Genomic DNA, 53272 nt, shown 5'->3' with positions numbered 1-53272 from the left:
CCATGACGTCGAGCACTTCCGAAATCATCTCGGGGTCGAGCGCCGAGGTCGGCTCGTCGAACAGCATGATCTTGGGCCGCATGCCGAGGCAGCGCGCGATCGCCACGCGCTGCTGCTGGCCGCCGGAGAGCTGCGCGGGATAGGCATTGACCTTGTCGGCGAGGCCAACCTTGGCCAGCAATTCGCGCCCGGCCTTTTCGGCTTCCGCGCGTGGGATCTTGCGCACATGGATGGGGGCCAGCGTCACGTTCTCGAGCGCGGTCTTGTGCGGGTAGAGGTTGAACGACTGGAAGACGAAGCCGATCTCGGTGCGCAACTGCGTCATGTTGGTGGCGGGGTCGCCGAGGCGCTGGCCGTCGACGGTGAGATCGCCGTCCTTGATCGCCTCCAGGCCGTTGACGCAGCGGATCAGCGTGCTCTTGCCCGAGCCGCTCGGGCCGCAGACGACGACCACCTCGCGCGGCTCGACGCTGAGCGTAATGTCCTTCAGCACGTTGAGCGTGCCAAACCATTTGTTGACGCCGCGAAAATCGATCATGCCCGTTTTGGTCATATCTTTTGGGCCCTTTGGGTTCGATGTCACAGCTGCACCTCGCCATGCGCCGCGCCCATGCGGCGTTCGAGCCGGCGGGCGAGCATGATCAGGGGATAGCAGACGATGAAATAGCCAACGCCGACGAGGAAGAAGACCAAGAGGCCGTTCGGCACACGCTGCACCACCAGCCAGCCGACGCGGGTGAGGTCGGTGAGACCGATGGCGGAGACGACAGAAGAATCCTTGATCAGCAGCACGTATTGCCCGACCAGCGGCGGCAGCACGATGCGCATCGCCTGCGGCAGCACCACCTGGCGCATGCGCTGCCAGCGCGACAGGCCTGATGCGAGCGCCGCCTCGACCTGGCCAGTCGGGACCGAGCGAATGCCGGCGACGACGATCTCGCAGATGAAGCAGGCGGCAAGATTGGTCAGCGCGATGATGCCGGCGGTGAAGGCGTCGAGCTCGATGCCCAACTCCGGCAGGATGAAGAAGATCAGGAAGATCTGCACCAGGAACGGCGTGCCACGGATGAGATCGACCCAGGCCCCAATCAAGCCCGAGATCAGCCGGTTGCCGCCGGTTCGCAGGATGCCGAGGCCGAAGCCGAGCAGGGTGCCCAGCACCAGGCTGATCAGCGACAGCACCACGGTCATGCCGAGGCCGCGCAGGGCCAGCGGATAGGAGCCGGCAAGGCTTAGCAACTGCTGCCAGATCATGTTCGCGCCCCCGCCGTGCCGAGCCAGCGGCTGGAGAGGCCAGCCAGCCCCTTCAGGCCGTAATAGAGCAGCAGGTAGAAGGCGGCGATGGTGAGGAAACCTTCCGCCGGCATGAAGCGGTCGGAGGCGAGCAGCTGACCGGCGCGCGTCAGTTCGGAAACAGAGATCAGCGACAGCAGTGCGGAATCCTTGACCAGCACGATCGCCTGGCCGAGCAGCGGCGGGATCGTCACCTTGAAGGCTTGCGGCAGGACGACAAGGCGCATGCGCTGGACATAGGTCATGCCAGAAGCGACGCTGGCTTCGACTTGGCCGCGCGGGATCGACAGGATGCCGGCGCGAATGATTTCAGCGATATAGGCGCCGCTGTTGAGCGATAGCGCGAGGATGCCGACGACCAGCTCCGGCAGGACGAAGCCGAGCCGGGGCAAGCCGAAATAGAGGAAATAGAGCTGCGCCAGCAGGGGCGTGGCGCGCACGGCGTCGATATAGGCCTTGGCCGGCGCGCGAAACAGCCAGCCGCGTTGCAGGTTCATGGCGCACAGCACGATGCCGACGACGAGCGCGCCGACGAAGGACAGCGCCGACAGCCAGACGGTCGTGATCAGGCCCTGCCCGAACAGAGGCAGATATTCGACGATTGTGCGGAAACTGAAATTTTCGAGCATGGGCGCGCGGCGGTGAAGAGGGAAGGGTGATTAGCGAATAGCGAGTAGCGAGTAGCGAGTAGCGAGTAGGGAAGTAGGGAAGTAGGGAAGTAGGGAGCAGCAAAGCGTGGCCGGAACAGCCGTTCACCACTCCCTACTCGCTACTCCTATTCGCTACCCCCTAATTCCTCAGTGGTCTTTCTTCCAGGCGTCGGAATTGACCCAGTAGTCGAGGTTCTTCTGCAGGCGGCCGTCGATGCTGACCTGGTTGAGGAACAGGTTCATCCAGACCAGCAGGTCCGGCTCGTCATATCGGGTGGCGAAGGCAAGCGGTTCCTTCGACAAAAGGTCCGGCATGATGGTGAAGGAGCCGGCCGGATAGGCCGTCGACTGACCCTTGACCGCCGATACGTCGTTGACGCCGCAATCGGCCTGGCCGTTGTTGACGGCGTCGAGCAGCAGCGGACCGCCGCCCTTGTAGCTCTTGATGTCGGCATCGGGGAAGGCGGTCTTGGCTTCCTTCTCGCCGGTGGCACCGAGCAGCACGGCGATCTTGGTACCCTTGGCCTTGCAGTCCTCGGTGGTCTTGAACTTGCTGTCGGCCTTGGTGAAGACTGTGCTGCCCGTATACATGTAAGGCGTGGTGAAGGCGACCTTCATGCCGCGCGCCAGTGTCGGCGTCATGTCGGCGACCAGCAGGTCGGCCTTGCCCGAAAGCAGCGCCGGTATCAAGCCGTCCCAGTCGAAGTCGAGGAAGGTGATCTTGACGCCCATTTCCTTGGCCATCAGTTCGGCAAGTTCAACCGAACTGCCGGTGCGTTCGCCATTGGCGCCGACCAGCGAGAAGGGGGGTCCCTGGGTCTGCACGGCGACGCGCAGTTCCCCGCGCTTGGTGATGTCGTCCAGCGTTCCGGCTGTGGCAGCAGTGGTAAGGCCGGCGAGTGCAAGTCCGGCGATGAAAAGTCTGGCAATATTCATTTTGGTAGTCCTCCTTGTTTTATTGTTCCATGTCTTCGTTGTTTTTCACCCTTTGGGGGTGCTTTTTGAGCGGCAGCGCCGTTGCCGGCGGCAGCCACCGTTCGAAAATCCTCAGTCCCAGGCCACCGTCTCGGTGACTTTGATGCCGCGTCTGGCAAGCTCGTCGAAGAAGGGTTCGTCAGGCACGTCGAGCAGCGGGTTGAGCAGGCCGGGTTTTCTGATGTCACCGCGCGCGAGCATCTGCGCCACGATGCTGGCGGGGTAGCCGACGCCGAGGCTCATGCCGAACAGGCCGGAGACCAAGTCCCGCTCGATGATCAGGTCCGATGTCACCGTCTTGGCGCGGCCGCCTTCGAGGCCGGAAAAGACATTGCGCATCACGCAAAGATCCTTTTCGCCGGGGCCATATTGCAATTGGGGTCCGAGCAGCCGGCCGAGGAATTCGCGCGGACTGTTGCCGGTGCCAGGCACCTTGTCTTCGGAGAGGAAGCCGAGCTCCTTCAGCGGCGCCCAGAAGGCCGACCATCCCGGCCAGCGCAGCGTATAGCGGCCGGAACGGCGCAGACCCCTGGCGGCGTCCAGCATCTCGACATAATGCAGCGCATCGCCATTTGGGAACGCTTCCAGCCTGCCCAGGCCTGCGACCTCGATCTCATGGATGAAAGGGTTGTCGTGCTGCTGGCCGGCCGGCACCGCGACGCGCTTTCCGCCCTCGATCATCACGCTGTCGCGGTTCTGGCTGACCAGGACCATGTCGAAATTCCAACTGACCTTGTAGCAAAGCGGCTTGGCCATCGCCTGCGGCTCGGGGATGCCGCCGCAGTAGGAATCGATTGCCGTGATGGAGTCGAACTGCTTTGCCGCACGGGCGTAGAGCACGAGGTCGATGCCGGGGTCGAGCCCGCATTCGGTCATGATCGGAACGCCGGCCTGTTCGGCCGCCGGCGCCAGATCGGCGATCGACTTGGCGTAGTTGGTGGTGACCAGCGGCGTGCCGGTGGCGATGGCGGCCTGCACCGCCTCGCGCATCAGCGGCTGCGGCAACAGATCTATGACGGCGTCGACATCATCAAGCACGTTGGCCAGCGCCGGACCGATGGCGTCATCGGGCACGACGAAGCGCACGCGGGCAAGGTCGGTCAGGCCGGCAAGTCGGGCAGGGCCGTCCGGTGCGGTGTCGACGCAGACAATTTCCTCGACGCCGTCGCTGGCGACGAGGTCGGCGATGGCCGCTCGGCCTTGCGGGCCGAGGCCGCCGAGAACCGCGATCTTCATGCCGGCTCCTTGCGGTCGTCCGACCAGCAGCCTTCCGGCAGGCTGACCCATTTGTTGCACGACGCCATGACGACGAAGGTCTCACTGCGCACGACTTCGCCCGGCTCGCCGGCGCCCGGGATCAGCTCGCTGGTGACGCGGTAGAGATCGGCGACGTCACCGGCCACCGTCACGTCGACGATGATGTCGAAGCGCCCGGTGACCACCGAAGCCGAGTTGACGAAGGGCAGTTCGGAAATGCGCTGCGCCAGTTCGCGAGCCCGGCCGCGCCCCTGGGCGTTGATGCCGACAATCGCCGAGATCAGCTCGGGCCGCTCGGTCAGGTTCAGCAGCCCAACGATCTTGAGCAGGTTGCGGTCGAGCAGATTGCGCAGCCGCGTGCGCACCGTCGGCACCGAAATCGCCAACATCTCAGCGAGGCGATTGATGCCCGGCTGCGCGTCCTGCGACAGCTGTTTGACCAGCCGCCGATCGGTCAGATCGAGATGTTCCCGCAAAGTCCCCGTCTTTCATAAAAGGAAAAAACTTCGGCATTTTTTTTGCCAATGTGCAAACAAGCTACGTCACGAATTTTTGAAATGCAAGGCAATGATTCCTCGTTCTGACGCCCATCGCCGACAGATCGGGAGTGGGCAGGGGAATCGGTGTGGTTGGTCCGGGCGGTTCAATGGCTCGTTCTCACGATTTCTTCGGCGAGTACTTGCGCAATTCATGATTTACCCACAATATAGTGTGGGGATATTGGGGGATCGGCGTGTGAATCAAAGTGATTCCAATGCGGCGTCTTTACGCTGTTGCAATATGTTGTCTCGCGCAAAGTATTGGCGACGCACGGTGGGGTGCGCTCTGCCGATGCTGGCGTTGACGGCCTGTGCGAGCACCAATTTCGGCACGATCAATCCGATTCGGCGTGACCGCATCATGGCGGTGGTGGCAGAAACCAAGCATCAGCTCAGTGTCTATACTGCCTACCAGCGGTATGAGCTGCCCAGGATGATTGCCGAGCGGAGACGGATGAATTGCGGCTACGGGCTCATCAGTTATGACGTCAAGACGGTCAAGCTTGAACTTGTCACCTCCAGCCAGGGCACCGCGGGCGGCGAAGCCGGCATTTCGGCCAACGGGATTGGGGTTTCGGTCAGCGGATCGCATCAGGTTCTGGATGCCCAGACGCTGACACTCGAGGGCGATATCAAGTCCAGCCGCAACCGCATTCCCTACGATCCGACTGAATTGAAGAGCTCGCCGATTGCGCAGGTCCTCAAGGACCTGACCGAGGGTATGATCAGCCAAGCCGGTGATCCCAGCGATGTCTGCATCAAGACGAAGAAGGGCGACGGCTCGACCTTCAAGATCGGCATCACCGTGACCGACACAGTCGGAGGCGGGGTGAAGATCGGGATTTCGCCTGCCGCGCTGTCAGCCACGGGTGAGCTCAAAAGCGTGACCGGCAACACGATTACGGTCACCTTGGCACCTCATAATTTCCGGATGGATTTTCCTCATCACCAGCTGCCGCACGGCGTCACAGACGACGATCTAAACAAGCATGTTGTCGCGCCCGCCCTGCTGTGAAGAAAGTGGGGACGCAGTGAGGGAGTCCCTCATGAGCGGATACGTCCGAGTTGCGTGGCTCCCGAAGTGGGGCAACGGGCAGCTTGGTGCGCGGTTGCTGCCGCTCACCGTTAATCTGCTGGCTTCAGGCCAGCGCGGCGGCCAGCAGCTTTGCCTGCGGCGTCAGCTCGTCGAAGCGGCGGGCGCAGAGGTTGAGCTGGCGCGTCGCCCAGTCGTCGGTCAGCCGCAATGTGCGCAGCGTCCGCGCCGAACGGCGGGCGGCACTTTCCGGCACGATGGCGATGCCCGCACCTTGCGCGACCAGCCCGCAGACATTGTCGAGGCCAGGCACGCGGATGCGGACATGCAGGTGACCGCCAAGGCGGGCGGCCTGGCGGGTGATGTGCTCCTGCAGCGCATGACCGGTGCTGAGGCCGACAAAGGATTCGCCGAGAATCTCGGTGAGGCTGATGGTGCGGCCTTCGAGACCGGGTCGGTTCCGCGCGGCGATCACCACCAGCCGGTCGGTGAAGAAGGGTTTCTGCTCGAGATGCGACAGGCCGGCCCAGGTCGCGGCGATGCCGAGATCGGCAGCACCGCTGGCCACGGCTTGCGCGATCTCATGGCTCGGCCGCTCTTCTAGATCGATGTCGATCCGGGGTTGCGCGACAAGGAAGGTGGGCAGGATGCTACGCAGCAGCTCGCCAGTGGCGGCGGTGTTGGCCATCAGCCGCACGCGGGCGCGAAGGCCATCGGCATAGGCGGCGAGGTCGCCGGCCATCGCCTCGATCTGGTTCTGCACCGCCCTTGCATGGTGCAGCAGCGCCTGTCCGGCGGCGGTCGGCACCACGCCACGGCGGCGGCGCTCCAGGAGCGGCGCGCCGAGCCGCTCCTCCATGCCCTTGATGCGGGCGCTGGCCGACGCCAGGGCCAGCCCGGCAAGTTCGGCGCCATGGGTGATGCTGCCGCGCTCGGCCACCAGCAGGAACAGTCGGAGATCGACCAGATCGAAGCGCATTTTTCTGCTCCTGCAAACGGTCCGGCGCCCCGGGAGGCGGTCGTTTCCTGCTGCCAGCCTTCGTCGTGGCCGAAGGCTGGCAGCGCAATTTCCACATTGTGATCGGCCGAGATCTTCGTCAAACAGTTTCGAAGGAGATATGCGATGAGCGAACGAGTATCAGGCCGCCAAGGGCTCGGCATTCTTGAAGGCGCGGCGATTGTGCTGGCCATCGCCGTGGCTTGCCTTGCCATGGCGCGGGCGGAGCCCGGTTTGCGGGGATGCTCGGCCGTCCCCGTCAGCCGCGATGCCACGCAGGCAAAGGCCACACGCGATGCCGCTGATGCAACCGACATGCTGCTGCATGACTGATCCCGCCGCGACTGTGCCACCATGCTGAGCGCCGGCGTCCTCGCCTGGACCGGCGCCGTCTTCCTGGCGGCCGGCTTCGTCAAGGGCGTCGTTGGCATGGGGCTGCCGACCGTGGCGATGGGATTGCTGGCGGTGACGATGCCTCCGGCGCAGGCCGCCGCTTTGCTGTTGATCCCGTCGCTGGTCACCAATCTCTGGCAATTGGTGACCGGCCCGTCCTTCGGCGGCCTGTGCAAGCGGCTGTGGACGATGATGGCAGGAGTCGCCCTCGGCACCGTCACCGGCGCCGGCCTGCTGACCGGCGCGCATACGGGCGCAGCCTCGGCGGGGCTGGGCGCGGCGCTGGTGCTTTATGCCGTCGTCGGCCTTGCCAGGGCCGGCTTCACCACGCCGGCACGCCACGAGGCCTTGATGTCACCGCTGGTCGGCGTTGCGACCGGGCTGGTCACCGGCGCCACCGGCGTCTTCGTCATCCCGGCGGTGCCCTATCTGCAATCGCTGCGGCTGGCGAGGGAAGACCTGATCCAGGCGCTCGGCCTGTCCTTCACCGTGTCGACGGCAGCGTTGGCCATCGGGTTGTTCATGACCGGCGCCCTGGCATCGCCGACGGCGCAACTGGCGGGGTCGCTCGTGGCCTTGGTGCCGGCGCTGGCCGGCATGTTCGCCGGCCAGGCGCTGCGGCAGAAGATGAGCGTCGAGACCTTCCGCACGGTGTTCTTCGCCGGGCTGCTGGCGCTGGGGGTGTATCTTGTGGGCGAGGTGATGCTGTAGACCTATTCCTTGGGTTAACTACAGCCCTACCGGTCATACAAGAGCAGACTGATGAAATGAGCCTTCATGTGTTGAAATTGGTGGCGTGCGCGGATGGGCACGACCAATATATTGATGGCGAGCGCTACGCGCTCTTGGTTTTCGCCAACGCCAATAGTCTGGAGTCGGCCCTATCCGCAACGCCGGCGCATCTTATGACCTGCGGTTGGCAGTATGCCGAGGTTCGGCATGCTAAGGAATTGGCAGTTCAAGTTTCTTCAATAAGCGATGACGTTCTGCGAAATGCCGCGGAGGCAGCTCTTCAGGATGGATACGCGATCATCGTCTATGCGCCGCCTATCACGGACCCTGGCTCATAGATTCAAACCAACCCATCACCCATGGAGGTAACTGCGGCCAAGGTGCAATTTCGGTACGACCGGGCCTCGGCGAGCGGAACCGGAGCCGACAGCCTCACGCAGCGTCCCACGGAGTCTTTGCCGTCATGGTGCGGCGCAATCGATCGTTCGGTTGCGGCGGCGCGTCGAGACGGGTCAGAAACTCAGCGTAGACAACCGGCTCGACGGTAAACACGAGCCGGTTGAGCAACGCGTCCTCTGCGGCGCGTTGCGGCGCTTCAAGCGTGAAGTCGGTGCGATTCTTGCCGAGCAGTTCCGCTGCCCGGTCGATCAGATTGCGAACTTCCGGCTTGACGCGGATATTGAGCGGAACGCTCTTCGACAACGGATGATGTGGCGGTGGCATGAATAGCTCCCTTCTTCATCCAGATCATAGCGACTGTAATGACAGTGTCATTACAGTCGCTAGGCTGAGATTTGCGGACAGGTTCAGCGAACGACCAGCACCGGAATTTCGGTGTAGGACAGCACTTCCGCCGTCTGGCTTCCCAGAAGCAGCTTGCCCAGTCCGCGACGCCCGTGCGAGGCCATCACGATCAAGTCGCAGCCTCTCACCTGCGACAGCTCCAGGATCGCCTCGGCGGGCCTTTTGTCCTCGACATGCACGACCTCCGTGGAGACGCCGGCCGCATCCGCCGATGCCTTGCACTTGTCGAGAACCTGCTTGCCATATTTACGCGCTTCTTCCTGGTAGGCGGCCAGTTCATCGCCGGTGGCATAGCCAGCCATGGCGCCGCCCCAGGCGAAGATCGGGAATTGTTCGGAGACGGTGATGAAAATAACGGAGGCGCCGAGGCCCTTGGCCAACGTCAGTCCGTGGGCAACGCCCTTGTCGGCCAGTTCCGATCCGTCGGTGGCAATGAGCAGATGTTTGTACATGATGATCTCGACCTGTTGTGCAAGGGCCGACGCCCTCGTGGTAGCGGGAGCCTTGGGAGGCTACCTTGATATAGTTGCGCCATCGGGCTGATCACAGGGCCAGCTCGATGCGGATCAGGGCCAGGCGGCAACACGTTTTGCGTCAGCAGGATTCCCCTTTGCGGGATCGTCCCCTAAGGTGCGGGCGACATCGAAAGGCATCCCATGAGCAACGCGTTTCCGCAGATCCACCTTGTCCGGCATGGCGAGACGGCATGGAGCCTTTCGGGGCAGCATACCGGCCGCACCGACATGCCGTTGACGCCGGCCGTCGAGGCGGCAGCGCGGGGTGTCGCGGATCGCCTGAAAGGCCTGTCGTTCTCGGCCGTGTGGTCGAGTCCGTCGCAGCGCGCCTACAACACCAGCGTGCTGGCCGGCTTCGGTGCGCAAAGCGTCAAGAAGGACGATCTGCAGGAATGGGACTACGGCGCCTATCAGGGGCTGACCACGAAACAGATCCTGGCCGAGCGGCCGGGCTGGACCGTGTTTCGCGATGGTTGCCCGAAGGGCGAGAGTGCGGCCGATGTCGGCGCGCGGGCGGACAGGATCATCGCCGAATTGCGCAAGGCCAACGCCGACATATTGGTGTTTTCCAGCGCGCACTTCCTGCGCGTGCTGGCGGCGCGCTGGACCGGCTTGCCGCCCGAAGGCGGAGCGCTGTTCTTGCTTGATACGGCCAGCATCAGCGTGCTCGGCTACGAGCACGATCTGAGCGAGCCGGTCATTCGGAAATGGAACCAGAGGTAGGGCGCAAGCACCCTACCTGTCGAACTTCCTGATCGCCTCGGCGGTCACCGGCGTGAAGAAGTTCACCAGATTGCCGTCCGGGTCGCGGAACAGCAGCGAGCGGTTGCCCCACGGCATGGTGGTCGGCTTCTGCACCGTGACATCCCTGAGGAGCTCCGAGAGCCTGGCGAATTCCGCATCGACGTCGCCGACGCGGAATTCGATGATTGCCGTGTGGTTGTCGGCCGGGCGGGCGATGTCGCCGCCGAACAGCATCAAGGTGCGTGTGCTGCCGATCGCCAGCGTGCAGGAAGGTGTGGCGAGTTCGGCGAAGTCTTCCGTGTACATCGTCACGGGCATGCCGGTGATCTCGCTGTAGAAGCGCACGAGGCGCTGAACGTCTGACGTGATGATGCGGACAGAGACGAAATTCATCGCATGGCTCCCTGGACTGCTGGAGCCGCTGCCGGGCTCCACATCAGATCCATAGGCCAGGCCTCCTGACAGCTCTCTGTCAGGAGATGGGTGCGATGATCATTTGTTCAGCTCAGGCAAGACGGCCGGCAGGCCGAAGGCGGCGAACAGCTCGGCCCCGAGCGGGCCGACATAGACCGTCAGCGAGGCGATCTGGCCGTCGGTCGGCTCGATGACATGCAGTGACTGCGCGCGCCATTCGGGTTCCTGATGGTGCCGCGCATAGATCGCGACGGCGGGCTGGCCGTTGGCCCTCGTCGCGACCGCATGGTAGCCGGCGAAATTGCCCCAGACGGTTTTGAAGAAAGCCCGGATCGCCTCGCGTCCCTGATACCAATCCAGCCATGGCGGCATGTGGTAGGTGGCGTCCTCGCGCAGCAGCTCGACGAAGCGGTCGAGATTGGCGGCCTGCCAGGCCCGCATGTAGCGTTCGAGCAGCAGGCTGTCTTCGCGGTTGGGCCGCTCGCGCTGCAAGGGGCGCCCTTGGGGATAGTGCGCACCAAGCGTTGCGCGGGCGCGTTGCAGGGCGCTGTTGATCGAAGCGGTCGTGCCGCCCAGCAAGTGCGCCGTCTCGAGTGCCGACCAGCCCAGCACGTCGCACAGCAAGAGGGCGGCGCGCTGCCTTGGCGGCAGAAGCTGGATCGCGGCGACGAAGGCAAGCTGCACCGCTTCGCGGGTCTCGTAGCGCGCTTCCGGACCGGGCTCGCCGTCGACGAGATTCGGCAGTTCGGCGTCCGGGTAGGGCTCCAGCCAGGCGAGTTCGGCTGCCGGCCCGCCGGCGGCGCGCCCCTCGGTCGGCGGCCGTCCGGGCGGTTCGAGAATGCGATGCACCGATGACCTCGCCTTGATGGCGTTGAGGCAGCTGTTGGTGGCGATCGTATAGAGCCAGCCGCGCGGCGAGCCGCGCCCGTCGAATTGCGAGCGGCCGCGCCAGGCTTTCAGGAACGTCTCCTGGACGAGGTCATCGGCCTCGTGCAGCGAGCCCATCATCCGGTAGCAGTGCAGCTTGAGCTCGCGGCGGTGGGCCATTGTCAGGCGCTCGAAGGCCAGCCGATCGAGGATCGGCTGGTCCAGCGGCTCAAGCGGGCCGGGAGCATCTGTCATGGCGAGCCTGCGGTGCTGATTTCGGTCGGCATCCTGCGCGCCTCATGCCGCCGCCGCAAGGCCGCTGCCGCTGACCGTGAAAGAGACGCCCTGCAGCCTGCCGCCGGCGAGTGCGACCACGGCGCGCCCGACATCGGCCGGTGTCTGCACATCGGTCATGCTGGCAAGGAAATCCGCCGGGCTGATGCCGAGATAGGCCGAAACGCCTGATATGCCGCCCTGGCCAACGCCGGTGCCGGCCATGATGCGCATCGGCACCAGCGCCATGAAGCGCAGGCCGAGGTCCAGCCGGTCCGCTTCCTTCTGGCTATGGCCGGCAAGAAACATCTGCATGCGCTTGGCGCCGGAATAGCCGCCGGAATTCGGCGGCCCGCCGCTGAGTGCCGCGCCACTGGAGATCAGCACCACCCGGCTGCCCGGCTTCAGCCGGCCCTGGAGTGCCGCCTTGCAGAACAGGAAGGATGCCTTGACGTCCATGTCCCAGTTCGCGGAGAAGTCCTGCCAGCTCTGGTCCTGAACGGGTGCCGACGGGGCAAGCGCCCCGGCGCAGATCACCAGCACGTCCGGCTGGAGCGCAGCGAACACCGCATCCGGCGTCGCCTCCTGGGTGGCGTCGGCGGAAAGCGTCTTCACCTTGGGATGCTCCCAGGAGAGCTGTTTCAGATCGGCCGCGCCGCGGGCGACGGCGAGAACCGCCGCGCCCTCGCTCAATCCGGTTTCGACGATGGCGCGGCCGACGCCCCGGCTGCCTCCGACCACGACGACATTCTGACCTTGTAACGATCCCATGGATCACCTCGCTTTTCCGGCCCGGAGGATTCCGGTGCCTGTAGATGAGGACAGTGGGGGTGGATGGAAATCATCGGTGGGGTGCGGATTTTTCTGAGGCGTTTGTCGTGTCGTCGCCTGGCAGTTGAAGAAGCCGGGATCGCGCTCCTTCGCGCCCCCCTCTGCCCTGCCGGACATCTCCCCCACGAGGGGGGAGATCGGCAGCTTGGCCGCCGGCTCTCCTCCTGCAACGTCGAAGATTGGCGAAGGCCGTGACGACGGCCAATCTCCCCCCATGTGGGGGAGATGTCCGGCAGGACAGAGGGGGGCGCCACAGAGTGCCACCTTTGAGCTGTCACTCACCCCGCCAACAGCGCCAGTTCCTCCGGTGTCAAATGCCGCGCGGTGCCCTTGGCGAGGTCGCCAAGCTGCAGCCGGCCGATGGCGATGCGGATGAGGCGCTTGATCTCGATGCCGTGCGCGGCGAGCAGGCGGCGGATGTGGCGGTTGCGGCCTTCGTCGAGCACGATCTCCAGCCAGGCGGTGCGGCCGCCGCTGCGCAGGAGTTCGATCGAGCTGGCGGTCAGGGTCTCGCCGTCGACGGTCACACCGGTGCGGAGCTTGTCCAGCATCGCCTCATCCGGCGCCATACCGATCTGTACATGATAGGTCTTGGGCAGATGCGAGGCGGGGTCCATCAGCCGGTTCGCAAATTGTGTGTCGTTGGTCATCAGGAGCAGACCCTCGCTCGCTTTGTCGAGCCGGCCGACCGGCGAGACGAAGGGCAAATCGAGCCCTTCCAGGCAGGCATAGACGGTGTCGCGCTGTTGCGGGTCGTCGCGGGTGGTGACCAGCCCGCGCGGCTTGTTGAGGATGAGATAGACCTTGCGCTCGGCCACCACCGGGCTGTCGTCGACGACGATGCGGTCGCGGTTGAGGTCGACGCGCAGCGCTGCATTGCGCACCACCTTGCCGCCGACGCGCACGCGGCCTTCGGCAATCAGCACCTCGGCCTGTGTGCGCGAGCACAGGCCAAGCTTCGACAGCGCCCGGTTCAGGCTGACGCCGGGCGCCGCCTGCCTGCCGCTTTGTCGTGTCTGCCGTGGTGCCATGCTGCCGTCTGTGTTGGTGAAGCCGACAGATGCCACGGGCCGCGATGGCTTCGCAAGCCGTGCTGCTGCCTTCGTGCGCAGGGCATGAAGCAATGACGGCATCCGCACCGCCTGGAACGGCGATATTGTCGCCGTCGCATCCGCGATAAACTTGCACCGCATGAATGAGTCTCCCGCGCCGATCATCAAGACTGTCGTCATCGCCGCCACGCCGGCCAGCGTCTGGCAGGTGCTGACGACGCCTGAAACGATCCCGCAATGGATGTCGGATGAAGAGCTGACTGTTAGCCTGCAGGGGCATGTCGGTGGGGCGATCGTGATACGCGGGTTGCTGCACGGAATGCCGTTCGAAAATCATGGCACCATCCGCGCCCTCGAGCCGGAGCGGGCATTCGCCTACGGTTACTGGAGCACGCTGTCGGCCTCGCGGCTGGCGGACGTGCCCGAAAACCACACGGTGGTCAGCTTCGATCTGTCGCCGGCGGACGCGGGAACGCTGCTGACGCTGACGCTCAGCGACTTCGCCGAACCGGCCATCCGTCCGCATGCCAATCTCTACTGGGGGCCGACCTTGCAGACCCTGAAGGCGGTCTGCGAACGCCCCTAAGTGAGGGACTGGTCAGGTTGGGCCGGAGCACTGCGCCTGGAATGGTCGCAGTTGCTGCAAATATCAACCCTCGTCCAACCCTTGCTCTGAGGGGCGCCTCGCCAAAGCGCGAATGCGGTCGGCGACGGCGCTGTCGACCGGATTGTAGACGGTCAAGCTCAAATCCGGCCGGCCATCGACCGCGAACCCCGAATATTCCAGCTCGATATCGCCGAGTTCCGGGTGCTTCAGGCGCTTTGTCCCGTCGCCGTGGCTCAGCACGTCGTTCTCCCGCCATAGGGCGGCGAACTCCGGGCTGGTGCTGCAAAGTTCGTCCACCAGCTGGGCGACCTCGGAGACCGCGCCGGCGCGTGCCGCATCGGCCCGGAACGCTCCCACCACGAAACGGGCGAGGTTTTCCCAGTCGTGCTGCTTGGCACGGATGACAGGGCTGTGGAACATGAAGCGCAGGATGTTGCGCTGGCCGGCGGGCAAGGCACTGTAATCGGTGAGCACGATTTGCGCAGCGCGGTTCCAGGCGACGACGTCCCAGGTGGCGGTCCTGACCAGAGCGGGACTGGCGTCAAGCGTGTCGAGCAGGCGCTGCAGCCGGGGGCTGACGCCCTCAACGCCCCTGTAACGGACCTCGGGCGGTCGGCCCAGGCCGAGCATGAAAAGGTGTTCACGTTCTGCCTCGGTCAGCATCAGCCCCTTGGCGATGCGGTTGAGGACATCGGCCGAGGGCGCGCCGCCACGGCCCTGTTCCAGCCATGTGTACCAGGTCGGACTTATGTTGGCGCGCTGAGCGACCTCTTCGCGGCGCAATCCCGGCGTCCTCCTGCGCCCGGAGAAGCCGAACGACGCGGGATCGAGCCGGGTGCGCCGGTCCTTCAGGAACGCTGCCAGCGAGCCGGCGGATTTGATGGGCATCCTGTTAGCCATTATACCATGATAAGATCACTACTTTAATGGAATAGTAGACCGGCGATACTGCGCAGGCAACTGTGCAGGAGATTTTGCATGCGTATCTTTCTCACCGGCGCGACCGGTTTCATCGGCTCGGCGATCGTTCCCGAACTCATCAAGGCGGGCCACCAGGTGGTCGGCGTCACCCGCTCCGACGCCGGCGCCGAGGCGCTTGCCGCCGCCGGCGCCGAGGTGCACCGGGGAACGCTCGAGGAGCCCGACGGCCTGCGTGACGGCGCGGCGAAGGCGGAAGCCGTAATCCATACGGCGTTCGACCATGATTTCTCGCGGTTTGCCGACAACTGCGAAAAGGACAGGCGCGTCATCTCGGCACTCGGCTCGGCGCTTGCCGGTTCCGAGCGGCCGCTGGTGATCACCTCCGGCGTCGGCGTGGGCAGCCCCGGACATGGCCAGTTGGCCAGCGAGGACGTCTTCAACGCCAGTCATCCCAATCCGCGCATCGCGTCGGAACTGGCCGGCAATGCCTTGCTGGAGGCAGGCGTCAATGTGTCGGTGGTGCGGCTGCCGCAGGTCCACAATCCGGTCAAGCAGGGGCTTATCACGCTGCTCATCGAAATCGCGCGGGAAAAAGGCGTGTCGGCCTATGTCGGCGAAGGCCGCAATCGCTACTCTGCCGGCCATCTCCTCGACGCGGCGCGGCTTTATCGGCTCGCCGTGGAAAAGCAGCAGCCGGGCGCACGCTATCACGCGGTCGGCGAGGAAGGTGTCGAAGTGCGTGCAATCGCCGAGGCGCTTGGCCGGGGTTTGAGATTGCCGGTCGTTTCGATACCGCCGGAAAAGGCGGAGGAGCATTTCGGCTGGATGGGAATGTTCGCGCCCATGGATCTGCCGGCCTCCAGCGCGCTGACCCAGGCTCGGCTGGGCTGGCATCCGACCGGCCCGACGCTGATCGCCGATCTCGACGCCATGCAATACGCCGCCTGACGGGCTAAGCCTCGGCGCCAAGGCTGGCGAGATGCGGCCGGTAACAGTCAGGTTACCGGCCGTTTTGCGAGCGATCAGCCAGGAGTAACTGCGTAGCGCAGATGAACGAGCCCATGCGCCAGCGCCTCGCAGCTCGTCAGGGACAACTGCGTCTTGCCCGCCAGGCCGCTCTCGCCGAACTCGACGAAACCCTGGTTTGCCGCGCGCCCGTCGAGCGCGGGTGCTACGAGAAGGCTCAGCTCATCGACGAGCCCTGCCGCGAGGAAGGAGCCGTTGATGCCGGCGCCGCCCTCGAGCAGCAGCCTGCGTATGCCGAATTCGCGGCCGAGAACCTCGATTATTGCTGCGAGATCCATGTCCGCCGTTTCCGCGACGATATAGGACACGCCGTCGGCGGCAAGTTCGGCCAGATGGCTGTCGGCAACGTCACGCCCAAGCAGTACCACGACATGATCGCCGCCGATGTCGGGTTTGGAAAAGTGAAGCCTGCCCGAGGGATCGAGCGCCACGGCATAAATGCCCGCACCGGGCTGCGCGAAATGATAGGGCCGGTCGACCTTGCCGGCATTGGCCGGCGGATGCGCGCCGGCTTTGCTCATCTCGGCCATGGTGACGCGGCCGACGATCCAGGCGTCGCCCGCGAGGTCGTTGTGGATATGCTCATAAAGGCTTGACCACTCGGCCCGGGTGCCGTCGGGGCTTGTGGTGTAGCGGCTCGGGTGGAGGCTGCCGTCGAGGGATGCCAGCATGTGGCAGATGATTTGCGGCTTCATGCGGGTTTCTCCAATTTATAGGCTTGGAAGGTTGTGCATGTCGTTCTCCCAAGGCAGCCCTAACGGCATTGTCCTGAGATAAGCGCCGGACAACGAAAAGGAGGAGGTGCCGCCCTCGCTCTCGTTGCGGAGCTAGGCCGTTTCAAGCTCCATCACTTTGACCGCCGCCTTCGCGAGAAACCCGGATCGAGTGTAGCCATGGGCTTCGGCAAAGGCATCGATCCGTTGGAGAACGTCGTCCGGCAGCGTCACGTTGATACGCACTGCCTTCTTGGCCCCAGTCTTGGCCGCGACCAGGATTGCAACACCGTCACGATTATCGGCGTCTGCCATCACAGTCTCCAAACTGGAAGGCTCCGGAATAGCATCGTCATCCTCGACCAAACCTTCGATATGGAGGGCGAGGACCTCTTCAGCCATGGACCGGGCGTCATCCAGATCCTTGCCGGCGGTAATCACGCCTGGGAAATCAGGGAAAGACACACCGAAGTCACTGCCGGCATCCTTATGGATAAGTCCGATATACTGCTTCATGTCCATCACCTCAGTTTCAGTCCAGCTTGCTTTTCGATGCTGCGTAAAGTGGCTATTGGGATATCGCGCCTGGGATGAGGAACGGTAACCCGTCCACGCTTGTCGCGGTGTTTGAATTGCGCATGGCTACCCTTTCGGGCAACCTCGAACCAACCGTCAGCCTCCAACAGGCGGATAATTTCCACGCTATTCATGTGTATTTATACACATTTATAGGCACCCCTTCAACAGAAATGTAAAACCGCGCTCTCGCTTCCGGCCCTAGCCGCCCGAGGAGCAGGATGCCCGCAATCCAAAAATCCGACAATTCCGATAAGTTGCCCGGCGGCTCTGTTATATCGATGTTGCACAAATGGTTGACCCTGGGCTAGCATCCCCGCGCAGGCGTCGGTGGGAGGCTCTTTTTTACAACGGCGGCCAGCTGGAGCGGCATGCGTTTTCGGGCGCAGGGAGGATGCTCCAACACTTTGAACCGACGCATGATCCTTCCTGAAACCGATCCCGGTTTTTCGGGGTCGTGCGTCCTTGTGGAGGAGGATCCCATGAACAGACGCGAATTCCTGTTGTCGTCCGCGGCCTTTGGCGCCATGATGCTTGCCGCGCCTTCGGTGTTTGCGCAGGACAAGCTCACCATCCTGGGCTCGGTGCCCAATCTCGGCTTTCCGTTCTTCGTGCACATGCTGAACGAGATCAAGGCGGAAGCCGCCGCGCAAGGCGTCAATTTGACCGAAAGCGACGGCCAGAACTCGGCCACCAAGCAGACCGCCGACATCGAGGCGGCCCTGGTGCAGAAGGTCAACGCCATCGTCATCTCGCCGCTTGACGTCAACGCGCTGGCGCCGGCCATCGAGGAAGCGGTCAAGGCCGGCGTTCCCGTGGTGACGATCGACCGTCGCGTCGACGGTGTCGAGGGCATTCTGGCCCATGTCGGCGCCGACAACGTCAAGGGCGGTGAGGCTGAGGCCAATGCCATGGTGGCGGCGTTCCCCAACGGGGCCAAGATCTTCCATCTGCAGGGCCAGCCTGGAGCCGGCCCGGCGATCGACCGCAACAAGGGCGTGCACAACGTGCTCGATCCCCTGAAGGACAAGTACCAGATCGTCTTCGAACAGACCGCCAACTTCGCCCGCGCCGAAGCGCTGTCGGTGACCGAGGCAGGCCTTGCCGCCAACGGCAAGCCGGACGCCATCGTCTGCGCCAATGACGACATGGCGCTCGGCGCCATGGAGGCCTGCGCGGCGCGCAACTTCACCGACGTCAAGATCTACGGCTTCGACGCGCTTCCGGAAGCGCTGGTCGCGGTGCGCGACGGCAAGCTTGCCGGCACCGTCGAGCAATTCCCCGGCGAACAGTCGCGCACGGCGGTGCGCATCGCGGTGGCGTTCGCCAAGGACAAGACGGAGCCGAAGCAGAAGCTGGTGCTGCTGACGCCGATCGTCATCGGCAAGGACAATCTCGACAAGGCGGAGCGGATTGGCGAGACGAAGTAGGGGTGATTGAAAGGCCGGCGGGACAGCACCCCCCTCTGTCCTGCCGGACATCTCCCCCGCAAGGGGGGAGATCGGCTGTCCCTGTGCTTCGACAATTCTTCGACGTAGCAGGAAAAAGCGCTACCAATGACACTGCCAATCTCCCCCCTTGCGGGGGAGATGTCCGGCAGGACAGAGGGGGGTGCTCAAGCGCTGATGGGGCCAGCATGAACTGCAATCCGGGAGTAACCATTGTCGCCAGCTGAAGCCGCATCGCCCGAGCCAATCCTGCTTGCCGTCGAGGGCATCACCAAGCATTTCGCCGGCGTCACCGCGCTCAGCGATGTCTCGCTCGACATCCGCCCCGGCGAAATCCTCGGCCTGCTTGGCGAGAACGGCGCCGGCAAATCGACGCTGCTGAAGATCCTGTCGGGCGTCATGCCGCCATCGAGCGGGCATATCATTTTCGACGGCGCCGACTACCACCCGTCCAGCCCGCAGGATGCCAAGCGGCTCGGTATCGTCACCATCTATCAGGAGCTGAGCCTGATCCCGACACTGACGGTGGCGGAGAATATTTTTATCGGCCGCGCGCCGATCGGCCCGCTCGGGTTGGTCAGCTGGCGGCGCATGGAGCAAGACTCGCGTGCGATCATCGCCCGCGTCGGCCTGTCGATCGATCCGACGACGCCGGTGTCGGCGCTGTCGGTGGCCGAACAGCAACTGGTGGAGATCGCGCGGGCGCTGTCGCTGAAAAGCCGGCTGATCATCATGGACGAGCCGACCTCGGCGCTGACCGAAACCGAGGTGCAGCGCCTGCTGTCGATCATGGACCGGCTGCGCAAGGACAAGGTCGCCATCATGTTCGTCACCCACCGGCTGGAGGAGGCCTCCGCCATCTGTGACCGTATGACGGTGCTGCGCGACGGCAGGCTGGCCGGGCATCTCGACCGCGAGGGCGGGCCAATCGCACTGCCCAGGATCATCGAGAAGATGGTCGGCCGCGCGGCGTCCGAGCTCTATGCGCGGCCGGCGCAGCGCGCGGTGGCCGGCGATGTCGTGCTGTCGGTGCGCGGCCTGCGCACCGTGCGCGATCCCGAGGCGCCGCACGCCATCGTGCTCGATGGCGTCGACATCGATCTCAAGGCCGGCGAGATCCTCGGCGTTGCCGGTCTCGTCGGCTCGGGCCGCACAGAGCTGGCGCGCGCCATTTTTGGGGCAGACCGCATCGCGGCGGGCACGATCACGCTCGACGGCAAGCAGATTGCGCCGGCATCACCCGCCGATGCCATTGCGCTCGGCATCGGCCTTGTGCCGGAGGACCGCAAGCATCAGGCGATCTTTGCCGCACTCGGCATCCTGCCGAATTTTTCCGTCGCCTCGCTGGGCAGCTTCAGCAATGGCTTCGGTTTCATGGCCGAGCGGCGCGAGCGCGATGCGCTGGCCGGATTTCGCAAGATGCTGTCGATCCGCATGGCCTCGGCCGAGCAGGCGATCGAGGGCCTGTCGGGCGGCAACCAGCAGAAGGTGATCCTGGCGCGCTGGCTGGCGCGCGATCCCAAGGTGCTGATCGTCGACGAGCCGACGCGCGGCGTCGATGTCGGCGCCAAGACGGAAGTGCACCAGATCCTGGTGCAGCTTGCGGCGCGCGGCATTGCGGTGATGATGATCTCGTCCGAACTGCCCGAGGTGCTGGCGGTGTCGGACCGCATCGTCACCATGCGCCGGGGCCGCATCACCGGCGAGATGCCGGGCGTCGAGGCAAACGAGGAAAAATTGATGGAACTGATGGCACTCGACCGCAAGGAGACACGATGAGCGTGGCGGGGGAACAGGACCAGCGCGGCGGCATCAATTTCGCGCGGCTTTTGATGAGTTTTGGGCCGCTGCTGTTCCTGGTGGCGCTGATCGTCGTCTTCACGGTGCTGAAGCCGAGCTTCATGGACCCGATCAACCTGTTCAACATCACGCGGCAGATCTCGATCACCGGGCTGATCGCGCTCGGCATGACCTTCGTCATCCTCACCGCCGGCATCGACCTGTCGGTCGGCTCGCTGCTCGCCTTCTGCGGCATGGTTGCCGCCGTGGTGGCCAAGGGCGGGACCGCCAACACGCTGTCGCTGTCGACGAGTGGAACGCAAGGGTTCGGCTGGTTCTCTGCGCTGCTCGCCGCCGTCGTGGTGGGGGCGGCCGCCGGCGGTGTGCAGGGGCTTGTCATCACCCGGCTGAAAGTGCCGCCCTTCGTCGTCACGCTGGGCGGGCTGACGGTGTTTCGCGGGCTGACGCTGACCATCTCCAATGGCGGCCCGATTTCGGGCTTCGACGCCTCGATGCGCTGGTTCGGCACCGGGCTGATCGGCCCTGTGCCGGTGCCGGCGCTCATCTTCGCGGCGGCCGCCATCCTGTGCCACATCGTGCTGCGCTACACCCGCTACGGCCGCGCCGTCTATGCCGTCGGCGGCAATGCCGAGGCGGCAAGGCTGTCGGGCCTGCGCGTCGACCGCATCCTGGTCTCGGTCTATATCATCGTCGGCTTCTTCGCCGGCCTCGCCGCCTTCGTGCTGTCGGCGCGGCTCAACTCCTCGGAAGCGGTGGCCGGCATCGGCTACGAGCTGACGGTCATTTCGGCCGTCGTCATCGGCGGCACCTCGCTGTTCGGCGGCATCGGCTCGGTCGGCGGCACGGTGGTGGGCGCGGCCTTGATCGGCGTGCTGCAGAACGGGCTGCAGTTCAACAACGTGTCGTCCTACACGCAAAGCATCGTCATCGGCCTGATCCTGATCCTGGCGGTGGCGTTTGATCGGTGGCTGAAGTCGCGAGTGCGAAGGTGAGGGCAGCAGGGCGGAGGTTTGTGTTCAGTCACACTCCCCTCTGTCCTGCCGGACATCTCCCCTCGCTATGCGAACCGCTTCTCAGTCTCGCATGCCCACAGAAGATGGCCGTAACGGCGGAAGTAGCGCGCCACGAGCCGCTGTTGCTTGGCTCTGATCAGGTCGGTCAGGCGCCGCTCCTGGCGCCAGCGCGGCATGTTGCGCCAGCAGGCGATGAAGCGGGCGGCATCCTCGAGAGCTTCCTCGGCTGAGAGTGCGGGGCCGATCGCGGCCAGGAACAAGATCTCCGAGTGTTTCAACTCGTCGATAACAGCCTTGCGCCTGATGTGATCCTGGCGGGCATGGGCGATGCCGTTGCGGCGGATTGCTTCGAAGGCTTCGAGAAGGGCAGGGCTGTCGCCGGTATAACCGCAGGCACGGGCGAAATCGGCGGCGTCCATCGTCACTCCCGGGCCTGATGTGGCAGTGGGTTCGTGTCCCGACTCACATTTGCAAAGGTATATAAGCATAACTCAAGAAATCATAGAAGAAAAACTTTTGGGACTGTTTGAAAACTGCGACTCGACTCCCGGCGCAAAAGGCAGGAATATACGAACAAATCAGGAACAAAAAAGGTGAGGAGGGGCGATGGCATTGCCGGGCAGGGAACCAGTGATCGCGCATGTCGCCTCGATCTCGGTCGAGTGCGCCGATTGCGGCCGCAACAGATGGTGGCGGCCCGATCAGTTGAAGCGGTTCGGGGTGACGGGGAATACACCGCTGGCCGCATTGTCGGGCCGCATCGTCTGCTCGGCCTGCCGTGCCGACGGGCTGCCGGGGGCAACCGTCACGATCCAAGCGGCGTTCATCGACGAGCGCCAGCGGGTGCGTAGCGAAGCGCGGATGCTGAATGAGCGCGAGGTGCCGCTGGAGGGGTCGAGACGGGCTTGATGAAGTGGCCGTCAGAAGGCGTCGTCTTCGTCGGAGAGGATGACGTCTCGCCCGCCGTGAAAGATTCGAACAATCGTCACGGTCTTGTCTTTGATGGTGAATGCAATCGTCGCCCGCCTGCGATAGCCCACAGTGCGGAGGCCTGGCCTGACGTCATCATGGCGCGTCCCGCGTTCGGGAAAAGTAACAAAGTCCGAACAGTAATCGATGAGGCGATCGACATAGGCTCGCGCAATTCGTTCGCCAGCCTGTGGAACCAGATAGATCAGCAAATTCAGCAGGTCTTTTTCTGCGGCCTCACTGAAGGCGACCCTGTGCGTCATACTTGGCGTGAACGCTTGCCCGCCAGTGCATCAATGCGGTTGTGAAGTCGCTTGCGTACTTCCTCGAGAGGCGAGACGAGCGAAGGGTCCTTCTGAAGCGCATCCATTGTTGGCGCAACCTCTTCCCGCAGCCAGCGATCGACCGCTGCGTCGCGTGCGGCAAGAGTTCTCAAGCCATCGCGGATGACCTCGCTTTCGGTGGCGTACTCGCCGGATGAAACCTTGTCCTTCACCATCTGCGCCATCTCAAGCGGCAAGGTAATGGTTAGTGGCTGGGTGGTGCGCATTGTCATTGCCCTGGGTAAATGGGATGCGTATGACTTAATCATACGCTGTTGCGCAAGCTGCCGCTAGCGGAATGATGGCACTTGGGCGCGATGAATCTTCAATACCCTAGCAATTCCTTCAGCGGAATCACGCGCCAGACGTGTTTTATGGCGTAGCGGTCGAAGGTTAACGTCTTCGGCGGATTGTATTGCTCGACGACCAGCTCGGCTGCGGTGCGCTTGACCAGCTTCTTGATGAAGGCCTTGCCGTTGCGCTCGTTTTCTTCTGGAAACGTCTCGATCACGACGTGGTCGCCCGGCACGGCGTCGCGGCCGCCGCAATAGATCAGGTCGCCGGGCTCGTAGCGCGGCACCATGGAATCGCTCAGCACGTGCAGCGCGAACACTTTTGGCACGTTGCGGACGCCCGGCGGGCGCTGGACATAGCCTGCCGGCTCGCCGTTGAAGGTGAAATCGCCATCGTCGCCGCCGACGGCCGCGCCCAGCACCTCGATATCCATCGATCCGGCGGGCAGGGGGGCGGCATCGGTGACGATCTCGGCGTCGGCGACCGGGCCGGCATCGTCGAGGAAGACGACCTGCCCTTGGCCCAGTGCTACCGGGTCGACGCGCAGGAAGGCGGCGGTCTTCAAGAGGTTCTCGGTCTTGGGCAGGTTGCGGCCGGTTTCCCAGTTGCCGACGGCGGCGACATCGGTGTCGTTGTGCTCGGCAATGTGGCGCATGACCAGGCCGCGCTGCTTGCGCGCCTTGCGGATCGCCGCCCCGACCTTGATCGACAGTTCCGTTTTAGCCATGGCACCCATGTGAGCGATGAAAGCGGCTCTCGTCTATGAAAGAATGGCTTGCATCGATTTTTGAGTTATGCTTATATACAGCCATGCAAAACCTGTCCAGCTTTCATGGCGCAATGGCGCCGGCCTCATGCGAGGCGCATCCGACTTTCGCCGCCACCCTTCCGTCCCGGCTGTCCTCCTCCCCGGCCGGGGCGAAGCCCGAGGTTAGGTGCTTTAAGGCACTAGCCTCGGGTCCGGTCCGCCCGTCCCTGGCGGCCGGAACGGCCGGAGCCGCCGCTCCCAGCGGCTCCGGCCCCCAATACGACCGGCATGGCGCCGGCTTGCCCGCTCGGTCGTGCATCCGCACCCAAGACGGCACCGTCATCCTGTTCGACAGGCTGACGGGCAGGGCGGTTTCCGCCCCCGACAGAAAAACGGCCGAGGCGCGGCTTTCGCGTCTCGTTGAACCGACGGGCTGCGAAGCCGGGCCGGTTGAGCCGGCGTCAGCCGCCTCTCGAACCACACAACCCTGAGCACGGCCCGGCGGGCCAACCCCTGACGCTTGCCTCACGGCGCGCGGCCGAAGGCAGAATTTTGGATGGAGCCTGGAAATGGCAAGCTACACCGACGCGGAATTGCACGAGATCGCCTGCTGGCTGAAGGCGGGGCTTTCCGCCTCCAGGATCGCGACGGCATTCAGCGCGCTGCGCGACAGTCCGGTATCGCGCAATGCCATTGTCGGCATCGTGCACCGCAACGCCATGCTGGGCGCGATCGGCTTTGCCAATGGCAAAGGGCTGCCGGTCGGGGCCAAGCGGGCTGCGGGCAAGCATGCTGGAAGCAAGCTGGCAAATGGCATGCCGGCGCAGGGCAAAGTGAGCGCCAAGCCTGTCGCCGGCACGATCGACGCCGCCACCAGCGGTCCCGGCGTGTGCGAGGCGGCTGCCAAGCGCGACCCTTCGCCGGCCCGGCTGCCGCCGCGCCTGTTCATACGCGAGGTGGGCGTGCTGATCGCCGACGGCCAGACCTATCGTTTCAAGCTGCCGGTGCCGCCGCGTGCGCCCATTGGCCGCCAGCCGCATGGCGTGGCAATGCGCTTCATCGACTGCCTGTTTTCCCGCTGCCGCGCGCCGCTGGATCTGACGCTGCAAGAGGACCCCGACATTTCCATTGCTGAAGAGGGGGATGCGCCGGGCGGCCGGCCGGGTGCCGACATGCTGTGCTGCGGCATGCGGACCAGCGCGCTGAAAAGCTACTGCACCTATCATCAGGCGCGCTTCCAGCGCCGCGTTTTTGTGGCGGAGGCGGGTGAGAGGAAGCGTCCCTTCGTTAGCCGGGTGAAGGTGCCGGCAGGCGGATGAGGGTCAGCACTGAAGTGGAAAGCAGATATGAACTTCAAGCATCTGACCGAAGCGCCGCCCCTCATTGCCCTGCCGGGCGTTCGTTGTTCGAAAAGCCAAGCAATTGGCTTTTCGTCCGCTGCGCAGACCACGCCTCACCCCCGTAAACGGGGAGAAAGAAGCCTCGTCGCCCTATTTCGGCGCCTGCCGGCCCTGCTTGGGCATGTGGCTTTGCATGGTTTTGGCCTCGGGCGTCATGGTCGGGCCGCCTTCGGCCACCAGAATATTGGCCACCCGGGCAAAGCCGGTGAACACTTTCATGGCATCGGCTTCGGAAATCTGCGCGGCGATTGCAGCGCTGCAGGCGTTGAGGGCGCTGCGGTAGACATGGCCGCGCCGCTCGAGCGGCCAGCGCTGCAGAAAATCGGCGGCTTCGCTGACGCTGTCGATCTCTTCGATCTCTCCGTTCATTCGCACCTTAAGCGGAACTCCAGTCTTCATGGTACCCACGGCGTTCACCTTCGCTTTGCGCGCGGCTTCACTTACCGCTCCAGTAAACGCGCCGCGCGGGCGGGCGGTTGCATCAATTCTCCGGTCGGCGCGCGCCTTTCACGAACTGACCACGGCGTCCAGCCAGTCATGGGCGCGGCTTTTCGGCCTGGTCACCAGTATGTTCTGTTGCCTGGCCGCCTTGGTGAGAGCCTCGAAGGCGATGCGCTGGCAGCAGGTGCCGTCGACGGCGAGCGCAACCAGCCGGGCCGCCTCGACATAGCCCGGCGAGGTCTTGTCGGGCCATTGCTGCCTTAGCGCCCCGGCGGCCTCGGCCACCGAACCGACGAGCATGGTTCTGTTGTCGCAAAAGCGCAGGGTAACGGGCATGAAGGCTGTCATCTGCATGTCTCCCGTAGACGCCGCATAACGTCGAAAATTCGCGCTGGTTCCATCAAGCCGGATGCCGGCACGGCTGTAGAGGTACAAGCGAACGGCCCTTCATGCGGCTCTATGTCTCCGATTTTCGTCGGCGATCTGCAACCCAACACCCCAACCGAGGACCCGCCCCATGCCCAGGAAAGCCAAACCCGCAAAGCCGCAGGCGCCGAAACTGCCGAAGGGCGAGGCCGAGCAGGTGCGCATCCGCCGCGAGATCGGCCATGATTTCGCACTGAAGGACGACGCCTTCGGCCGCAAGCGGCTGACCGCCGGCACGCGGGAGGCTGCCCGCGTCTACGAGGTATCGAATGACGGCTTCACCGCCACCGGCGGCATCGTGCGGGTGGGCACTATCGATCCGCTGCTGGGCATCACCTCGCTGTCGCGCCAGCAGCGCGAAGCCGGGCTTCGCTACCGCGAGGATTTCCGCTGCAGCCAGCAGGCCAGCGTCAAGCCGATGCGCTGGACCGAGCGCGTCGACGGCGGCCGCCACGGCGGCGGAATCGCCGACAGCGTGCTGGACGCAGGCCGCGCCCACGCCGCCGCCACCAGAGCGCTGGGCCATTGGGAAGTGGCCGCCGTGGTGCGACGAGTCTGCTGCGCGGGCGGGTCGATCAAGGGCATGGCCGAGCAGACGGGGGAGGACAGGGATGTCGTAGCGAAGCTGCTGAAGGTCGGGCTGGATCTGCTGGCGGTGCACTACGGGATGACGATGGGGAGGCGGTGAGGGCGCGGCGATCCGACCGGCAGTGCCGGCCGGATCCGTTTCAAAAGATCAGGTCATCTGCAGATGCGGATTTTCTCGACGATCCTGTGGTGATGGCGCCAGTGCTTGATCAGCTTGATGTGGCAATGGTGGCGCCGGTGGAAATAACGCGGCCGGTAGCCGTTGTCGTAGACGTCATACTGGTAATAGGGGCGATGGACGTAGCGATCACGATAATCGTAACGATTGTAATAGTCGTCGCCGTAATAGTTGTCGGCATAGCCGCCGATGCCGATAGTGATACGACTGCGGGCATCAGCGGGGGCGATCATCGCCGCCGCCGAAGCAATGGCGATAACCGAAACAAGCAGGAGCTTCTTCATAGCTACCTCCTTTTCAAGGTTGGCCTAATATAACCCCCGAGACGCGGCAGCGTTCCACAGATTCGTAAGACAAAGGATGCCGATACCGCGGCGCGAGTGCCCTGGGCCGCTGTTTTCCTGGTCCGCCAAGTGGGATGTGGCTGCCGTGGCGGGGAATCTGCTTGCGTGGAAGGCTTGATCAAGAGCCTGGCGGTGGCCGAGATGTGGTGACGAAGCTGCTGAAGGTCGGGCTGGATCTGCTGGCGGTGCATTATGGGATGATGATGAGTGAGGAGGTGCCGCTGGATCGGGAAATGAAACGAAATCCGACCGGATGGCCATGGAATCAGGCAACGGCCAAAGATATGCGGCCAAACGCTGTGCTGCCAGAAACCAGCGCCGTCGCAAGCTGCGGCGGTGATTGCGGAGCGACAAAAGGTGAGAAAATTACCAGAGAAGCATTTTTTTCGTCAAATTCCGAGGCCACGGTATTGCCTTTTAAAGGAACTCGCGGCGTATGCTGCCTCAACGAAATGAGGGGACCGGGGCGAGGAATGGTTGAACGCGACGAATTCTTCCCGAATTCCGAGCGCGTGATCTACGCAAAGTCGCCATTGATCCAGGTGATTTGCCAAATTCGCTTTCCCAAGATACTTCGTATTGAGGCCAGTCCACCCGCCGATTTTCAGGATGCGGTTCGAAATCTGTATCCAATTGTTGAGCAGCAGTTGCCGCCCGGCTTGCAGAATTTGCCGTCTGAGGTGGCAAAAATGCTCGGAGCCGCTGCTCAGCAGAAGTCCAATTACCAGTTTTTGTCGCAGGACAGGGCAACCACGATCGCGTTAGCTCCCGATGCCTTGTCTGTAACCTCATCCAACTATACAAGATGGGAGGACTTCGAAGCCCCGGTAAGGTTGGCAGTCGAAGCTCTCACCAACATATATAAGCCGAGTTTTCTTACTAGAATCGGCCTGCGCTATCAGAACGCAGTGGTGCCGGCAGATTTCGACATCGGAGATGTGCAGTGGGCGGCTCTCTTAAGCGAAAACATTCGTGGACAGCTGGCGCACTCGGAGTTCTCGAACGAGCGAATTACTGAGGCCTTCAGCGTTGTAAGAGCCATGCTGCACGACCGGCAAGAAGGCATCCTTCTTCAACACGGCCTTGGGCAACGTGAAAACGGCCTCGAAAAGGCCTATGTATTTGACATCGACTGCTACACGGAGAAGCAGAATGACATCGCTGATACGCATTCCTATCTGCGAAGATTCAACGCTCGGGCGAGATACGCCTTCAGGTGGTGCATTTCCGACTTTCTTCACAACGCACTTGGGCCACGGCCCGTTGCTGAAATGGTCGGTCACTGACCACGGCATCGAAGCCAAGGCAGACTTTGTCACGAGCGTGGAGGTGACTGGGAACGCGAACAATTTGCCCATTTCGGCCGCATATAGGGCAGTATGCCTCTATGTTTTGGGGCAATTACAGGGCCGCGCGCTCACACAAGCCTGCGAAGCTCTGACGGACATATATGAATTCGAACAGGCGAAGGTCGAAGTCGATCGACGACCTGTTATTGACCATCCTCCGAAGCGGATGATGGCAAAGAGCGTTCGTCGGGTTGAGCGTCAGCCGCTTTCCTTCACCGACTGATTGGGCTCATGACCGCGGGGGAGGTCACAGTCCAGGTTCTGTCAGGGCCGTCGATATATGCGACGGTCGATCCGGCCTTGGAGTTTCGGCAAGGCGAAATAATCTCTGGAATTGTGCAATATCGCTATGATCCTGAAGATGGTGGTGTGGAAGAGATTCTGCATGCCTACGCCATTATCGCCTCTCAGGACTGCGATCTGCTGCAACATCATAACAGCATGGTTGCAGGCGGGGTGCCCCAGATCACGAGCATATTACTGTACGAAGCCCATGAAACGCATGTTTTGCGTAGCCAAGTAGATGGCAGCGATATCTGGAAGCGGATTGTCCAAAATAAAGATGAACGTTACCATGCACTTGAGGCAGCTCACGCAAAATATGACCTTTCGAGCGTAGGGCTGCCGGATCTCGCAATCGACTTTCGGCGCTTCTTCAGCATCTCTCCGCTCGATCTAGCCAAACAGGTTAACGCTGGTGTTGCCGTGCGCAGGTGCCGCTTGGAAATGCCATATCGGGAGCAGTTTCAAACGCGTGCAGCGTTCTATCTACAGAGAGTCGGTGTGCCTGAGCCCCACAAGATCGCTAAAGTGGTGAGCCCGAGCCCGGCAGGCTAGAGGCTTTTCATCTAGACTTCCACAAAACTGTATATGTGTGACGAGCGCCGCCGATTTAAGGGTCGCGGACCTCGCCTCATCCGGTAAACGTGCAGAAGGCCTATCCCACGCTAAAACAGCGCCCTCTCAATCGGCCCCTCCAGCGTCTCGGCAAAGGCCGTCGCCAGATGGTGCCGGTCACGAAACGCGAGTTGGCCTGATATGACGACGTGGCAGGATGTCGGGCCGCAGAAGCGGTCGGTAAGGTCGATGTAGCGCGTGTCGGGGACGCTGTTCACCACGGCGCGCTCGGCGGCGGCGATGCTGTCGTTGGCGGCCTCGGTCCTGGGAGTGTCGCAGTGCGGCGAGGGGGCTTCGCGCCACCACAAGGCGCGCGCCACGCAGGAGTCGGCGAAGCTGGCGTTGAGCGGCGTGTCGCGAATGACGGCCGTCTCGACACCCGCCCGGCTGAACGCCTGCAGGGTCGAGCGCAGGCCGGACTGCCAGCGCGCGGTCTCGGCGGCGCGATCGGCGGCAGGCATGTCGCGGGTCAGGTTGCCGATCGAGAATTCCGAGATCACCACCAGGCGTGGCTTGGCGTGGATGATGTCTGATATGGCTTGCTCGCGCCAGGCGTCGCATTCGGTGTAGTCGCGCTTCAGCACCGTGTTGAAGGTAGAGAGCCGCGAGGCGCGGCACGACGATTTGAGATAGGTGACCACCTTGGTGTCGTTGCGTTTGGCTGCTTCGATCAGCGGTGTCGACCAGTGGTCGGCATGCGAATCGCCGAACAGCACGATGGTGTGGGCGGCGTCCGCCGCGCCGAACACGCAGGGTTTTGGTGTCACCGTTTGGAAGTCGGCCAGGCAGTTCTTGTCGGCGGCACGTACGATGGAAGGTTTTTCGGCAGCCTGCTCGATGCCACGCTGCGCGGGGTCGATGTTGCGCGTGGCCAGATGCGCATTGGCATAGGCCACAGCCACGCCGGCACCGGTCAGGGCAAAGGCCGGGACCAGCGCACGGGCGCCCGCCATCAGCCAGGCGCCGCGCCGGGCAGGGTTCTCGATCAAATGATAGGTGAGCACCGACAGCGCCAGCGCCAGCACGCCGCAGCCAAGGCGCTGCGCGACGGTGAGGTCCGGCGCCAGCATCCCGGCATAGACGATGACCGGCCAATGCCAGAGATAGAGCGAATAGGAGAGCGAGCCGATCCATTGCAGCGGCGGCAGCGACAGAGCGGTGGCCGGCGCAAAAGCCCGCCAGCCGGTCCGCGGTTCGGCCTGCTTGCCGGTCTGTTGCGCGCCGGCGCCGCTCAGCAGCACCAGCACGGTGCCGGCAACCGGAAGCAGTGCACGCCAGCCGGGGAAAGGCATGTTCTCGCTTAAGCGCACGTAGGCCGCCGCGATCAGCGCCAGGCCGAGCCAGCCAAGTGCAGGCCGCAACCATGGCTGGTGCCGCAGGAAAGCCGCAGGCACCAGCGTCGCAAGGCCGCCGGCGGCGAACTCCCAGGCACGCAGTGGCGAGAAGTAGAAGGCCCAGGCTGGCGCTACGGTGGTCAGCCACATGCAGGCGGCGAAGGAGGCGAGGCCGGCCGCGCCGATCACCGCCACGGCCGTTCGCCGGCCCGGACGAAGCCAGGCGGCCAGCAGAAGCAGTGCCGGCCAGGCCAAATAGAACTGTTCCTCCACCGACAGCGACCAGAAGTGGATGAAGGGATTGCTGGTGGCATCGGCGGCGAAATAGTCGAACGACCAGCGCAGCAGCCACAGATTGATGGTGTAGGCGGAGGCAAACATGGCGCCGTGCGAGTAGAGCGCCTGCTCTTGCGGCGCCAGGATGAAGTAGCCGGCGGCGAGCGTCGCCAGGATGACGAACAAAGCTGCCGGCAAAAGCCGCCGCGCGCGCCTGGCATAGAAGCGCCAGAGGTCGAGCCGGCCGGTATCACCGATCTCCTGCATGAGGTGGGTTGATATCAGCCAGCCGGAGATGACGAAGAAGATATCGACGCCGGCAAAGCCGCCGGGCAGCGCGGTGAGGCCGAAATGATAGGCAACGACGCCGCCGACGGCGAGCGCGCGCAATCCCTGTATGTCCGGCCGGAACGATGCTGCCACGATGGCTCCTTCGTGCACGCCCAGCCCCGAGCCTTTGGCAGTATCGGTCGGGCTGGCTGATATCGCAATGCAACAAATCTATCGCAACGCAACATGACCGGAATAGGGAGATGTCGGGAAAGGGCAGGCGCACCCTGCCGCGAGACGGTAGGAAACGACTGTCGGCGTCCGTTGACGACGGTAATCATGTTCGCAAATGCCGCCCCTCCGGCCGGGCACTTTTCCCCGTCACTATACGAAGGTGCCGGCAGGCGGATCAGGGGCGGCGCTGATCCTCCTCGTCAGTCCGGTGGCCTGCTACTTGCTGCCGCCGATTGCTTTCACACTGCTGCAGAATTCCGGGTGGGTGTTGGCCGCGTTGGCGTCCTTCGCCTCGTCCTCGCAGGCCTTCATCATCGCGGTCTGGTCGTCCGGCGTAAGGGCCTTCCACGCCTTCACGAAGGCGTCGTTGCTGACCATCGTCTTCATGCCGGTGTCGGTGTAGAAGGGCTGCATCTTGGCCGGATCGTCGAGAGCCGATGTTTTGGCGAACGCCACGCCGCCGACCATCGAAAGCGCCATGGCGCCCAAGCAGATCATTTTGATGTTCATGGTATAATCCTCCCTGTTGCTTTGAGATCGTCGAGCAACGATCGTCTTGAAAAACGACAGGTCTGGATGAAAGTTCCGGCTTGTTTTGCGCAAAGACGCCCGATCGAAGAAAAATATAGTCGAAAAAGCTTGAAAATTTCCCGAATTTTTCCGGTTGGGCGCCGGCGGATCAGGTTTCACGCGCGAGACTGACCACCAGGCGATCGACGCCGGGGTCGTCGAGACTGACGATATGGGCCATCTGCATCGCCCGTCTCATGCTGATACTGGTGACGTCTTGCCGCATGATGACCGACACGAAGGCCGGCCCCGATCCGGCCAGGACGATCGCCTTGCCGACCAGAACCGGCTCCGAGATGGAGGCCCACTGCACGGTGATGATCGAGGGCTCGCCGGTCTGGCGGCGGTTGATACCGCTGAAGTAGATCCAGTTCAGGCGCGAGATCGCCACGCCGTAATGGTTGCCGGGTATTCTCGCTCCGCCCTGGCCGTCGCCCGGGGCCCACCGCGTCACCCGCCTGAAGGTGACCAGCTCGGCCTCGCGCCGCACGAAGGTGACCGAGCGCATCAGAAGGTCGGGGCGGCCGGGGACCGAAAAATAGGTGAAATAGGTGCCGCCAGCGATGGCGGGCGACGGGGGCCGCACCATGTTCTCATACAGTGTCTGGCACAGCGATGCGTGGCCGTTGTCCTTGGCTGGTGTGGCGGCGGGCTCGCGATACAGCTCATTCTCGTCGATCTGGAAATAATCGCAGATCAGCCCAGCAGTGGCTTTGTTCGGAATGGCCCGGCCTTGCAGATAGCGCTCGAACTGGGTGCGGTTGATGCCAAGCTCACGGCACACCGCGCTCACGGAAGCGTGGCGCTTGATCAGCCGCCTGAGGTTGGCGGCGAGATTCTCACGAATTGGCACGACATCGTCACCGCGATAGACGTACGAACCATTATTCAAGCACTTGCTTATATATCAATCTCACACTGTCGGGCCGGCGCAAATAAGGACCTTTGGCCAATAGAGCAGGCAAACCGTACGGTTTTGACGGTTTGGCTATGCAAGTCCTGCAAATGGGCGTATTTCGGTGCCAAGAGCGACCTCGTATCGGCCTCTCGACATCCTGTGATGGAGGGCGGTTTGGATCATACCGACCTGGTCGAGCTTCTGGACTACACGCACGCGCAATTGAGCAAGATACGCCAGGCGGTCGCTGCCAGCGAGCATGCCGGCGCGATGGTCGCCATCGATTGCCTTGTCGGAGCGGCGGCCGAACAGACGAAATGCAAGCTCGCAAGCCTCGAACATGCCGGGCTGCCAATTAGCCGGCACGGCGCGGCGGATGCCTTTGGAGGCAGTGCGGCACGGTCCGGCAAAGTCGGCCCATCGGGCAAGCCGGCCGCGGGCGGCAACCGCTCTTGATCAGGCTTGCCCGATTCAGGCTTTGGCCGATTCAGACTTGGCCGATCTCGCCGATCAGCCTGACATATTCGGCCTCGGCTTCGCCGTAACTGCCATTGGCCAGTTCCAGCAGTCCGGCGCGATCGCGAATGACGATCTCACCACGGCGCGAGCGGATCAACGCGCGGCCTTCGAGCAGCTGGAGCGCGACGGTGACGCCTGGCCGCCTGACACCAAGCATGATGGCCAGGAATTCGTGCGTGATGGCGAGGTGTTCGCCGGGCACCCGGTCGTCGCACATGAGCAGCCAGCGTGCCAGCCGCTCTTCGAGCTTCAGCCGCGCGTTGACGAGCGCGGTGCAGCCGGCCTGGGTCTGGAGCGTATTGACGAAGCGCAGCAGGAACATGCGCAAGGTCGCACTTGCCGCCAGTGCTGCATTGAAAGCGCCGGCTTCGATGCGGATGGCTTCGCCCTCGAGCTGTACAAAACATGCATGCACCGCACGGTCGTCGCCCATCACCAGCGAAGATCCGGTCATGCCTTCGAAGCCGATGAAGCCCACTTCGGCCTCGTGGCCGCTCGTCGTCCTGGCGACCACCGAGCCGATGCCCTGTTCGATGAAGTAGACCGCCTCAATCGGGACATTTGGGGTCACCAGCATCATGCGCAACGGCAGCGCGCAGCGCTGCATATGCGGTTTGAGCAGCGCAAGGTCATCCGCGCTCATCCGCCGCAAAAGCCGATTTCGGTATTGGTGGTTCTGGTTGGGTTCTGGGATTTTATCGGGATTAGTCATGGCGCAGCCCAATGCAGGGCAAGAGCCATTTGATCTCCCAGCCGTCCGCGCCCGTAACAACGTGCGGACGATCGCCCACATATAGGGGCTCCGGATGGAGAAATCTAGGAATTCGGTGCACGGCGCCCCCCAAAGCCGCTCGCATACGAAAAGATCGACCCAAACGTTAGTGTCGGAAACGTACCAAACGTCGCTTGGTACGAAACCGACATATTGTCCGAGAGAGGCGGATCACGGGGAGGGCCGATAAAATCCGTCGGCTAACGACAATGGCGCCATCCCCGGGTCACTGCGAAGCCTTCGAAAGCCAGCCAACGACAGAGTTTGCCCGCGGGAGAATTGTACGATCCGTACAGTGATAACGTCGATATTGACTCTCCTCGCCGCCAATTTAGATTTTCGATTACAGCGTCATGCAAGTGGGGCGCTGCTCGGAGTGGGGATTCTCATGTCGAGCCTTAACAAGCGCCATCCCGGCTTTTATCCTTCCGACCTGCAGCTATGCCAACGCGTCTTCGATCAGGTCTGCTCCGAACGCAAACTGAACCCGATGTCGGTGGAGCCGGACGTGCAGCAGCTGGCAGCCACGGTGTTCTCGCTTTTCGAGAATGGCTGCCGAAATGAAAGTGAGTTGCTCGAGAGTTTCAGGCGGACTCGGCAATGACCAAGGTCAGGGTCACGTCCTCGACGCCCGGGGTTGAAAACGAGCCTTACGACACCGCGGTCTTTGCAAAGAAATACGGCATGTCGAAGAAAGCCGCGGAGGTCGTGCTGTTCGCAAACGGACCGTCCAGAACGGCTTGCGACGCTGCCGCACGCTCCTTCATGGAAGCGGTCGCACGCAGGTCGAAAAAGCAGCCATGAACGCTGCGATGCGGCTGGCGGGCGCGCAATGCTCACAAGCGCTCTTGACGCCTGCAAGTTCGCAAAAGGTATTTCGTTCCAGGAACCCAGGCGACCTCCGTGTTCGAATACAACGTCGAGCACAAGCTCACCTCACGTCGATAGTTTTGCCTGTCGCTTTTCGGGCGCGGGGCTTGCGCTTTGCCGTCCCACTCGAAGCCGGTGTCTCCGACGAAAGCCGTAGTTCTCGAAGCCGCGCCGTCTTTGCCTCACGCGCCTGACGTTCGATGGCGATGATGGACTGAGCCTCGCGGGTGGAACGTTCAATCCGGTCTTTATCCTGAGGCAGTCGGGTCAAGAAAACTCTCCTTCGGTGGATTCCAGAATGCGGGCCGAAAGAAAATGTTCCGACCGGGGAGGCCGGCACCGAATGCACGTGCAGCATGTCGTCAGCGACGGCTGCTGGTCGCGACTTGAGCCAACTGTCTCGGCGGAGGAGCGCTGCCAGCAGTGAGTTAGCGACCAACGCCAACTGTCTGAAAACGTACCCAACGAGGCAGCGTCGTCGCCGGCCGCGCTCTTGCCAAGCTGAAGCGGTCAAGGCCGGCCAACCGGACAGGGACGAAAACGGCCCCTTTCAATTCCTGTTGGCAGGCTTGGAGCGCATGCGCGATACCGTCTCGCGCTCGGCGCGCTTGGAGCGCAACGGCGGCAGGCCGCGGTCGATCAGGTCCATGTCCTCCAGCACCATGTCGCCCATCCGCTTGAAGGCGACGTCGAGCGCGCCGGCGCGGTGGGCGGAGCGCAGGAAGCCGGGCAGAGCACGCACAGGATGGTCCTGCGCCAGCGGTTCTTCGGGGAAGACGTCGCTGGCGGCGACGATGTGGCCGCTCTTCACCGCCGCCATCAGGGCGGAAAAATCGACGACGCCGGCGCGGCTGAGCAGGATGAAGGCGGCGCCTTTTCGCATGCTGGCAAAGGCCTCGGCGCCCAAAAACCCCTGGTTCTCGCTGGTCACCGAGGCGACGACGAAGACGAAGTCGCTGGTCGACAGCACGTCATCGAGCGAGGCCGGCTCGACGCCATTGTCGATGAGGATCGAGGGCGGCAGCCAGGGATCGAAGACTTTGGTTCGGGTGCGGAAGCCCGACAGCAGCCGGTTCAGCGCGCGACCGAGATCGCCGAAGCCGATGATGCCGACATCGGCGCCGGACAAGAGCCGCGCCGTCGAATTGCCGTCGCCGCCCCACAATTCCCTGCCTTGCCGGAAGGCGAGGTCGGCGTCGACGATGTCGCGGGCGAGATTGAGCGCCATGGCAAGGCCAAGCTCGGCCACCGGCTCGGCGAACACCAGGCCGGTGGTGACGACATGGATGCCGCGCGCGAACAGCGTCTCGTAAGGCATGTTGTTGATCAAATTGGTCTCGACGTTGAAGACGCAGCGCAGCGCCGTCATCCGTGCCAGCGTTTCGGGCGATATTGGCGGCTGGCCAACGATGTAGCGGGCCTGTGCCAGCACATCGGCCGGCAGTTTCGCAACGCCGTCGGCGGTGGTCTCGACGATGCGGTATTTCGCCTTGAAGCGAGCCAGTTGCAGCGGCGTGAAGATGAGGTCGAGCGTGCGTGGTTCCGGCGCGCTGATGACCAGCGGCAAATCCTTGTTCGGCATGACGGTTTCCTCCCGGCGCGATCCTGATCGCCCTTTCTCGGGGGCAAATTACCTTGGATTAAACGATTTACAACAAAGAAAAATCGATTTACGCATTCTCCAGCGGACGACAAAAGCTGACGTTCGCACCTCGGGAGGAGGAACAATGGCGCATAGGCAGGATCAGCAGCGGCGTCCGTCGATTCACGACGTGGCAAGCCGTGCCGGCGTGTCGGCCGCCACCGTCTCCAAGGTGATGGCCGGCGTCACCACGGTGAAGCCCGAGAATGCGCAGCGTGTCTTCGACGCCGTCGAGCTGTTGGGCTACCGCGTCGATCCGCTGGCCTCCGACATGCGCAGGGCCAGGCGCCGCATTATCGGCGCCATCATGCCCGAGTTCGAAAGCGAGTTCTTCGGCCAGATGGTCACCCAGCTCGAGAGCCTCGCCGAGCAGCGCGGCTACACGCTGGTGGCGGCATCGAGCCGCGAATCCGAGACGCGCGAAACGGAGATACTGGCCCGCATGCATGACTGGCGGGTGGCCGGCGTGGTGCTGGCGCCGGTGCGCAACGAGCACGGCCCGGCGGCCGCATTCATGAAGGCCAACGGCATGACCGGCGTGCTGATCGACCGCGTGCTGTCCGACGACGCCTTCGACACCGTATCGGCCGACAGTGCTTCCGCGAGCGCCGAGGTGGCGCGCGAACTGATCGGCAAGGGCCACCGCCATATCCTGGTCGTCGGCCTTGGCGAACAGGCGGCGACAGTACGTGCCCGCCTCGATGGTTTTCGCGCCACCGCACGGGCGCTGGCACCGGATGTGCGCATCGACGTTGTGCTTGCCGAAACCGATGTCGAGCCGCTCAGGGCGCAGTTGCGCGACTATTTTGCAAAGGGAGAGCGCCCGACGGCGGTCTATTCGCTGTTCCTCAAGGGCACGCTGGTGGCGCTGTCCGAATTCCGCCGACGTGGCTGGCACTGCCCCAACGACATTTCGCTGGTCGGCTTCGACGATGCCGAATGGATGCAGGTGACATGGCCGGCCATCGCCGCCGTGGTGCAGCCGGTGCGCCAGATCGCCGGCCATGCCATGGAAGCGCTGTTTGCCAGGATTGAAGGCGGGGAGGGACCGCCGATCGCGCGGCTCGAGCCTTGCCGGGTCTTGATGCGGGAATCCGTTGGCTCGCCAATCTTGTCATAGCCAAACCCAACATGAACGAAGTCGTCTGCCGCATCGTCGTCGTCGGCGGCGGCGACACCAGCGCCGCGGCGGTGACCGAACAGAGAGGCTGGAGCCGATGAATATCCTTGGATTGCACACTTTCGCCATTGCCCCTGTCTGGAACCTCGACCTGATCGAGCCGTGGATGGAGCGGTTGAAGGGGCTCGGCGTCGGTCTGCTGGAAATCCCGCTGCTGCGCCCCGAGGAGATCGACACCAGGCGCACGCGCGCCTTCGCCGAACGCTGGGGTGTCGCGCTTATCCCGTCGCTCGGACTGCCGGCTTCACTCGATGTGGTGGCGCGGCCGGACGAGGCGCTGGCTTTCCTCGAACCGGCCTTCAGCGTATGCGAGGCGGTGGGCAGCGAGGCGCTCGGCGGCGTCACCTATGGCACGATCGGCAAGACTTCCGGACGCGCGCCGACGGCCGAGGAAATCGACGGCATGTGCCGCTTCCTCGCGCGCGCCGCCAAGGCAGCCAAGGCGCATGGGCTGAAGCTCGGCATCGAACCGTGCAACCGCTACGAGACGCATCTGATCAATCGCGGCATCGATGCGGCCAAAGTCATCGAGCGCGTCGGCGCGGACAACATCTTCATCCATCTCGACACCTACCACATGCATATCGAGGAGGAGAGTTTTGAGGCCGGCTTCCGCGCCGCCGCACCCTATCTCGGCTACGTCCATGTCTCCGAGGCCAATCGCGGCGTGCCGGGGCGCGGCATGCTCAACTGGGGGGCCTGCATGAAGGCGATATCAGACATCGGCTACACCGGCGCCATCACCCTGGAAAGCATGAACCATGTCGATGTCGACATTGCCGGCGGGTTGGCCGTGTGGCGGCCGGTGGCGGACAATCCGGACGATGTCATTGGCGTCGGCCTGCCGTTCCTGCGCGAGGAGGCGAGGAAGGCGGGGCTGACGCTGGGGTGAGGTCGGCTGCGATCTTCGCCTCGAGGATGATTTGCGCTCAGCGCCACGAGGCCTCGGCATGGCGCCCTCAATACAGGCCTCGCGATCGGCTTTCCACGTGGGGAACGGACTTCGGTCTTGTTCGTTGAAGTGGCAATTCGCCGATCGAACTCGGCGGGTGGGTTCAGCAGAACAAAGGAGAGAGTCATGGCCAGCGAACCCGACCGCGATCCACTGCACCATACCCAGAAGATGCAGGCACGCCTGCAGGACACCATAGATCATCTTCGCGAGGACATCGGCAAGGTGGACGAGCCCCAGTTCAAGGCGATGTTCGAAACTGCGGCAGAAGTCCTCGGCGGCCTGAAAAAGGCCTTCAGTGACTATGAACAAAAGAATGAGGCCGCCTGGCGCTGACTCCTGCTGGATGCTGCCGGGCGTCGCATGTCGTTCAAAAGTGGTCCCGATTTTGGGAGAACGACATGCACGAAATCAAGACCACAAGCGCGTGGCTGAATCCATTCAAACGCGACGCGCTTTAGGTCGGGACGTCATCTAAAGCGTGTCGCGTTTGAACGGATTCAGGCGACCCGCTTTAGCTCATTGTTTTTATGCATGTCGTTCTCCCAAAACCGAGGACACTTTTGGGCGATATGCATTAGCCACGCCTTTCGGGAATCGCCCCGGGCGCCTGTCGCCGTCCCAGATGCCGCATCTTGCGGCTGATGATCATCAGCTGGCGCGCCGTGTTGTTGCGCAGGCGCCGCACGCGCCATTCCAGCCTGGGGTCGGCGGTGATCGACTTGGCATAGTAGCTCACACGCATGCCGTCCGCATCGGTAGCCACCTTGACCGGGTCGTCATAGAAGGCGTTGATCTTGTCAGCCGCCATGCCTGGTGTTTCGAGCCAGCGCGGAATGTGAATCGAGTGGAGCTGATCGACATCGGTCATCACCCGCCCGATGCCGACGCCCGGCGTCGGACACGTCGTGCAGAAAGCGTCGCCGATGAAGACGACCCCGTCGCGGCGATGGCCTTGCGTCGTGTTCAGGCTGATCTGCCTGACCTCGACAGGACTTGCGACTTCGAAGTTGCCACATAGCGCTGATATCTCGGGCATCAGTTCGCAAAGCATCTTCTGCGGATCCTGGCGAAACGCCCTCGTCCACGGTTCGGCCACGGTGCGATAGACGAACATGTTCGCCCGCATCTTGTTGCCGAGAGGAAAGATGCTGATGTAGGCGACACGGTCCGCGGCCCGTCTGCCGTAGCAGGTAGCGGATTGATAGGCGAATTCACGCGGCGAGATGGCGAGGTCAAATCCCATCGACAGCGAATGCGCCTTCGATTGTTCGACACGCTCGACCCCGACGGCGCGCCGCACCGCTTCGCCGTGGCCGGTTGCCACCACGAGCAGGCGGGCATTGATCACGGAGCCGTCGGCTAGCACAAGCCGCTGTCGGTCCGGTCCGGTCGAGACCTCCGTCACCTTGCCGACCGTCAGCGGCACTTGCGGCGGCAAGGCGTCGCGCAGGCCATTGATCAGCGCGCCATAGGAAAATGTGAATTCCGACTTCTTCTCGTGCGCGAACAATTGGCCGAGGCGGAAGACATGGGTGTCGGTTGTCGAGGTGACGAGACGCTTGACAGTCGCATCGAGGCCGAGCTTTTCAAACAGCAGCATCTGATCCATGCCGATCTTCTCGGCGCGGAACTCGTCGTGATGGACGCGGTGCGGATCGATCAGCGCCACCTTGCGCCCGGCTTTTCCCAACACCGTTGCCAAGGTGGTGCCGGCCATTCCCGCGCCGACGATCGCCACGTCGATTTCGGTTTGGCCAGCCTCTGCGATACTCATCTTACTGCCCTTTCTGGTGGTGTCTTCCTGCACCACAATCTGTGGTAGAAAATATCTTCCGGGCCCAAATCAACCTCAAGCAACCGGAACGTGCGTCTGGTAGTAACCAATGTTTAGGTTAATCGCGGACCCGTCGTTTCCAGCGCGGTGCGATTGCCGAGCCGTCGATGAACTCAAAACCGCCTGCCTCGTTGAGTGTGTGAAGTTTGCGCCCATTCCATAGCGCGCCTGGATTTAAGACGGTTTCAACGACTTGCTCCATGCCGATCAAATCGAGGTGAGAAATGCGTGCAATGCCGAGAGCCGCGCCATAGCTCCTGCGGCAGTCCTGCACCGGGCGCAGCAGGTCGTTGCCGCGCTTGACCATGCGGCCCGCCGGCCGCGCCGAGGCGATATCGATCAGCACGGGATTGTTCGGATGCGGCGTCCAGGGGCCGCGAAAATCCGGCGCCGACCACAGATGCAGCGCGTCGGAGAAGGCACCGCCGCCGTCCCGGACAGTGGCGAACATCCACCATGCGCCGCCATGTTCGACCAGGGTGGCGTCGCTTGCGACGACGCCGGACAGAAGCGTCGCCTCCTTGACCCATCCGCCGGGAAAGGCGGTGGCCCGGTAGAGATCGACCGTGCCGTTGGCGCAGCTTTCCGGGACCATCCAGACCTCGCCGTCACGCTCGAAGACGAAGGGGTAGGAGAGATGGTAGGGCAGGTCCAGCACCGGCTCGGGGCGGCCGAGCGGGCCTGCCGGACCGAAGGGTACGGCGGAGATGATGGCCCGGCCGAGCCGGTGGATATAGTCCTCGACGAACAGGGTTAGCTGGCCTTGATACAGGATCGGGAACGGATCGGCGTAGAATCGGCTGCCGTCGTCCGGCAGTCCTTGCCAGCCCGATGCCGGATGCGCGCGCAGGTCGAACAGATCGCGGCCCCCGGTTTGCCGCCAGCCGACCTTCCAGTGCGGCGCGTTGTAGCAAAGATGGTAGATCTTCTGGACGATCCGCCGCGCCAGAGCCTTGCCGGCTCTTACGCCAAGCTTGCCGGCCGAGGGCATTGGCGGCGGGCTACCTGCTTGCGCCGGCTCGGGCAGATCAGGCACGGCCTTGGCAGCCCCCGACATCGCCGCGACGATCAGGCTGGCAGTGCGCGACAGCATGTCCTGGAAGGACGCGAGCGCGATGCCGCCATATTCGGTTCCCAGGCGCCCGGCGGCAATCGCAATGCCGTTTTCCTCGATGCGGGCCAGCGGTGTGCGGCCGGCGAGGATCAAGGCCAGCAAGGCCGCTTCGCCGCTGGCGTCATCATAGGTGACGCGCCAGACCCGCGTGCCTTCGATCCTGACATCGCCGCAGAGGTCGACCACCAGATCGGGTGAAGCGGGTGGCTGCGTCCGGTAGGGAGCGAGCGTCGAAAGCGGCACACGCGTCGCCAGCCCATCATGGGACAGCCCGTGTATCGCCGTTTCGAGTTGAAACAGGGCCGCGGCGCTGCGCGGGATGCCGCCGCCCGCGGGCCTGATATCGACGGACAGCTGCATATCGCCAAGCGTGGCGAGGCGATCCAACAGCGCGATATGGAAGGCACGGACGCAATCGCCGTCCAGGCGCAGGCTTATCCACATGTTGGAGACCCGAAAAGGCAGTGTCCGGCCCTGCCGGCCAGACCTGTCCGGTCAAATTGTAGCCCCATCTGAATCCGTCTCCCTCGCCGCGCCGTCGACACCTCGGTATGTATATTTTTAAGCAAACCGCATGCCAAAATTCACATGACCTCTCAACATAATTAACAATCTTTTAACAGTTGGAGGAATAGCTAGGTTAGCGCCGCAATCTGATCTTGCCGGCTGATGGAATATTGTCGGAGGCAGCCATGCAATCGTCCCTGCCCATGGTTCCTCAGCAACACTCTCCGGATGCGGGATCAGCGAGATCATACGCGGCCTCGACCGTCGAACTGGGCGATCTGAAGCGCATCCTGGTGCGCCGCCGGTTCTGGATCTTCGGCACCGTCGCGCTGTTGACGCTGGTCACCTTGCTCTACGGCCTTTTCACGCCCGCGCTCTACAGCTCGGCGGCGGAAATCCTCATCGATCCGCAGGACCTGCAGGTGGTCACCAACGACGTCAATCCCAGCCGTATCTCACCCGACGGCGGCATCACGCAGGTCGAGAGCCAGGTCAGCGTGGTCCAGTCGACAGGCGTGCTGATGAGGGCGATCACGGCGACAAACCTGACGCAGGATCCGGAATTCAACGGGCAGGGCCTGCTGTCGCGCCTGCTCGGCTCGGGGTCGGCCGAAGGCGACAGGTCGGCGCAGACGCTCGACGCGCTACGCCGACGCCTGGCGGTGAAGCGGGCCGACAAGGTCCTGGTCCTCGACGTCATCGTCACCGCCAAGAGCGCCGACAAGGCCGCCCTTCTGGCCAACGCCATCGCGCAGGCCTATCTGGTCGACCAGGCGAGCGCGCGCGCGCAAATGGCCAAGGACGCTTCCGTAGCCATCACCGCGCGGCTGGACGAACAGCGCAAGCGCGTCCAGCAAGCCGAAAACGCCGTCGAGGCCTACAAGTCGGCCAACAACATGGTAATGGCGGCAGGCAATCTGGTCAGCGACCAGGAACTGACCGAGATCAACACGCAGCTTTCAGCGGCACAGAGCCGCACCGCTGCGCTGAAGGCGCAGGTCGACCAGATGCGCCGGCAGAGCGGTACGGCGGACGCCACCTCGGAAGCGATGCGCTCGGCGGTGATCTCCAGCCTGCGGGCACAAGAGGCGACGCTGGTCGACCAGGTCTCGCAGCTCGGCACGGAACTGGGGCCGCGTCATCCGTCGCTGATCGCAGCCCAGCAGCAGCTGCGCGACACGCGTCAGCTCATCGCGCGCGAACTCGGCCGCATCGCCACCGCCACCGAGACCGACTACGAAAGGGCGCTGGCCAACCAGCAGGCGCTGGAAGCCAAGGTCGCGGGCATGAAGAGCAAGTCGCTCGACACCGACCAGGCCTCCGTGCGGCTGCGCGAACTGCAGCGCGATCTCGAGGCGGTTCGCTCCGTCTACGCGAATTATCTCCAGCGGGCCCAGGAGACGCGCGAGCAGATCAATGTCGACAGCACCAATGCGCGCATCATCTCCAACGCCATGCCGGCCCTGAAGAAGAGCTGGCCGCCTTTGTCGCTGCTGCTTGTCGGCGCGATCTTCGGCGGGCTGGGGCTCGGCACCGGCCTGGCGCTGATCGCCGAATATGCCTCGCCGACGGTGCTTTCCAGCGCCCAGATGCAGTCGGCCATCGAAGCGCCGGTGCTGGGCGTGGTGCCGGCAAGGTCAGGCACTGGCCGCCGCTGGTGGCCGTTCGGCGGGAGTGCGGCCGCCGTGGCCAGCCAGAAGACCGACGCCGTCGTCGGCCTTGCGCTGAGGCGCATGTTCAGTTCGGGCCAGCGACCGCCGGACTGGCCGCTGGTGCCATCCATCCTGGTGACATCGTCGCCGGGCGAGGGCGCGCAGCGCAGCCGGGTGGCGCGGCTGCTGGCCAATACCGCGGCGTCCAGGGGCAGCCGTGTGCTGTTCATCGATGCCAATGGCGGCGGCAGTCAGAAGGAGGCGCAGCCGGGAATCCTCGACGTGCTGCGCGGCGAATACGCGTTTGAAGCCGTCAGCCACTACGCGGCCGGCAGCAATGTCGCCCTGCTGGGTAGAGGCCGCTCAAAGGCGGTCTTCCAGGAAGCGCATGGCATCTACTTCGCGCAGCACATGCTGGCCCAGGCCAGCCGGAGCTTCGAGCTTGTCGTCATCGACGGCGGCGCGCTGGCCGACAATCTCAATGCTTCGCCGCTGGTTGCGATGGTCGACGAGATCGTGCTGGTCGCCACGTTGAACGCCACACCGATGCGCGACGTCACCGCGACGTCGCAAGCCGTCTCCGTCATGGGGCGGCTGCCGACAGGCGCCTTGCTGGTCGACGAGGCGGCCTGACATGGCCGTCCCTTGGGCCACCAGCTGGAGCGCAAGCGCTTCGAACTACGGTGCTGCCGCACCCCGCGCCGGCACGTCGGTCGATGCGCTGACGCGTTTCGGACTGATCACGGCGGTGGCGGTGCTGTTCAGCGTCTCGGGCGGTATGCTGTGGCTGGTGGGCTACAATTACGACGGCCTGTTCGGCAACCCGGCGACCAAGATACATCCGTCCACCTATCTCATCGTGCTCTTGCTTGCCTGGCGCTCCTGCACATCAGGCAACCCAGTCGGCTACCTCGTCCATGTCGCCGACAGGCGGCCGGCCAGCGCGCTGATGGCCGCCATCTCGATCGTGCTTCTGTTCGTCGTAATCGCCAGGCAGCGTCCCGGCATGGCCGGCATGATCGATACGTTCATGGCCGCGGCACTTGTGGTGCTGATGCTCAGCGAGGATGACGAACGGACATTCGCCGGGTTGCAGACCGTCATTCACCTGGTCATGACGGCGAATGCGTTGCTTGCCCTTTTCGAGTTCGCCACCAAGACGCTGATTTTCCCCTATCGCCTCGACGGCGTGGCGTTTACCACCGATCTGCGCTCAAGCGCGCTGCAGGGGCATCCGCTTGCCAATGCCATGGTGACAGCGATCTACGTGCTTGCGCTGCTCTCCGGTGCCAGATCCCTGTCTATGCCTGTGCGGATAGGGTTGATCGGCCTGCAATGCGCGGCACTCGTCGCCTTCGGCGGCCGCACGGCTATGGTGACGACGATCGTGCTCGGAGGCTTCTATCTGCTTTTTCAGGGTATCACTAATTTGCGCCGGGGCCGCGTCAACCTGCTGGGTGCAGCACTGGGCTTCATGCTTGCCGCGCTGTTGCCGGTCGTCGTCGTCGTGGCGGCATATTATGGCTTTTTCGACGCGCTTCTGGAGCGCTTCGTGTCGGACAGCGGCAGCGCCAATGCCCGCGTCGAGATGTTCGAACTCTTCAAGTACCTGGAATGGCGCGATCTGATCGTTGGGCCGGATGTCGACCTGGTCGACAGCCTGCGCCGCATCAACGGTCTCGAACAAGGCATCGAGAACCCGATCATCCGCACGATCGTCTACCAGGGCGCCTTCTTCACCCTTTTGCTGACGTTTGGCTTCGTGCTGTTCTTGTTTGAGGTGGCGCGGCGCTGCCATCCCGGCATCTGGCTGCCGATGTTGGGCTGGATCATCCTGATCAACACCTCGGAAAGCGTCGCGTCGAAGACGACGCTGCTGACCAAATTCGTGGTCCTGGCGCTGGTGCTCTACCGGCCGGCGCGGGCGGCGGTGCAACGAAGGCCGCAGTCGGCGCAAACGTAGCGCTATACGGCAGATGCCGGGATGGCGGGTGCCTATTCCGGCATAATCAGGCCAAGCGCCTCGATCATCGCCGGGTCCAGCGCCCGCGTGGTGTCGTCCATCATGCCCATGCCGTCGAAGAGATCCCAGAACGCCCAGGGGAAGCCGAACGTCTCGGCGCTTTGCCTGACATCGGCGATGTAGCGCGCGCGGTCCGGGTTGGGCGCGGCGACATAGCGGGCGTCGGTTCGCAGGGCGCCGAACTCGCCCATGATGATGCGTTCCGGCGCAAGGCCGTGGCCATCGACCCAGGCGCGAACCTCGGCAAGATATTTGTCGACAAACCAGCGGTCGGGCTTGGCGTCGAAATAGACTTTCAGCACGCGTTCGGTTTCGGCATAGGCGGCCTGCCTGGCGTCTTCAGGGGTTTCGGTATCCTGCGCCATGCGCGCCCTGACCGACGCCAGCGTCTGTTCCAACGAACCGGCGGATGCCGGCCACGGCACGTTGTTGAGCGACCGGTAGACGGGCTCGCGCATCCACGGCGCGCCCTGATGGCTGAACAGATAGGGCTCGTAGAAATGGAAGGTGAACAGGATCGGCTCGAACGGCGACAGCGGCGCCGGATCGAGCGCGGTCAGTCCGCTCACCATCGAGCCGCAGCCGCCGGTGACGACCAGCGGCAAGGTTGCGGCCGACGCCCTTGCCGCGGTCAGAAGTGAAAGCTGGATCTGCGACCAGACGTTCGATTCGCAGGCCTGCGCCGGCTCGTTGACCGGCTCGAGCGCTATCCTGCCGGGCTGGAAGCGCTCCAGCCTGCCGGCAAGCTCGCCGACCAGCCCGCGATAAAGATCGAAGGCGGGTGCGGCGGTGCTGGAGACCATGCGATCGGGGTTCCAGTAATGGGTGGCGCCATTTGCCTGGACGTTGACGATGATGCCAAGACCGGCATCGAGCGTTGTGGTGACGGCGGCGTCCAGCATGTCCAGCAACTGGCCGCGCGTCTTGGCGTCGGCGGCCAGGAAGGGGCCGGGATCGACGGGCAGGCGAATGAAATCGAGCCCGGTCCTGCGCAGCCGACCGAGGTCGTCCGGTGTGGGAACCGGCCGTTGCGACTGGAAGGGCGGCCAGTCATAGTCGGTGCGTGGCGCGGGAAATTCGCGCGTCAGCGAGAACCACGGCCAGGCGTTGACGCCGCGCCGAAACTGCGGCCCAGCGGCGCGGGCGATTGGTGCGATCGAGAGGGGGCCAAGGGCGGCGGCCGCCGTGGACAGCGCGGTCCGCAGCACCCGACGGCGCGACCAGCCTGTCATGCGGTGCCGGCTGATGCGCGACTGATTGCGACCGTCTCGGCGGCGGTCACGCCGAGCAAGCGATAGGCTTCATTTTCATAGGCAAGCAGGACATCTTCCCAGCGGAAGGCCTCGCGGGCGCGCGCCCTGGCGGCAACGCCGCAGGTCCTGACCAGGTCATCGTCGTCCAGCGCCAGCTGCATCCGCTCGGCGCAGCTGTTCTTGTCGGTGAAGTAGATCGCTGCCGCACCGGCGGTCCATCTGTTGTAGGGATTGTCGTGGGCAATCACCATGTTGCCGGCTGCCAGCGCTTCGACCAGTGACGGGTTGGTTCCGCCCACCGTGTGGCCATGCAGATAGGCGCGGGCGTGGAAGCGCAGTGCCTTCACCGTCGCCTGGTCGTAAATGGCGCCTGGCAGGACCACCGAGCCGTTCGCCGCCTTGCGGATGGCGGCATGATACGGAATGTCGTCGGACAGCGTTCCCAGCACCACCAGCTTCATGTCGCGCTTGGTGGAGCAAAAGGCTTCGACGATCGGTAGGATGTTGTTGTCGGGTTCGATGCGCGCGATCGAGATCAGATAGCGCCCGGGCTCGAGGCCGAGCGCCCGGACCGACGCTTCCGGTGCCGATGTCACCGGATCGGCGCCATAGGCGATGGTGGCGATGGCGCTGCGCGGCCGGCGTGTCGCCAGATGATCTGCGATAGCGGGATGATCGGCCACCAGCCGATGCGAGGCCCAGGCGCCGATCCATTCGTTGAGCCAGAACCAGGTGCGCGCCGCCATCCCCCATTTGGGGCGCCGCCATTCGATGCCGTCCATATTGGTGAAGATCTTGCGCCGCTTCAGCCTGAGCCAGGTCAGGAAGACCGCGCCGTTGTAGCCGAGCACGAGACAGACGCCCTGCCGCCTGGCGGCGTCGCGGACGCATTGCCAGTCGAATTCCAGTGTCGCGCGCGGCCCTTTGGAGGCAACCTGGATGTGAATGAGTTCTATGCCGCGCCAGGTTTCGCTACGCACCCGCTGGTCGATCCGCTCGACCTCATCCTGGCAATAGACGGCGACCTTCCAGCCTCGCCCGACAAGAAACAGCGCCAGTCTTTCGGCAAAGGTTTCAAAGCCGCCATGGGCTGCGGGTATGCCGCGGGTCCCCAGGATCAGAATGGCGGGCGTCTCTGGTTTCATGGCTGGCGGCACTTTCAGGTGTCTATATATTAGCGATTACTGAATTTTTAGGAAACAGATGGCAACTTCCATGCCATCTTCCTGTTTCAGCATTCTTGGGGAGCGATCATCGCGCGGGGTTGTAAAAAAACGGTGTTGAACCCGGTGGTTGTTTCATTCTCGGTCAACCCTTCTGTGCGTAGCTGTATCGAAACGAAGCAGTGCCAAGGTCGTGCGGCGGGTAGTCGGCCTACTGAATCCGGCATGACTCTTGCGGCAAGGCCTCTGCACATTATCGCCCGGCGCGATGGTTGTAGCACCCGGCGGGATACAAAGATGCGGATTGCCTGCGTTCATCAGGGTTATGAACTCTATGGTTCCGACCGCAGCTTCGCGGAGAGCGTTGCTGCGTTGCGCGTCGCGTTTCCGTCGGCCGACATCGAGGTGGTTCTGCCGCGCGGCGGGCCGATCGTGCAGATCCTGGAAGCGCATGCCAGCCGGATCGTCTTCGAACCGCTCTGGGTGCTGAGGCGCCAGGCCATTGCGCGTCTTGCGACGGTCGAGATGGCGCGATTGCCGGTTGCCGTGTTCAGGGCGTGGCGGCGCCTCAGGGATTGCGACCTGGTTTACGTCAACACCTCGATCGTGGCCGACTATGCGCTGGCCGCGCGTCTTCTTCCCCACAAGGCCGTCCTGCATATCCACGAAATCCCCGAAGGCGCCATGCGCAGGATACTCGTCGGCCTGATGCACTGGAGCCATGCGGATCTGATCTTCAACTCGCGCGCGACGCGCGCCGCTTTCGGCGATCCCAAGGCCGCGCGCACGCATGTCATCTACAACGGCGTTGCCGGGCCGGCGGCGGTCGAATCGACCACCTATGACGGCAAGCGCCCGTTGCGGGTGCTGCTGCTCGGCCGCATCAACAGGATCAAGGGGCAGGAGGTGCTGCTGGAGGCGATCACCTCGATGCCGGCAGAGCTGCAGGCGAGGATCGAGGTGCGGCTGGTCGGCGGCGCCTTCGAAAGCACCGAGCGCGAGCATGCGCTGGCCGAACTGGTCGAGACCATGGGCCTCACCGGGCGCGTCAGCGTCCTGCCTTTCATACCCGACCCTTTGGAGCACTACCGCTGGGCCGACATCGTCACCGTGCCGTCGCGGCGTCCGGAATCGCTTGGGCGCGTCGCCATCGAGGCGATGGCCTATGGCCGGCCGCCGCTGGTGTCGGCGATCGGCGGGCTGGTGGAGGTGGTCAGCGACGGCGAGACCGGCTGGCATGTTCCGCCCGGCGACGCAGCAGCTCTTGGCGCGAAATTGCAGGAGATCATCCTGTGGCCGCAGGCCTGGCGCGGTTTTGTCGCTGCCGGGCGCGCGCGCTACGAGGCAATCTTCTCCGAGCCGGTCGCGGCCGCCGCGATCGCGGCGATCGCCGCCGACAAGCTGAAGACGACCATGGCGCGGCCAGGCAGGGCGGGGGCTGCCCGCCAAGCGGAGACACGGTCGTGAAGCTTGCGTTCCCGAGCCATCTGGTTCGACGCCTCGTGCTGATGATCGGCGGCGAGGCGATGCAGAGCGGCTTTCACTTTGCCCTTAATATCATGCTGTTGCACATGCTGTCGGCGCAGGGCTACGGCCTCTTCGCCATCGGCATGGTGATGGGCGGCGTCGGCCTGTCCTATATCAGGTCGCTCACCGCCGTTCCCGCCAGCATCTGGATGAGCAAAAGCGCCAACAGGGCCGGCGTCGATGCCCATGACGTGGCATTCGGAACGGCGGCGCTGATCGTGGCGTTGCTGATGGCCGTCGGCACGGCTGTTCTGATGGATGTCCTTGGCGATCCAAGCGGAATTGCCGCCGGGTGCTTCGTCGGTGCCTGGTCGTTGCGCAGCCATATGCGCACGGCTTTCTTCGCACGTCGCCTGCAGGTGGTCGTTTCCATCAGCGACGGCGCTTTTACAATCGCCGGCATTGTCCTGACCGGGCTGACGATCTGGAAGGTCCAGGACCCGCTGCAGACCGTGTTCTACGCGCTTGCCGCGGCAAATGTGTTTGGCATTTTCGTCCTGGTCCGACTGGCTCGGCGCACAATTCGCATCAGCTTCCGCATGCCGACGCGGCGACGCTACACCAGGCTCTGGCACCAGCTGCGCTGGTCGGCATTCAGCGCGACTACCACCAACATCCAGGGGCAATGTTTGGCGTTGCTGGTCGCGGGCATTGCCGGGCCTGCCGCCTACGCACCGCTGGCGGCGGTCCTGGTGTTGTTTGCCCCGCTGCGCATCATCAGTCTTGCTTTCGTAAACATGACGCAGCCAGACCTCGCCAGGCTGATGCGGAACAACGAAACAGTGCGTGTCTGGGCGCAGGCGAAGATCTGGGCGCTCGTCATGGGGCTCGGCGGCCTGGTTTATGGATGCGCCATCATGTTCGTTCTGCCGACGATTAAATCCCAGGCCCTCCAGGACGCCTCGGTCGGGTTCATCGGGCTTTTCGTGATCGCGAATTTTGTGCCGATCATGCTCTATATCATGCCCCGCATCGTGCTTGAGATACTCGGCGATTTCCGGATCGTCGCATTCACCACGCTGGGCGGCGCGGTTGTCGGGCTGGTACTGATCGCGATCCTGCTGGCGATTGCGTCTCCGCCGTGGGCGCTGGTGGGTTCCGCCGTGTCCGAGATCTTCGTGCTCGCGGCATCATGGTATTTCGCGCATCACCGCATATGGAATCTCGAGCATCCGGATGAGGCACGCGACAGCCGGTTGGGTTCGTGGCGGCGGGCGGTCACGTTCGCGACGGCAAAACGATAGGAGAAGATGAAGATATGGCAGGCCAGGCAGTGCAAAGTGCTGCGGCGACCGGCTTGCCCGAAGGGCAGGCCCTCGATCCCGTAACCGTCGCCGCGAACGATGCCTACACGGCGCGATTGCACACCAGCCTGGAAGCGGCCAGGCCGCTCTGGCTGCGCTACCAGGCGGAGGGCGTGTGCACCGCCCACCAGCAATATGCGTGGGCCGAAGGAATCGTCGCGCGACTGCTGCCGAAAGGTGCGGAAGTGCTCATCGTGGAGGTGAACGACGCCACGACGGGCGCGCCCCGGATGTTGGTGCCGCTGATGCGGCGACCGGCTCCCGGCCATCGGGTGATCGAATGGCTGAGTTGTGGCGTTTGTGACTATTCGGCACCGCTGCTGGCCGATGCGAGCCCGTGGACGAGGCAATCCGCACAGGCCGCGTGGGCGGCGGTGCGTTCCGTGCTGCCGCCGGCGGACCGCATCCACATCACGGGAATTCCGCAAGGGATCAGCGGCGTCGCCAACCCGCTGGCCTTGCTCGCGGCCACGCGCGATTCCCTTCATACCAGCTTCGGCCTCGCCATCGACGGCGACCCTGAAACCGTCCTCAAGCGCCTATGCAGGCCCTCGTTCGTCAAGGCCTTCAACAAGGACTGGCGCCGGATCGAACGGCTCGGCAGCGTGGAACTGGTCGAGGCCAACACTCCGGCTCTGGTGGAGCTCATCTTCGGCAGCCTAGTCCGGATGCGGCTCAGCCGCTTTCGCGAATTGGGCCGTTTCGACCTGCTGACGCAGAGGACGGCTGTCGACTTCTACCGAAACGCCGCCCTCGAGGGTCTGTCGGATGGATCGGTGCGGCTCTTCGGGCTGCGCGTTGGTGAAGCTCTGATCGCCGTCCAATACCTGCTGACCCATGAAGTTACTGTTCATGCTCTGCTGATATCAATCGACCAGGGCGCGGTGCCCAACGTTTCACCGGGGCTTCTGATCATGGGCAAGTTGATGAGCTGGGCGCGCGAGAAGGGTTTCGACTATTTCGACCTGTCGGTAGGCAACCAGAGCTACAAGGAGCATATGGGCGCCACGGGTTCGACCCTGCGCGAGCTTTGCCACGGGACTACGGTGCGGGGCAATGCCGTGACCACCGCCCTCGAGCTCCGCAACCGGACCGAGGTGCTCGTGCGATCCAAACCTCGGCTGCTCAAGACGATCCAGGGACTGATGCGGGGTTTGCGGCGCTTGCGTGGGGGACCGGAATGACAGGACAAGCACGTGGCAAGCCGGGCAATGCAAGTTGTTGCGATGACGGACGATGGGCCGGTTTCGCCGATTGCCGCCAGCGCCGGCGCCGGCGCGCGCTATACGGCGCGGCTGCACACCAGCTTTGAGACCGTCAAGCCGCTCTGGCTGCAACACCAGGCGGACGGCGTCTGCACCGCCCATCAGCACTATGCGTGGGTCGAAGGCATCGCCGCGCGGCTGATGCCCAAGAGCGCGGAACTGCTCGTCGTCGAGGTGAGCGACACTGCGACGAGCGCGCCGGTCATGCTGCTGCCGCTGATGCGGCGCCGGGCCAGCGGCCACCACGTGATCGAATGGCTGAGCTGTGGCGTGTGCGACTATTCGGCGCCGCTGCTGGCGGATGCGAGGCCCTGGACCAGGCAGGGCGCCGACGCCGTCTGGGCGGCGGTTCGCGCCGTGCTGCCGCCGGCCGATCGCATCCACGTCGTGGGAATACCACGGCAGATCCAGGGGGTGGCCAATCCGCTGGCCTTGCTTTCGGCGGCGCGCGACTCCATCCAGATCACCTCCGGCCTCGTCCTGCATGGTGAAGCGGAGACGCTCATCAAACGCATTTGCAGGCCGTCCTTCGCCAAGACGTTCCACAAGCAGTGCCGCGCCTTCGAACGGCGGGGGGGGGGGCGGGGGGGGGGGGGGCGCCCCCCCCCCCCCGCCGCCGGGGGGGGTGGGGGCGCGGGGGGGCGGGGGGGGGGGCGGCGGGGGGGGGGGGGGGGGGGGGG

General features: G+C 63.8%; 61 protein-coding genes (1 of these 61 cut by a window edge). 28 read left to right on the top strand and 33 right to left on the bottom strand.

Annotation, left to right across the window (positions count from 1 at the left end; all coding sequences use genetic code 11):
- The 6 genes from NKJ06_RS17360 to NKJ06_RS17335 form a co-directional block, all read right to left on the bottom strand.
- Nucleotides 1-553 carry the 5' portion of an amino acid ABC transporter ATP-binding protein gene (locus NKJ06_RS17360; protein ID WP_352628852.1) on the bottom strand. It extends 191 nt beyond the left edge of the window, so the window shows 553 of its 744 coding nt (coding positions 1-553); its start codon is at nt 551-553; the stop codon falls past the left edge of the window.
- 26 nt (nt 554-579) lie between these two features.
- On the bottom strand, nt 580-1254 hold the full coding sequence (locus NKJ06_RS17355) for an amino acid ABC transporter permease (protein WP_352628850.1): 675 nt from the start codon (nt 1252-1254) through the stop codon (nt 580-582).
- Nucleotides 1251-1922 (bottom strand): amino acid ABC transporter permease, encoded by a 672-nt coding sequence (locus NKJ06_RS17350; protein ID WP_352628848.1) that lies wholly within the window; start codon nt 1920-1922, stop codon nt 1251-1253. Before NKJ06_RS17350 ends, NKJ06_RS17355 begins: the two co-directional genes overlap by 4 nt.
- 168 nt (nt 1923-2090) lie before the next feature.
- Nucleotides 2091-2879, bottom strand: coding sequence for an ABC transporter substrate-binding protein (locus NKJ06_RS17345; protein ID WP_352628846.1), 789 nt, complete (start codon nt 2877-2879; stop codon nt 2091-2093).
- A 111-nt stretch (nt 2880-2990) separates the two neighbouring features.
- The gene (locus NKJ06_RS17340) at nt 2991-4154 is read right to left on the bottom strand and encodes a saccharopine dehydrogenase family protein (protein ID WP_352810287.1); all 1164 of its coding nucleotides are present in this window, start codon (nt 4152-4154) and stop codon (nt 2991-2993) included.
- Nucleotides 4151-4651 carry an Lrp/AsnC family transcriptional regulator gene (locus NKJ06_RS17335; protein ID WP_095091173.1) on the bottom strand — a complete coding sequence of 167 codons (501 nt, stop codon included), beginning with the start codon at nt 4649-4651 and terminating at the stop codon, nt 4151-4153. Before NKJ06_RS17335 ends, NKJ06_RS17340 begins: the two co-directional genes overlap by 4 nt.
- Nucleotides 4652-5006: 355 nt before the next feature.
- Between NKJ06_RS17335 and NKJ06_RS17330 the strand changes: the two genes are divergently transcribed.
- Nucleotides 5007-5729 (top strand): hypothetical protein, encoded by a 723-nt coding sequence (locus NKJ06_RS17330; RefSeq protein ID WP_352628841.1) that lies wholly within the window; start codon nt 5007-5009, stop codon nt 5727-5729.
- Nucleotides 5730-5853: 124 nt separating this feature from the next.
- On the opposite strand, the gene NKJ06_RS17325 is transcribed toward NKJ06_RS17330, so the two are convergent.
- Nucleotides 5854-6726 carry a LysR family transcriptional regulator gene (locus NKJ06_RS17325; protein ID WP_352628839.1) on the bottom strand — a complete coding sequence of 291 codons (873 nt, stop codon included), beginning with the start codon at nt 6724-6726 and terminating at the stop codon, nt 5854-5856.
- Between the two features lie 144 nt (nt 6727-6870).
- Here NKJ06_RS17325 and NKJ06_RS17320 point away from each other — a divergent pair, with 144 nt between their 5' ends.
- The 3 genes from NKJ06_RS17320 to NKJ06_RS17310 are packed head-to-tail and all read left to right on the top strand — an operon-like array spanning nt 6871 to nt 8207.
- Nucleotides 6871-7077: a hypothetical protein gene (locus NKJ06_RS17320; protein WP_352628837.1), complete on the top strand. Its 207-nt coding sequence runs from the start codon at nt 6871-6873 to the stop codon at nt 7075-7077.
- Nucleotides 7078-7098: 21 nt separating this feature from the next.
- Nucleotides 7099-7848: a sulfite exporter TauE/SafE family protein gene (locus NKJ06_RS17315; RefSeq protein WP_352628835.1), complete on the top strand. Its 750-nt coding sequence runs from the start codon at nt 7099-7101 to the stop codon at nt 7846-7848.
- A gap of 56 nt (nt 7849-7904) precedes the next feature.
- Nucleotides 7905-8207, top strand: a complete 303-nt coding sequence (locus NKJ06_RS17310) for a hypothetical protein (RefSeq protein ID WP_352628833.1) — start codon at nt 7905-7907, stop codon at nt 8205-8207.
- Between the two features lie 94 nt (nt 8208-8301).
- Here the strand turns inward: NKJ06_RS17310 and NKJ06_RS17305 are convergent, their stop codons facing one another.
- The gene (locus tag NKJ06_RS17305) at nt 8302-8592 is read right to left on the bottom strand and encodes a type II toxin-antitoxin system TacA family antitoxin (RefSeq protein ID WP_352628831.1); all 291 of its coding nucleotides are present in this window, start codon (nt 8590-8592) and stop codon (nt 8302-8304) included.
- Between the two features lie 83 nt (nt 8593-8675).
- Nucleotides 8676-9125 (bottom strand): universal stress protein, encoded by a 450-nt coding sequence (locus NKJ06_RS17300; protein ID WP_352628829.1) that lies wholly within the window; start codon nt 9123-9125, stop codon nt 8676-8678.
- 204 nt (nt 9126-9329) lie between these two features.
- Between NKJ06_RS17300 and NKJ06_RS17295 the strand changes: the two genes are divergently transcribed.
- Nucleotides 9330-9911 (top strand): histidine phosphatase family protein, encoded by a 582-nt coding sequence (locus tag NKJ06_RS17295; protein ID WP_352628827.1) that lies wholly within the window; start codon nt 9330-9332, stop codon nt 9909-9911.
- A gap of 12 nt (nt 9912-9923) precedes the next feature.
- On the opposite strand, the gene NKJ06_RS17290 is transcribed toward NKJ06_RS17295, so the two are convergent.
- From NKJ06_RS17290 to NKJ06_RS17275, 4 genes are all read right to left on the bottom strand, one after another.
- Nucleotides 9924-10325 (bottom strand): VOC family protein, encoded by a 402-nt coding sequence (locus NKJ06_RS17290; protein WP_352628825.1) that lies wholly within the window; start codon nt 10323-10325, stop codon nt 9924-9926.
- Between the two features lie 99 nt (nt 10326-10424).
- On the bottom strand, nt 10425-11468 hold the full coding sequence (locus NKJ06_RS17285) for an RNA polymerase subunit sigma-70 (RefSeq protein WP_352628824.1): 1044 nt from the start codon (nt 11466-11468) through the stop codon (nt 10425-10427).
- A 42-nt stretch (nt 11469-11510) separates the two neighbouring features.
- Nucleotides 11511-12257, bottom strand: a complete 747-nt coding sequence (locus NKJ06_RS17280; protein ID WP_352810286.1) for an SDR family NAD(P)-dependent oxidoreductase — start codon at nt 12255-12257, stop codon at nt 11511-11513.
- Between the two features lie 338 nt (nt 12258-12595).
- Nucleotides 12596-13348, bottom strand: a complete 753-nt coding sequence (locus NKJ06_RS17275) for a pseudouridine synthase (protein WP_352629007.1) — start codon at nt 13346-13348, stop codon at nt 12596-12598.
- Nucleotides 13349-13508: 160 nt separating this feature from the next.
- Between NKJ06_RS17275 and NKJ06_RS17270 the strand changes: the two genes are divergently transcribed.
- A complete protein-coding gene (locus NKJ06_RS17270) occupies nt 13509-13955 on the top strand; it encodes an SRPBCC family protein (RefSeq protein ID WP_352628820.1) in 447 nt (148 codons plus the stop codon).
- A gap of 63 nt (nt 13956-14018) precedes the next feature.
- Here NKJ06_RS17270 and NKJ06_RS17265 read toward each other — a convergent pair whose 3' ends face one another.
- Entirely contained in the window at nt 14019-14864 is an 846-nt protein-coding gene (locus tag NKJ06_RS17265) for a helix-turn-helix transcriptional regulator (RefSeq protein ID WP_352628818.1), read from the bottom strand.
- Nucleotides 14865-14954: 90 nt separating this feature from the next.
- On the opposite strand from NKJ06_RS17265, the gene NKJ06_RS17260 reads away from it, so the two are divergent.
- Entirely contained in the window at nt 14955-15845 is an 891-nt protein-coding gene (locus tag NKJ06_RS17260) for an SDR family oxidoreductase (protein WP_352628816.1), read from the top strand.
- Between the two features lie 74 nt (nt 15846-15919).
- Here NKJ06_RS17260 and NKJ06_RS17255 read toward each other — a convergent pair whose 3' ends face one another.
- From NKJ06_RS17255 to NKJ06_RS17245, 3 genes are all read right to left on the bottom strand, one after another.
- Nucleotides 15920-16618 (bottom strand): RibD family protein, encoded by a 699-nt coding sequence (locus tag NKJ06_RS17255; RefSeq protein WP_352628814.1) that lies wholly within the window; start codon nt 16616-16618, stop codon nt 15920-15922.
- Between the two features lie 132 nt (nt 16619-16750).
- Nucleotides 16751-17152 carry a type II toxin-antitoxin system HicB family antitoxin gene (locus tag NKJ06_RS17250; protein WP_352628812.1) on the bottom strand — a complete coding sequence of 134 codons (402 nt, stop codon included), beginning with the start codon at nt 17150-17152 and terminating at the stop codon, nt 16751-16753.
- Nucleotides 17153-17157: 5 nt separating this feature from the next.
- Entirely contained in the window at nt 17158-17346 is a 189-nt protein-coding gene (locus NKJ06_RS17245) for a type II toxin-antitoxin system HicA family toxin (RefSeq protein ID WP_352628810.1), read from the bottom strand.
- A 348-nt stretch (nt 17347-17694) separates the two neighbouring features.
- Between NKJ06_RS17245 and NKJ06_RS17240 the strand changes: the two genes are divergently transcribed.
- The 3 genes from NKJ06_RS17240 to NKJ06_RS17230 all read left to right on the top strand — a co-directional run bounded on the left by NKJ06_RS17240 (nt 17695) and on the right by NKJ06_RS17230 (nt 21452).
- Nucleotides 17695-18642, top strand: a complete 948-nt coding sequence (locus tag NKJ06_RS17240; protein WP_352628809.1) for a substrate-binding domain-containing protein — start codon at nt 17695-17697, stop codon at nt 18640-18642.
- Nucleotides 18643-18873: 231 nt separating this feature from the next.
- Nucleotides 18874-20439, top strand: a complete 1566-nt coding sequence (locus NKJ06_RS17235; RefSeq protein ID WP_352628806.1) for a sugar ABC transporter ATP-binding protein — start codon at nt 18874-18876, stop codon at nt 20437-20439.
- Nucleotides 20436-21452: an ABC transporter permease gene (locus tag NKJ06_RS17230; RefSeq protein WP_352810285.1), complete on the top strand. Its 1017-nt coding sequence runs from the start codon at nt 20436-20438 to the stop codon at nt 21450-21452. The genes NKJ06_RS17235 and NKJ06_RS17230 overlap by 4 nt, the downstream gene beginning before the upstream one ends.
- Before the next feature lie 65 nt (nt 21453-21517).
- Here NKJ06_RS17230 and NKJ06_RS17225 read toward each other — a convergent pair whose 3' ends face one another.
- A complete protein-coding gene (locus tag NKJ06_RS17225; RefSeq protein ID WP_352628802.1) occupies nt 21518-21892 on the bottom strand; it encodes a hypothetical protein in 375 nt (124 codons plus the stop codon).
- A 187-nt stretch (nt 21893-22079) separates the two neighbouring features.
- Here NKJ06_RS17225 and NKJ06_RS17220 point away from each other — a divergent pair, with 187 nt between their 5' ends.
- Complete coding sequence (locus NKJ06_RS17220; protein WP_031260430.1) at nt 22080-22382, top strand: hypothetical protein; 303 nt, start codon at nt 22080-22082, stop codon at nt 22380-22382.
- 11 nt (nt 22383-22393) lie between these two features.
- On the opposite strand, the gene NKJ06_RS17215 is transcribed toward NKJ06_RS17220, so the two are convergent.
- The 3 genes from NKJ06_RS17215 to NKJ06_RS17205 form a co-directional block, all read right to left on the bottom strand.
- Nucleotides 22394-22705: a type II toxin-antitoxin system RelE/ParE family toxin gene (locus NKJ06_RS17215; RefSeq protein WP_352628800.1), complete on the bottom strand. Its 312-nt coding sequence runs from the start codon at nt 22703-22705 to the stop codon at nt 22394-22396.
- The gene (locus NKJ06_RS17210) at nt 22702-22992 is read right to left on the bottom strand and encodes a ribbon-helix-helix domain-containing protein (RefSeq protein ID WP_352628798.1); all 291 of its coding nucleotides are present in this window, start codon (nt 22990-22992) and stop codon (nt 22702-22704) included. Before NKJ06_RS17210 ends, NKJ06_RS17215 begins: the two co-directional genes overlap by 4 nt.
- 98 nt (nt 22993-23090) lie before the next feature.
- Nucleotides 23091-23795, bottom strand: coding sequence for an XRE family transcriptional regulator (locus NKJ06_RS17205; protein WP_352628796.1), 705 nt, complete (start codon nt 23793-23795; stop codon nt 23091-23093).
- Nucleotides 23796-24376: 581 nt separating this feature from the next.
- Here NKJ06_RS17205 and NKJ06_RS17200 point away from each other — a divergent pair.
- On the top strand, nt 24377-25126 hold the full coding sequence (locus NKJ06_RS17200; protein WP_352628794.1) for a GcrA cell cycle regulator: 750 nt from the start codon (nt 24377-24379) through the stop codon (nt 25124-25126).
- Between the two features lie 171 nt (nt 25127-25297).
- Here the strand turns inward: NKJ06_RS17200 and NKJ06_RS17195 are convergent, their stop codons facing one another.
- Entirely contained in the window at nt 25298-25606 is a 309-nt protein-coding gene (locus NKJ06_RS17195) for a DUF982 domain-containing protein (RefSeq protein WP_352629005.1), read from the bottom strand.
- A gap of 108 nt (nt 25607-25714) precedes the next feature.
- The gene (locus tag NKJ06_RS17190) at nt 25715-25996 is read right to left on the bottom strand and encodes a DUF982 domain-containing protein (protein ID WP_352628792.1); all 282 of its coding nucleotides are present in this window, start codon (nt 25994-25996) and stop codon (nt 25715-25717) included.
- Between the two features lie 169 nt (nt 25997-26165).
- On the opposite strand from NKJ06_RS17190, the gene NKJ06_RS17185 reads away from it, so the two are divergent.
- Nucleotides 26166-26762: a DUF6456 domain-containing protein gene (locus tag NKJ06_RS17185; protein ID WP_352628790.1), complete on the top strand. Its 597-nt coding sequence runs from the start codon at nt 26166-26168 to the stop codon at nt 26760-26762.
- 53 nt (nt 26763-26815) lie between these two features.
- Here NKJ06_RS17185 and NKJ06_RS17180 read toward each other — a convergent pair whose 3' ends face one another.
- Nucleotides 26816-27124: a hypothetical protein gene (locus NKJ06_RS17180; RefSeq protein ID WP_352628788.1), complete on the bottom strand. Its 309-nt coding sequence runs from the start codon at nt 27122-27124 to the stop codon at nt 26816-26818.
- A 206-nt stretch (nt 27125-27330) separates the two neighbouring features.
- Between NKJ06_RS17180 and NKJ06_RS17175 the strand changes: the two genes are divergently transcribed.
- From NKJ06_RS17175 to NKJ06_RS17165, 3 genes are read left to right on the top strand one after another with little or no spacing between them, the layout of a single operon-like run.
- A complete protein-coding gene (locus tag NKJ06_RS17175) occupies nt 27331-28470 on the top strand; it encodes a TIGR04255 family protein (RefSeq protein WP_352628787.1) in 1140 nt (379 codons plus the stop codon).
- Nucleotides 28448-28756 (top strand): hypothetical protein, encoded by a 309-nt coding sequence (locus NKJ06_RS17170; RefSeq protein WP_352628785.1) that lies wholly within the window; start codon nt 28448-28450, stop codon nt 28754-28756. Before NKJ06_RS17175 ends, NKJ06_RS17170 begins: the two co-directional genes overlap by 23 nt.
- An 8-nt stretch (nt 28757-28764) precedes the next feature.
- On the top strand, nt 28765-29370 hold the full coding sequence (locus NKJ06_RS17165) for a hypothetical protein (RefSeq protein WP_352628783.1): 606 nt from the start codon (nt 28765-28767) through the stop codon (nt 29368-29370).
- Nucleotides 29371-29480: 110 nt separating this feature from the next.
- On the opposite strand, the gene NKJ06_RS17160 is transcribed toward NKJ06_RS17165, so the two are convergent.
- From NKJ06_RS17160 to NKJ06_RS17150, 3 genes are all read right to left on the bottom strand, one after another.
- Nucleotides 29481-31463, bottom strand: a complete 1983-nt coding sequence (locus tag NKJ06_RS17160) for an acyltransferase family protein (protein ID WP_352628781.1) — start codon at nt 31461-31463, stop codon at nt 29481-29483.
- Between the two features lie 297 nt (nt 31464-31760).
- Nucleotides 31761-32054, bottom strand: coding sequence for a hypothetical protein (locus tag NKJ06_RS17155; RefSeq protein ID WP_352628779.1), 294 nt, complete (start codon nt 32052-32054; stop codon nt 31761-31763).
- 169 nt (nt 32055-32223) lie between these two features.
- A complete protein-coding gene (locus NKJ06_RS17150) occupies nt 32224-32967 on the bottom strand; it encodes a helix-turn-helix domain-containing protein (RefSeq protein ID WP_352629003.1) in 744 nt (247 codons plus the stop codon).
- 219 nt (nt 32968-33186) lie between these two features.
- On the opposite strand from NKJ06_RS17150, the gene NKJ06_RS17145 reads away from it, so the two are divergent.
- On the top strand, nt 33187-33468 hold the full coding sequence (locus tag NKJ06_RS17145; RefSeq protein WP_352628777.1) for a hypothetical protein: 282 nt from the start codon (nt 33187-33189) through the stop codon (nt 33466-33468).
- Between the two features lie 31 nt (nt 33469-33499).
- On the opposite strand, the gene NKJ06_RS17140 is transcribed toward NKJ06_RS17145, so the two are convergent.
- On the bottom strand, nt 33500-34243 hold the full coding sequence (locus tag NKJ06_RS17140; protein WP_502905629.1) for a Crp/Fnr family transcriptional regulator: 744 nt from the start codon (nt 34241-34243) through the stop codon (nt 33500-33502).
- A gap of 370 nt (nt 34244-34613) precedes the next feature.
- Here NKJ06_RS17140 and NKJ06_RS17135 point away from each other — a divergent pair, with 370 nt between their 5' ends.
- Nucleotides 34614-34907 (top strand): hypothetical protein, encoded by a 294-nt coding sequence (locus tag NKJ06_RS17135; protein WP_352628773.1) that lies wholly within the window; start codon nt 34614-34616, stop codon nt 34905-34907.
- Nucleotides 34904-35107: a hypothetical protein gene (locus NKJ06_RS17130; RefSeq protein ID WP_352628771.1), complete on the top strand. Its 204-nt coding sequence runs from the start codon at nt 34904-34906 to the stop codon at nt 35105-35107. Before NKJ06_RS17135 ends, NKJ06_RS17130 begins: the two co-directional genes overlap by 4 nt.
- A 616-nt stretch (nt 35108-35723) precedes the next feature.
- Here NKJ06_RS17130 and NKJ06_RS17125 read toward each other — a convergent pair.
- Complete coding sequence (locus NKJ06_RS17125) at nt 35724-36755, bottom strand: hydroxyacid dehydrogenase (RefSeq protein WP_352628769.1); 1032 nt, start codon at nt 36753-36755, stop codon at nt 35724-35726.
- Nucleotides 36756-36900: 145 nt separating this feature from the next.
- Here NKJ06_RS17125 and NKJ06_RS17120 point away from each other — a divergent pair, with 145 nt between their 5' ends.
- From NKJ06_RS17120 to NKJ06_RS17110, 3 genes are all read left to right on the top strand, one after another.
- A complete protein-coding gene (locus NKJ06_RS17120) occupies nt 36901-37935 on the top strand; it encodes a LacI family DNA-binding transcriptional regulator (protein WP_352628767.1) in 1035 nt (344 codons plus the stop codon).
- A 97-nt stretch (nt 37936-38032) separates the two neighbouring features.
- Complete coding sequence (locus NKJ06_RS17115) at nt 38033-38887, top strand: sugar phosphate isomerase/epimerase family protein (RefSeq protein ID WP_352628766.1); 855 nt, start codon at nt 38033-38035, stop codon at nt 38885-38887.
- A 186-nt stretch (nt 38888-39073) separates the two neighbouring features.
- Nucleotides 39074-39283, top strand: coding sequence for a hypothetical protein (locus NKJ06_RS17110; protein WP_352628765.1), 210 nt, complete (start codon nt 39074-39076; stop codon nt 39281-39283).
- 241 nt (nt 39284-39524) lie between these two features.
- Here the strand turns inward: NKJ06_RS17110 and NKJ06_RS17105 are convergent, their stop codons facing one another.
- Nucleotides 39525-40724, bottom strand: a complete 1200-nt coding sequence (locus NKJ06_RS17105; RefSeq protein ID WP_352628764.1) for an FAD-dependent oxidoreductase — start codon at nt 40722-40724, stop codon at nt 39525-39527.
- A 118-nt stretch (nt 40725-40842) separates the two neighbouring features.
- On the bottom strand, nt 40843-42342 hold the full coding sequence (locus tag NKJ06_RS17100) for a glucosamine inositolphosphorylceramide transferase family protein (protein WP_352628763.1): 1500 nt from the start codon (nt 42340-42342) through the stop codon (nt 40843-40845).
- Between the two features lie 248 nt (nt 42343-42590).
- On the opposite strand from NKJ06_RS17100, the gene NKJ06_RS17095 reads away from it, so the two are divergent.
- Entirely contained in the window at nt 42591-44690 is a 2100-nt protein-coding gene (locus tag NKJ06_RS17095; protein ID WP_352628761.1) for a GumC family protein, read from the top strand.
- A 1-nt stretch (nt 44691) separates the two neighbouring features.
- Nucleotides 44692-46020 carry a VpsF family polysaccharide biosynthesis protein gene (locus tag NKJ06_RS17090; RefSeq protein WP_352810284.1) on the top strand — a complete coding sequence of 443 codons (1329 nt, stop codon included), beginning with the start codon at nt 44692-44694 and terminating at the stop codon, nt 46018-46020.
- A gap of 32 nt (nt 46021-46052) precedes the next feature.
- Here NKJ06_RS17090 and NKJ06_RS17085 read toward each other — a convergent pair whose 3' ends face one another.
- Nucleotides 46053-47312 (bottom strand): glycoside hydrolase family 5 protein, encoded by a 1260-nt coding sequence (locus tag NKJ06_RS17085; protein WP_352628757.1) that lies wholly within the window; start codon nt 47310-47312, stop codon nt 46053-46055.
- Nucleotides 47309-48478, bottom strand: a complete 1170-nt coding sequence (locus NKJ06_RS17080; RefSeq protein ID WP_352628755.1) for a glycosyltransferase — start codon at nt 48476-48478, stop codon at nt 47309-47311. The genes NKJ06_RS17085 and NKJ06_RS17080 overlap by 4 nt, the downstream gene beginning before the upstream one ends.
- A gap of 315 nt (nt 48479-48793) precedes the next feature.
- Here NKJ06_RS17080 and NKJ06_RS17075 point away from each other — a divergent pair, with 315 nt between their 5' ends.
- The 4 genes from NKJ06_RS17075 to NKJ06_RS17060 form a co-directional block, all read left to right on the top strand.
- A complete protein-coding gene (locus NKJ06_RS17075; protein WP_352628753.1) occupies nt 48794-49963 on the top strand; it encodes a glycosyltransferase in 1170 nt (389 codons plus the stop codon).
- Nucleotides 49960-51267 (top strand): lipopolysaccharide biosynthesis protein, encoded by a 1308-nt coding sequence (locus NKJ06_RS17070; RefSeq protein WP_352628751.1) that lies wholly within the window; start codon nt 49960-49962, stop codon nt 51265-51267. Before NKJ06_RS17075 ends, NKJ06_RS17070 begins: the two co-directional genes overlap by 4 nt.
- Nucleotides 51268-51281: 14 nt before the next feature.
- Entirely contained in the window at nt 51282-52511 is a 1230-nt protein-coding gene (locus NKJ06_RS17065; protein ID WP_352628749.1) for a GNAT family N-acetyltransferase, read from the top strand.
- Nucleotides 52512-52553: 42 nt separating this feature from the next.
- On the top strand, nt 52554-53272 hold a 719-nt coding region (locus NKJ06_RS17060; RefSeq protein WP_502905628.1), incomplete at its 3' end, for a GNAT family N-acetyltransferase.

This window comes from Mesorhizobium sp. M0293 (genome assembly GCF_040321735.1).
GTDB lineage: Bacteria > Pseudomonadota > Alphaproteobacteria > Rhizobiales > Rhizobiaceae > Mesorhizobium.
Note: the sequence above shows the minus strand (reverse complement) of the source record. Positions and strands in the feature narration are given on the sequence as shown.

Bases quoted from the DNA above. Each gene is read 5' to 3' on its own strand.
- NKJ06_RS17200 (WP_352628794.1), top strand. From the start codon at position 24,377: ATGGCAAGCTACACCGACGCGGAATTGCACGAGATCGCCTGCTGGCTG.
- NKJ06_RS17190 (WP_352628792.1), bottom strand. From the start codon at position 25,996: ATGACAGCCTTCATGCCCGTTACCCTGCGCTTTTGCGACAACAGAACC.
- NKJ06_RS17065 (WP_352628749.1), top strand. From the start codon at position 51,282: ATGGCAGGCCAGGCAGTGCAAAGTGCTGCGGCGACCGGCTTGCCCGAA.
- NKJ06_RS17280 (WP_352810286.1), bottom strand. From the start codon at position 12,257: ATGGGATCGTTACAAGGTCAGAATGTCGTCGTGGTCGGAGGCAGCCGG.
- NKJ06_RS17125 (WP_352628769.1), bottom strand. From the start codon at position 36,755: ATGCCGAACAAGGATTTGCCGCTGGTCATCAGCGCGCCGGAACCACGC.
- NKJ06_RS17100 (WP_352628763.1), bottom strand. From the start codon at position 42,342: ATGTGGATAAGCCTGCGCCTGGACGGCGATTGCGTCCGTGCCTTCCAT.
- NKJ06_RS17250 (WP_352628812.1), bottom strand. From the start codon at position 17,152: ATGAAGCAGTATATCGGACTTATCCATAAGGATGCCGGCAGTGACTTC.
- NKJ06_RS17290 (WP_352628825.1), bottom strand. From the start codon at position 10,325: ATGAATTTCGTCTCTGTCCGCATCATCACGTCAGACGTTCAGCGCCTC.
- NKJ06_RS17230 (WP_352810285.1), top strand. From the start codon at position 20,436: ATGAGCGTGGCGGGGGAACAGGACCAGCGCGGCGGCATCAATTTCGCG.
- NKJ06_RS17255 (WP_352628814.1), bottom strand. From the start codon at position 16,618: ATGAAGCCGCAAATCATCTGCCACATGCTGGCATCCCTCGACGGCAGC.
- NKJ06_RS17285 (WP_352628824.1), bottom strand. From the start codon at position 11,468: ATGACAGATGCTCCCGGCCCGCTTGAGCCGCTGGACCAGCCGATCCTC.
- NKJ06_RS17155 (WP_352628779.1), bottom strand. From the start codon at position 32,054: ATGAACATCAAAATGATCTGCTTGGGCGCCATGGCGCTTTCGATGGTC.
- NKJ06_RS17315 (WP_352628835.1), top strand. From the start codon at position 7,099: ATGCTGAGCGCCGGCGTCCTCGCCTGGACCGGCGCCGTCTTCCTGGCG.
- NKJ06_RS17325 (WP_352628839.1), bottom strand. From the start codon at position 6,726: ATGCGCTTCGATCTGGTCGATCTCCGACTGTTCCTGCTGGTGGCCGAG.
- NKJ06_RS17205 (WP_352628796.1), bottom strand. From the start codon at position 23,795: ATGGGTGCCATGGCTAAAACGGAACTGTCGATCAAGGTCGGGGCGGCG.
- NKJ06_RS17165 (WP_352628783.1), top strand. From the start codon at position 28,765: ATGACCGCGGGGGAGGTCACAGTCCAGGTTCTGTCAGGGCCGTCGATA.
- NKJ06_RS17350 (WP_352628848.1), bottom strand. From the start codon at position 1,922: ATGCTCGAAAATTTCAGTTTCCGCACAATCGTCGAATATCTGCCTCTG.
- NKJ06_RS17130 (WP_352628771.1), top strand. From the start codon at position 34,904: ATGACCAAGGTCAGGGTCACGTCCTCGACGCCCGGGGTTGAAAACGAG.
- NKJ06_RS17180 (WP_352628788.1), bottom strand. From the start codon at position 27,124: ATGAAGAAGCTCCTGCTTGTTTCGGTTATCGCCATTGCTTCGGCGGCG.
- NKJ06_RS17355 (WP_352628850.1), bottom strand. From the start codon at position 1,254: ATGATCTGGCAGCAGTTGCTAAGCCTTGCCGGCTCCTATCCGCTGGCC.
- NKJ06_RS17090 (WP_352810284.1), top strand. From the start codon at position 44,692: ATGGCCGTCCCTTGGGCCACCAGCTGGAGCGCAAGCGCTTCGAACTAC.
- NKJ06_RS17275 (WP_352629007.1), bottom strand. From the start codon at position 13,348: ATGGCACCACGGCAGACACGACAAAGCGGCAGGCAGGCGGCGCCCGGC.
- NKJ06_RS17220 (WP_031260430.1), top strand. From the start codon at position 22,080: ATGGCATTGCCGGGCAGGGAACCAGTGATCGCGCATGTCGCCTCGATC.
- NKJ06_RS17240 (WP_352628809.1), top strand. From the start codon at position 17,695: ATGAACAGACGCGAATTCCTGTTGTCGTCCGCGGCCTTTGGCGCCATG.
- NKJ06_RS17210 (WP_352628798.1), bottom strand. From the start codon at position 22,992: ATGCGCACCACCCAGCCACTAACCATTACCTTGCCGCTTGAGATGGCG.
- NKJ06_RS17185 (WP_352628790.1), top strand. From the start codon at position 26,166: ATGCCCAGGAAAGCCAAACCCGCAAAGCCGCAGGCGCCGAAACTGCCG.
- NKJ06_RS17295 (WP_352628827.1), top strand. From the start codon at position 9,330: ATGAGCAACGCGTTTCCGCAGATCCACCTTGTCCGGCATGGCGAGACG.
- NKJ06_RS17095 (WP_352628761.1), top strand. From the start codon at position 42,591: ATGCAATCGTCCCTGCCCATGGTTCCTCAGCAACACTCTCCGGATGCG.
- NKJ06_RS17195 (WP_352629005.1), bottom strand. From the start codon at position 25,606: ATGAAGACTGGAGTTCCGCTTAAGGTGCGAATGAACGGAGAGATCGAA.
- NKJ06_RS17225 (WP_352628802.1), bottom strand. From the start codon at position 21,892: ATGGACGCCGCCGATTTCGCCCGTGCCTGCGGTTATACCGGCGACAGC.
- NKJ06_RS17340 (WP_352810287.1), bottom strand. From the start codon at position 4,154: ATGAAGATCGCGGTTCTCGGCGGCCTCGGCCCGCAAGGCCGAGCGGCC.
- NKJ06_RS17345 (WP_352628846.1), bottom strand. From the start codon at position 2,879: ATGAATATTGCCAGACTTTTCATCGCCGGACTTGCACTCGCCGGCCTT.
- NKJ06_RS17260 (WP_352628816.1), top strand. From the start codon at position 14,955: ATGCGTATCTTTCTCACCGGCGCGACCGGTTTCATCGGCTCGGCGATC.
- NKJ06_RS17265 (WP_352628818.1), bottom strand. From the start codon at position 14,864: ATGCCCATCAAATCCGCCGGCTCGCTGGCAGCGTTCCTGAAGGACCGG.
- NKJ06_RS17300 (WP_352628829.1), bottom strand. From the start codon at position 9,125: ATGTACAAACATCTGCTCATTGCCACCGACGGATCGGAACTGGCCGAC.
- NKJ06_RS17215 (WP_352628800.1), bottom strand. From the start codon at position 22,705: ATGACGCACAGGGTCGCCTTCAGTGAGGCCGCAGAAAAAGACCTGCTG.
- NKJ06_RS17330 (WP_352628841.1), top strand. From the start codon at position 5,007: ATGCTGGCGTTGACGGCCTGTGCGAGCACCAATTTCGGCACGATCAAT.
- NKJ06_RS17270 (WP_352628820.1), top strand. From the start codon at position 13,509: ATGAATGAGTCTCCCGCGCCGATCATCAAGACTGTCGTCATCGCCGCC.
- NKJ06_RS17310 (WP_352628833.1), top strand. From the start codon at position 7,905: ATGAGCCTTCATGTGTTGAAATTGGTGGCGTGCGCGGATGGGCACGAC.
- NKJ06_RS17085 (WP_352628757.1), bottom strand. From the start codon at position 47,312: ATGACAGGCTGGTCGCGCCGTCGGGTGCTGCGGACCGCGCTGTCCACG.
- NKJ06_RS17075 (WP_352628753.1), top strand. From the start codon at position 48,794: ATGCGGATTGCCTGCGTTCATCAGGGTTATGAACTCTATGGTTCCGAC.
- NKJ06_RS17110 (WP_352628765.1), top strand. From the start codon at position 39,074: ATGGCCAGCGAACCCGACCGCGATCCACTGCACCATACCCAGAAGATG.
- NKJ06_RS17120 (WP_352628767.1), top strand. From the start codon at position 36,901: ATGGCGCATAGGCAGGATCAGCAGCGGCGTCCGTCGATTCACGACGTG.
- NKJ06_RS17305 (WP_352628831.1), bottom strand. From the start codon at position 8,592: ATGCCACCGCCACATCATCCGTTGTCGAAGAGCGTTCCGCTCAATATC.
- NKJ06_RS17105 (WP_352628764.1), bottom strand. From the start codon at position 40,724: ATGAGTATCGCAGAGGCTGGCCAAACCGAAATCGACGTGGCGATCGTC.
- NKJ06_RS17080 (WP_352628755.1), bottom strand. From the start codon at position 48,478: ATGAAACCAGAGACGCCCGCCATTCTGATCCTGGGGACCCGCGGCATA.
- NKJ06_RS17140 (WP_502905629.1), bottom strand. From the start codon at position 34,243: ATGACTAATCCCGATAAAATCCCAGAACCCAACCAGAACCACCAATAC.
- NKJ06_RS17245 (WP_352628810.1), bottom strand. From the start codon at position 17,346: ATGAATAGCGTGGAAATTATCCGCCTGTTGGAGGCTGACGGTTGGTTC.
- NKJ06_RS17115 (WP_352628766.1), top strand. From the start codon at position 38,033: ATGAATATCCTTGGATTGCACACTTTCGCCATTGCCCCTGTCTGGAAC.
- NKJ06_RS17320 (WP_352628837.1), top strand. From the start codon at position 6,871: ATGAGCGAACGAGTATCAGGCCGCCAAGGGCTCGGCATTCTTGAAGGC.